At 62.4% G+C, this 45,842-nt stretch carries 44 protein-coding genes and 2 tRNA genes; 25 read left to right on the top strand and 21 right to left on the bottom strand.

Going from position 1 to position 45,842, the window contains the following annotated elements; genetic code table 11:
* The 5 genes from CIK76_RS12770 to CIK76_RS12750 form a co-directional block, all read left to right on the top strand.
* Positions 1-321, top strand: a 321-nt coding sequence (locus CIK76_RS12770) for an LPXTG cell wall anchor domain-containing protein (protein ID WP_141393553.1), incomplete at its 5' end; no start/stop codon positions are given.
* A 169-nt stretch (positions 322-490) separates the two neighbouring features.
* Positions 491-1,039 carry a hypothetical protein gene (locus tag CIK76_RS12765; RefSeq protein WP_096287043.1) on the top strand — a complete coding sequence of 183 codons (549 nt, stop codon included), beginning with the start codon at positions 491-493 and terminating at the stop codon, positions 1,037-1,039.
* 157 nt (positions 1,040-1,196) lie between these two features.
* A complete protein-coding gene (gene lepB / locus CIK76_RS12760) occupies positions 1,197-1,901 on the top strand; it encodes a signal peptidase I (protein ID WP_255248458.1) in 705 nt (234 codons plus the stop codon).
* A gap of 10 nt (positions 1,902-1,911) precedes the next feature.
* Positions 1,912-2,619 (top strand): ribonuclease HII, encoded by a 708-nt coding sequence (locus CIK76_RS12755; RefSeq protein ID WP_096287039.1) that lies wholly within the window; start codon positions 1,912-1,914, stop codon positions 2,617-2,619.
* Positions 2,620-2,635: 16 nt separating this feature from the next.
* Positions 2,636-2,956 (top strand): DUF2469 domain-containing protein, encoded by a 321-nt coding sequence (locus CIK76_RS12750; RefSeq protein ID WP_096287037.1) that lies wholly within the window; start codon positions 2,636-2,638, stop codon positions 2,954-2,956.
* Positions 2,957-3,033: 77 nt separating this feature from the next.
* On the opposite strand, the gene CIK76_RS12745 is transcribed toward CIK76_RS12750, so the two are convergent.
* From CIK76_RS12745 to CIK76_RS12735, 3 genes are all read right to left on the bottom strand, one after another.
* Positions 3,034-3,918: a glycine betaine ABC transporter substrate-binding protein gene (locus CIK76_RS12745; RefSeq protein ID WP_096287063.1), complete on the bottom strand. Its 885-nt coding sequence runs from the start codon at positions 3,916-3,918 to the stop codon at positions 3,034-3,036.
* A gap of 64 nt (positions 3,919-3,982) precedes the next feature.
* Positions 3,983-4,879, bottom strand: coding sequence for an ABC transporter permease subunit (locus CIK76_RS12740; protein ID WP_096287035.1), 897 nt, complete (start codon positions 4,877-4,879; stop codon positions 3,983-3,985).
* Positions 4,879-6,147 (bottom strand): glycine betaine/L-proline ABC transporter ATP-binding protein, encoded by a 1,269-nt coding sequence (locus tag CIK76_RS12735; protein ID WP_096287033.1) that lies wholly within the window; start codon positions 6,145-6,147, stop codon positions 4,879-4,881. The genes CIK76_RS12740 and CIK76_RS12735 overlap by 1 nt, the downstream gene beginning before the upstream one ends.
* A gap of 1,030 nt (positions 6,148-7,177) precedes the next feature.
* Between CIK76_RS12735 and CIK76_RS12730 the strand changes: the two genes are divergently transcribed.
* From CIK76_RS12730 to CIK76_RS12710, 5 genes are all read left to right on the top strand, one after another.
* A complete protein-coding gene (locus CIK76_RS12730) occupies positions 7,178-7,540 on the top strand; it encodes a YraN family protein (protein ID WP_096287031.1) in 363 nt (120 codons plus the stop codon).
* Entirely contained in the window at positions 7,537-9,078 is a 1,542-nt protein-coding gene (locus CIK76_RS12725; RefSeq protein WP_096287029.1) for a YifB family Mg chelatase-like AAA ATPase, read from the top strand. Before CIK76_RS12730 ends, CIK76_RS12725 begins: the two co-directional genes overlap by 4 nt.
* Before the next feature lie 10 nt (positions 9,079-9,088).
* Positions 9,089-10,339, top strand: coding sequence for a DNA-processing protein DprA (gene dprA / locus CIK76_RS12720; RefSeq protein ID WP_096287027.1), 1,251 nt, complete (start codon positions 9,089-9,091; stop codon positions 10,337-10,339).
* A gap of 5 nt (positions 10,340-10,344) precedes the next feature.
* On the top strand, positions 10,345-11,346 hold the full coding sequence (locus tag CIK76_RS12715; protein ID WP_096287025.1) for a tyrosine recombinase XerC: 1,002 nt from the start codon (positions 10,345-10,347) through the stop codon (positions 11,344-11,346).
* A gap of 143 nt (positions 11,347-11,489) precedes the next feature.
* Positions 11,490-11,993 carry a DUF3145 domain-containing protein gene (locus tag CIK76_RS12710; RefSeq protein ID WP_096287023.1) on the top strand — a complete coding sequence of 168 codons (504 nt, stop codon included), beginning with the start codon at positions 11,490-11,492 and terminating at the stop codon, positions 11,991-11,993.
* A 129-nt stretch (positions 11,994-12,122) separates the two neighbouring features.
* Here CIK76_RS12710 and CIK76_RS12705 read toward each other — a convergent pair whose 3' ends face one another.
* The 7 genes from CIK76_RS12705 to aceE all read right to left on the bottom strand — a co-directional run bounded on the left by CIK76_RS12705 (position 12,123) and on the right by aceE (position 20,875).
* Positions 12,123-12,698 (bottom strand): dihydrofolate reductase family protein, encoded by a 576-nt coding sequence (locus tag CIK76_RS12705; protein ID WP_096287021.1) that lies wholly within the window; start codon positions 12,696-12,698, stop codon positions 12,123-12,125.
* Between the two features lie 155 nt (positions 12,699-12,853).
* Positions 12,854-14,095, bottom strand: a complete 1,242-nt coding sequence (locus CIK76_RS12700) for a beta-ketoacyl-[acyl-carrier-protein] synthase II (protein ID WP_096287061.1) — start codon at positions 14,093-14,095, stop codon at positions 12,854-12,856.
* A 117-nt stretch (positions 14,096-14,212) separates the two neighbouring features.
* On the bottom strand, positions 14,213-14,458 hold the full coding sequence (locus tag CIK76_RS12695) for an acyl carrier protein (RefSeq protein WP_096287019.1): 246 nt from the start codon (positions 14,456-14,458) through the stop codon (positions 14,213-14,215).
* Positions 14,459-14,593: 135 nt separating this feature from the next.
* Complete coding sequence (locus CIK76_RS12690) at positions 14,594-15,655, bottom strand: beta-ketoacyl-ACP synthase III (RefSeq protein WP_096287017.1); 1,062 nt, start codon at positions 15,653-15,655, stop codon at positions 14,594-14,596.
* Between the two features lie 23 nt (positions 15,656-15,678).
* Positions 15,679-16,602, bottom strand: coding sequence for an ACP S-malonyltransferase (locus tag CIK76_RS12685; RefSeq protein WP_096287015.1), 924 nt, complete (start codon positions 16,600-16,602; stop codon positions 15,679-15,681).
* Positions 16,603-16,777: 175 nt separating this feature from the next.
* The gene (locus CIK76_RS12680; RefSeq protein WP_096287013.1) at positions 16,778-17,986 is read right to left on the bottom strand and encodes a helix-turn-helix domain-containing protein; all 1,209 of its coding nucleotides are present in this window, start codon (positions 17,984-17,986) and stop codon (positions 16,778-16,780) included.
* Between the two features lie 144 nt (positions 17,987-18,130).
* Positions 18,131-20,875 (bottom strand): pyruvate dehydrogenase (acetyl-transferring), homodimeric type, encoded by a 2,745-nt coding sequence (aceE, locus tag CIK76_RS12675; protein ID WP_096287011.1) that lies wholly within the window; start codon positions 20,873-20,875, stop codon positions 18,131-18,133.
* 404 nt (positions 20,876-21,279) lie between these two features.
* Between aceE and CIK76_RS12670 the strand changes: the two genes are divergently transcribed.
* From CIK76_RS12670 to CIK76_RS12650, 5 genes are all read left to right on the top strand, one after another.
* Positions 21,280-21,654, top strand: coding sequence for a DUF3052 domain-containing protein (locus CIK76_RS12670; RefSeq protein WP_096287059.1), 375 nt, complete (start codon positions 21,280-21,282; stop codon positions 21,652-21,654).
* Positions 21,654-22,106 (top strand): redoxin domain-containing protein, encoded by a 453-nt coding sequence (locus tag CIK76_RS12665; protein WP_096287009.1) that lies wholly within the window; start codon positions 21,654-21,656, stop codon positions 22,104-22,106. Before CIK76_RS12670 ends, CIK76_RS12665 begins: the two co-directional genes overlap by 1 nt.
* A gap of 97 nt (positions 22,107-22,203) precedes the next feature.
* A tRNA-Val gene (locus tag CIK76_RS12660) sits at positions 22,204-22,279 on the top strand.
* Between the two features lie 667 nt (positions 22,280-22,946).
* Positions 22,947-23,936, top strand: coding sequence for an LLM class flavin-dependent oxidoreductase (locus CIK76_RS12655; protein ID WP_096287007.1), 990 nt, complete (start codon positions 22,947-22,949; stop codon positions 23,934-23,936).
* Positions 23,937-24,087: 151 nt separating this feature from the next.
* Positions 24,088-24,163, top strand: a tRNA-Val gene (locus CIK76_RS12650).
* Positions 24,164-24,673: 510 nt separating this feature from the next.
* Here CIK76_RS12650 and CIK76_RS12645 read toward each other — a convergent pair.
* Together CIK76_RS12645 and CIK76_RS12640 are read right to left on the bottom strand one after the other, a co-directional pair.
* The gene (locus CIK76_RS12645) at positions 24,674-26,287 is read right to left on the bottom strand and encodes a helix-turn-helix transcriptional regulator (protein ID WP_096287005.1); all 1,614 of its coding nucleotides are present in this window, start codon (positions 26,285-26,287) and stop codon (positions 24,674-24,676) included.
* A gap of 40 nt (positions 26,288-26,327) precedes the next feature.
* Positions 26,328-27,557, bottom strand: a complete 1,230-nt coding sequence (locus CIK76_RS12640; protein WP_255248457.1) for an NAD(P)/FAD-dependent oxidoreductase — start codon at positions 27,555-27,557, stop codon at positions 26,328-26,330.
* Positions 27,558-27,698: 141 nt separating this feature from the next.
* Between CIK76_RS12640 and CIK76_RS12635 the strand changes: the two genes are divergently transcribed.
* Positions 27,699-28,310: a class I SAM-dependent methyltransferase gene (locus CIK76_RS12635; protein ID WP_096287003.1), complete on the top strand. Its 612-nt coding sequence runs from the start codon at positions 27,699-27,701 to the stop codon at positions 28,308-28,310.
* Positions 28,311-28,317: 7 nt separating this feature from the next.
* On the opposite strand, the gene CIK76_RS12630 is transcribed toward CIK76_RS12635, so the two are convergent.
* The gene (locus CIK76_RS12630; protein WP_308727236.1) at positions 28,318-29,436 is read right to left on the bottom strand and encodes a methyltransferase; all 1,119 of its coding nucleotides are present in this window, start codon (positions 29,434-29,436) and stop codon (positions 28,318-28,320) included.
* 472 nt (positions 29,437-29,908) lie between these two features.
* Between CIK76_RS12630 and CIK76_RS12625 the strand changes: the two genes are divergently transcribed.
* The 3 genes from CIK76_RS12625 (at position 29,909) to CIK76_RS12615 (ending at position 31,152) form a co-directional block, all read left to right on the top strand.
* Positions 29,909-30,571 (top strand): hypothetical protein, encoded by a 663-nt coding sequence (locus CIK76_RS12625; protein ID WP_096287001.1) that lies wholly within the window; start codon positions 29,909-29,911, stop codon positions 30,569-30,571.
* Positions 30,558-30,854 (top strand): transcriptional regulator, encoded by a 297-nt coding sequence (locus CIK76_RS12620; protein ID WP_096287053.1) that lies wholly within the window; start codon positions 30,558-30,560, stop codon positions 30,852-30,854. Before CIK76_RS12625 ends, CIK76_RS12620 begins: the two co-directional genes overlap by 14 nt.
* 103 nt (positions 30,855-30,957) lie before the next feature.
* Positions 30,958-31,152 (top strand): CsbD family protein, encoded by a 195-nt coding sequence (locus CIK76_RS12615; protein WP_096286999.1) that lies wholly within the window; start codon positions 30,958-30,960, stop codon positions 31,150-31,152.
* An 84-nt stretch (positions 31,153-31,236) separates the two neighbouring features.
* Here the strand turns inward: CIK76_RS12615 and CIK76_RS12610 are convergent, their stop codons facing one another.
* Positions 31,237-32,460, bottom strand: a complete 1,224-nt coding sequence (locus CIK76_RS12610; RefSeq protein ID WP_096286996.1) for a glycosyltransferase — start codon at positions 32,458-32,460, stop codon at positions 31,237-31,239.
* A 106-nt stretch (positions 32,461-32,566) separates the two neighbouring features.
* Between CIK76_RS12610 and CIK76_RS12605 the strand changes: the two genes are divergently transcribed.
* From CIK76_RS12605 to CIK76_RS12595, 3 genes are all read left to right on the top strand, one after another.
* Complete coding sequence (locus CIK76_RS12605) at positions 32,567-33,241, top strand: TetR/AcrR family transcriptional regulator (protein WP_176484200.1); 675 nt, start codon at positions 32,567-32,569, stop codon at positions 33,239-33,241.
* Between the two features lie 121 nt (positions 33,242-33,362).
* Positions 33,363-34,532, top strand: coding sequence for an acetylornithine deacetylase (gene argE, locus CIK76_RS12600; RefSeq protein WP_176484199.1), 1,170 nt, complete (start codon positions 33,363-33,365; stop codon positions 34,530-34,532).
* On the top strand, positions 34,529-35,806 hold the full coding sequence (locus CIK76_RS12595; RefSeq protein ID WP_096286993.1) for an MFS transporter: 1,278 nt from the start codon (positions 34,529-34,531) through the stop codon (positions 35,804-35,806). Before argE ends, CIK76_RS12595 begins: the two co-directional genes overlap by 4 nt.
* A gap of 77 nt (positions 35,807-35,883) precedes the next feature.
* On the opposite strand, the gene CIK76_RS12590 is transcribed toward CIK76_RS12595, so the two are convergent.
* From CIK76_RS12590 to CIK76_RS12580, 3 genes are all read right to left on the bottom strand, one after another.
* On the bottom strand, positions 35,884-36,576 hold the full coding sequence (locus tag CIK76_RS12590; protein ID WP_096286990.1) for a hemolysin III family protein: 693 nt from the start codon (positions 36,574-36,576) through the stop codon (positions 35,884-35,886).
* 360 nt (positions 36,577-36,936) lie between these two features.
* Positions 36,937-37,191: a hypothetical protein gene (locus CIK76_RS19090; protein WP_141393552.1), complete on the bottom strand. Its 255-nt coding sequence runs from the start codon at positions 37,189-37,191 to the stop codon at positions 36,937-36,939.
* A 346-nt stretch (positions 37,192-37,537) separates the two neighbouring features.
* Complete coding sequence (locus CIK76_RS12580) at positions 37,538-37,798, bottom strand: GlsB/YeaQ/YmgE family stress response membrane protein (RefSeq protein ID WP_096286986.1); 261 nt, start codon at positions 37,796-37,798, stop codon at positions 37,538-37,540.
* 319 nt (positions 37,799-38,117) lie between these two features.
* On the opposite strand from CIK76_RS12580, the gene CIK76_RS12575 reads away from it, so the two are divergent.
* Both CIK76_RS12575 and CIK76_RS12570 read left to right on the top strand, forming a co-directional pair.
* Positions 38,118-38,633 (top strand): gluconokinase, encoded by a 516-nt coding sequence (locus tag CIK76_RS12575; RefSeq protein ID WP_217990385.1) that lies wholly within the window; start codon positions 38,118-38,120, stop codon positions 38,631-38,633.
* A gap of 39 nt (positions 38,634-38,672) precedes the next feature.
* Positions 38,673-40,088: a gluconate:H+ symporter gene (locus tag CIK76_RS12570; protein WP_096286984.1), complete on the top strand. Its 1,416-nt coding sequence runs from the start codon at positions 38,673-38,675 to the stop codon at positions 40,086-40,088.
* Positions 40,089-40,207: 119 nt separating this feature from the next.
* Here the strand turns inward: CIK76_RS12570 and CIK76_RS12565 are convergent, their stop codons facing one another.
* The 4 genes from CIK76_RS12565 to CIK76_RS12550 form a co-directional block, all read right to left on the bottom strand.
* A complete protein-coding gene (locus CIK76_RS12565; RefSeq protein WP_096286982.1) occupies positions 40,208-41,434 on the bottom strand; it encodes an amidohydrolase in 1,227 nt (408 codons plus the stop codon).
* A gap of 72 nt (positions 41,435-41,506) precedes the next feature.
* A complete protein-coding gene (locus CIK76_RS12560) occupies positions 41,507-42,253 on the bottom strand; it encodes a hypothetical protein (protein ID WP_096286980.1) in 747 nt (248 codons plus the stop codon).
* Between the two features lie 26 nt (positions 42,254-42,279).
* Complete coding sequence (locus CIK76_RS12555; RefSeq protein ID WP_096286978.1) at positions 42,280-43,017, bottom strand: DUF5058 family protein; 738 nt, start codon at positions 43,015-43,017, stop codon at positions 42,280-42,282.
* A gap of 413 nt (positions 43,018-43,430) precedes the next feature.
* Positions 43,431-44,162, bottom strand: coding sequence for an FCD domain-containing protein (locus tag CIK76_RS12550; protein ID WP_096286976.1), 732 nt, complete (start codon positions 44,160-44,162; stop codon positions 43,431-43,433).
* A 208-nt stretch (positions 44,163-44,370) separates the two neighbouring features.
* Here CIK76_RS12550 and gndA point away from each other — a divergent pair, with 208 nt between their 5' ends.
* Entirely contained in the window at positions 44,371-45,810 is a 1,440-nt protein-coding gene (gene gndA, locus CIK76_RS12545; RefSeq protein ID WP_096286974.1) for an NADP-dependent phosphogluconate dehydrogenase, read from the top strand.
* Positions 45,811-45,842 lie beyond the last annotated feature (32 nt).

Genomic DNA, 45,842 nt, shown 5'->3' with positions numbered 1-45,842 from the left:
GAGGAGCCAACCGCGACTCCAACTGAGGAGCCAACCGCGACTCCAACTGAGGAGCCAACCGCGACTCCAACTGAGGAGCCAACCGAGTCGGCTACTCCAACGGAGAAGCCAACCGAATCGGCAACTCCAACCGAGGACGATTCCGAAGAGCCTACCGAGGCTCCAAAGGATGACCAGACTCCAACCAAGTCGCCTGAGCAGAAGGACCCGCTGGCCGATACCGGTTCCAGCACCGTTCCGCTGATCGCCGCTGGTGGAGCCCTGGCTCTCGTAGGCGCAATGTTCCTGCTGTTCCGCCGCGGAAACCGTCGCCACAGCTAAGGGATAATCCCTAAACGGTTGTAGCTTCGGCCGCGACCCGAAAGTGCCCCGCTACCGGCAACGGTAGCGGGGCACTTTCACTTGGCACACATGTGCCTCACCGAATACTTTGCAGAAGCCCAGTTATCATCTTCCTAGGTGATCCTAATGACCTTGAGGCGGTAGTACCATGTTCTACAAATCCCCATCAGCTCGTCGTTCACTTGCACTGGCATCCACCGCAGTCGTCGCAGGGCTCATGCTCTCCGGTTGCGGGCAGGCGTCCACCAGCGGCGAGGGAACTACTGAACCTACCGGCAGCGAGAATGTTGTGGACCAAAACGCACTGCTAGAAACCAATGACGCATTGTCCGCCACCTTGGGGGAGGACTATGTGCAGGGCTGGATCGAAGACGGCAAGCTCAACGTGTCGACCACCGACGAAAGCCAGATGAAGGCCATCGAGGAAGCCGGTGCGCAGCCGCACCTGGTTGAGTACTCCGCCGACGACCTTCGCCAGGCCATCAAGGACGTGATGAAGTGGCAGGCAGGGCTGGAATCCCCGCTGAACGTTTCGATCCACGGCTACACCCTGAACCCGAAAATCGGTGGACTGACCCTGTCGGTGGATTCCAGCCACCTGGAGGAAATCAAGACCCTGCTGGAAACGGAGAAGCCACTGGGCGGCGTCCCGGTCGAATTCCAGAAGAGCGGCGGCATCGCCACCCGAGCCAACTAGCCGGTAGTGGAAAAGGTCGGCCAAGCACATCTGATGCTTGGCCGGCCTTGCACGTTAAGCCGCGATTTCTACGCGCTGAGCTGGCCTCCGGCGCAATGACCTGCGCGCCAAGTAAGATGAGAAGTATTGCATGACAGTGAAAGGTAAGAAACCGAACGTGAGCGCCGAATCCGCAGAAGTACCCCCAGCGCGGGGCCCGTTGTACCGGCTTTGGCGATTTGTACGAGAAGTGCTGATCATTCTCGTCATCGCTATTGCGCTCTCCTTGCTCATCAAGACGTTCTTCTTCCGTGCGTACTACATCCCCTCGGGGTCGATGGAGAATACGCTGCAGATCAACGACCGCATCTTCGCCAACCTGATGACTCCCGGCCCGTTCGACCTCGAACGCGGCGACGTGGTGGTCTTCCGCGACGACCTGCAGTGGCTGCCGCCCCTGGAAAACGACCCGACCGCCTTGGAAAACGCACTGTCCTGGGTTGGCATCCTGCCGGCCGCCGACGAGCAGTACTTGGTCAAACGCATCATCGGCATGCCGGGGGACACCGTCGAGTGCTGCAGCTCCGATGGCAAGCTCACCATCAACGGCGAACCCATCGACGAATCGTACATCTTCGCGGGCGACGCACCGAGCGACATCAAGTTCCAGGTGACGGTTCCGGAGGGAAAGGTCTGGGTCATGGGTGATCACCGCGGCGCCAGCGCCGACTCGCGCTTCCACGTCGATGTCCAGGGCGGCTTCGTGGACCTGGAGTCCGTCCAGGGCCGCGCCTCGGTCATCTCCTGGCCGCTGAACCGACTCGGCGGGATCGACACCCACGAAGAAGTCTTCGCCAACGTCCCTGACGCAGGCAGCAACTAGGCCCCGGCCCATGGCCACGACTAAGGCACAGCCCACGACCCTGGAGCACGAGCGGGCCCTGGCGGCCGAGCACGACGTGCGCTTCATCGGCGCGGTGGATGAGGTGGGCCGCGGCGCCTTGGCCGGCCCCATCACGGTGGGCGTCAGCGTCATCGACATGCAGCAGGTGACCGAATTCCCCGAACTGCGCGATTCGAAGCTGCTCACCCCCGCGCGCCGCGAAGAACTTGTGACCCCGGTGCGCGAATGGGCGCTCGGCTACGGCGTGGGGCATGCCAGCGCCGCGGAGATCGATCAGCTCGGGGTCACCGGGGCGCTGCGCCTAGCCGGCACCCGCGCCGTCGCACAGAGCGCCGTGGCCCCCGAGGCGATCCTCTTGGACGGCAGCTACGACTGGCTCACCGCGCCGGAGCAGGATCTTTTCGACCTGCTGGACGATGAGCGCGAACCGGTGGGGCTGCACATTCCGGTGCGCACGATCATCAAGGGAGACATGACCTGCCAGGCGATCGCCGGCGCCTCGATCCTGGCGAAGGTGGAGCGCGACGGGATCATGGTCCAGGCCGCCACCGAGTATCCGGCCTTCGGCTGGGAAATCAACAAGGGCTATGCCACCGCCACGCATCGGGCGGCAATCGAAAAACTTGGCCCCTGCGACCTGCACCGGAAAAGTTGGAACTTGACTTCCAAGCCCGAAAAGGCCCAAGGTAAAACCTAGAGACAAAGGACGAACCATGGCTGCCGAAGACCTCGAAAACTACGAATCAGACCTCGAATTACAGCTGTACCGCGAGTACAAGGCCGTGGTGGGGCTGTTTAACTATGTGGTGGAAACCGAACGCCGCTTTTATCTGGCGAATCAGGTCGATGTGAAGACCCTGACCGATTCCGGCGAGGTGTACTTCGAGCTGAACCTCACCGACGCCTGGGTCTGGGATATCTACCGCCAGGGCCGCTTCGTGAAGACCGTGAAGGTGCTGACCTTCAAGGACGTGAACGTCGAGGAGCTGAACCGCGACGAACTGCAGATCCCCAAAGAAGGACTGCAGGGCTAAACGCACCGAACGCACGAAGGCTCCCAACCAGCAACTGGTTGGGAGCCTTTGTGCGCTGAACGGCTAACGCTAAATGGTTAGCTGGTCATGCCGTCGACGAACTCGCGGTTCTCTTCCATCCACTGCTTGACCAGCGGCTGGTAGTCGTCGGTGTCGTTCTCGACGAACAGCAGGTTCTCCAGGTCGTAGAGGGTCTCCAGATCCATCTTGAAGTCGCCCATCCACTTGGCTACCTCGGCGTGGTCGTCGGCGAAGCCGGTGCGGCTGAAGGTGTGAATGCCTTCGGCGTCACCCAGGGAGCCCTTCGGGTCTTCCAGGTTCTTCACCGGGAATGCGGCGTTCGCCCAGTGTGGCTCCCAGAGGGTGACCACGATGTTCTCGCCGTTATTTGTCGCGGTCTCCAGCTCGGTGAGCATCGCGGCGGTGGAGCTGGTCAGGAATTCCATATCGTCCAGACCGTACTCCGGGATGGCCGCCTCGTTCATGGCCTCGGTCAATCCGGCACCGGGCTCGATGCCCACGATGCGGTTGTTGAACTTGTCCGCGTTCGCCGCCAACTCGTCCAGTGAATCGATCGGCGCGTCCTCGTTGACGGCTACGGTCAGCCGCGACTCGGTGTTCCATGCGCCCAGATCCTCGATCTCGTCGCCGTAGTCTTTCAGGTAGGAGGCGTGCGTGACCGGCAGCCACACGTCGGTGGTCAGGTCGTAGTCGCCCGAGGACAGCCCCTCAAAGAGGGGAGCGACGTCGGAGTTGGTCAGCTCGACCTCGTAGCCCTTTTCCTCCAGCACCGCCTTCCACAGCTCGCTGCTGGCGATGCCTTCATCCCAGCCGTTGAAGACCGCGATATTCAGCTTCTTGTCTTCTCCGGCGGCTTCGTTTCCGCCATCGTTGCCGCAGGCGGTCAACGCCAGGGCGCTGGCGGCGAGAACCGCTCCAACTTTGAAGTAATTGCGTTTCATGATCGTGTTTCCTTTCGGTGTGGCGGTCAATTCCGCCGGATTCATTGGTGATTCAGCACGGGGTTCAGGCCGCGAGTTCTTGTTCCTTCGCCTTGGCTGCGGCCTTGCGGCGCTTGGCGAACCAGGTGAAGAGCCCGGACTGCCGTCCGAAGGCGTTGGTCAACCGATCCAGGATCATCGCGAGGATCACCACGCCCAGTCCTGCCTCGACGCCCAGTGCGGTATCCAGCCGGCCCAGCGAGGCGATCACGTCGCCGCCTAGGCCGCCGGCACCGACCATGCCGGCGATCACGACCATGGACAGCGAAAGCATGATGACCTGGTTGACGCCGGCCATAATGGTCGGCAGGGCTAGTGGAAGTTGGATCTGGCGCAGGATGCGCCCGGGGGAGGAGCCGAAGGCCTGGCCGGCCTCGACCACTTCCCGATCCACCGAGCGGATGCCCAGTTCGGTGAAGCGCACGCCGGGGGCCAACGCGAAGGCGATCGTGGCCACGATGCCCGGGGCCACGCCGACGCGGAAGAGCATCAGCGCCGGAATCAAGTAGACGAAGGCCGGCATGGTCTGCAGGAAGTCCAAAAATGGCCGGACGATCTGCGAGAAGGTCTGCGACTTGGCCGCCCAAATCCCCAGCGGCAGCGAGATCAACAGCGCCCAGAAGGTTGCCACGAGTACTAGAGCCAGAGTGATCATGGCGTTATCCCATTGGTCCATGCCCACGATCAAGACCAGCCCGAGCGCCGCGCCGAGCATGAACTGCCAGCCGCGGGCGAAGAGCGCAATGAGTGCCACCAACGCGATGATGATCGAGAAGTGCGGAGTGCCCAGCACGTAATAGACCCCGTCATACATCTCCACGAAGATCGCGCGCAGAAAATCGAAGAACGGGCCCAGATTGTCTACGACCCAGTTGACGCCCTTTTCGGCGGTATCTCCAACCGGAATAATGAAGTCGTTCATTAGTTTTCCTCCCCGGCGCCCTGCAGGGCCGCGCTGACAACATTGCCCGGCAGCGGTTGATCCAGCACCGTCATTTCTTCGGTCGGTGGGGCAGTGGAAGCCAGGGCCGCCAGCAGCGTCACCCGCGGGATCACTCCCAGCAAGCGGTTCTCGCTATCGGTGACGGTCACCGGCAAGGGGGACTCCACCGAGGGAACGAACAGGTCGATCAGCTGCGTGTCGCGGTTCACCGATTCCAGCGGCTGGATCTTCGAGGCGATGGAAGTCTCGCCCTGGCGGACCAGCTTCAGCGCGTCGCGGTCGGTGATCATCCCCAGCACCTTGCGGTCCCGGTCGGTGACGATCGCCGCGGAGAGGAACATCTCGTGCATGGTGCGCAGGGCGTTGCGCGGCCCGGCCGTCTCCTGGATGACCGCCCTGGTCGGCTCGAGCACCGAGGAGGCGGTCAGCACACGGGCGCGGTCCACATCCTGCACGAACTGGGCCACGTAGTCGTTGGCCGGATCCATCAGGATTTCCTCCGGGGTGCCCACCTGGACGATCTGCCCGTCGCGCATCACCGCGATCCGGTCCCCGAGGAACATCGCCTCATTCAAATCGTGGGTGATGAACACGATCGTCTTGCCGAGCTTGGCTTGCAGCTGAACCAGCTGTTCTTGCATCTCGCGGCGGATCAGCGGGTCAAGGGCGGAGAACGCCTCGTCCATAAGCAGCAGTTCGGTGTCTGCCGCCAGCGCCCGGGCGATGCCCACGCGCTGCTGCATGCCACCGGATAGTTCGCTGGGCATCTTGTCGCCCCAGCCGGTCAAGCCGACCAGATCCAAGGTTTTCGCGGCGGTGGACAGCCGCTGGGCCCGGCCCACGCCCTGCTGTTCGAGCGGGTAGGCCACATTGGCCAATACGGAACGGTGCGGCAGCAAGGCGAAGTGCTGGAAAACCATAGAGACACGTTTTCGCCGCACCTCGCGCAGCTTCGCGGCCGACATCCCGGTGATCTTGTCTTCCCCGACGGTGATCTGCCCCGAGGAAGCGTCCCACAAGCCGTTCAGCGTGCGGATCAGCGTGGATTTGCCCGAGCCGGAGAGGCCCATGACGACAAAAATTTCGCCTTCTTTAACTTCAAAGGAGGCATCGATAACGGCTGCGGTGTTCGATGCAGGCAGATCTTGCCGCTTCGTACCGGCTTTGAGCTTCTTCACCGCTTCCTGCGGTTTGCGACCGAAGACCTTATACAAGTTCTCGACCTTGACGGCGATGTTGCTGGTCATTGTCTCCACTGCCCGTCTACCTGTGAAGGCACGGGCCGATTGGGGACCACAAGCCGCGGTCGCAGCAGTCGAATCCTCGAACTAAAGATCGCTGGCACTCGCTTCTTGCTTGCACGGCCCGAAGTAAACCTCCAGCTCGTACAGGGTCCTTGATTCTTTTATTCTTGGTCGACACAAACTGCATGTCGAGACCGGATATCCATACTAACAAATTGCCGGAGAATTGTTCTCTGGCTAAGTGCAAAATCCTCCAATATCATGCTCCTAAAACCTCAACTTATCGCGGATTCTAGGCGCTGAATCGCAAGTTACCCAATTGTTATAGACGGTGGGTCAAAATCCTGGTCAGCGATCCGATCTCCGGCTGACCCATAGAGCCGCTTGAATCCGGACAGCGCGGTTCAATCGGCGCCCGCACGCAAGCAGAATTCCGGCTTCGCGGGTCCGGTGCGCAATGAGCCGAGTTAATTGAAATCTTGCCAAGTTGAATATTCATGAAGTTTATTTCAGGGAACGAAGTTTCTTGGTAGACGTATTTCAAACGCCCAATTCTTCGTAGATGTACGACCGAAATTGAAGACGGGGATTTATCAAATATCAGCAAGAGCAACGCTGAGTAGGCCTGTTTTATAGATCGTTATGCATGCGTAAAACTCCGTGGGCAAATTCAGATTCGATGGAGAATCCAAAAGGGAAGCGAGTTTCAAGAATTCGCTGGTTGGTCGTTATTCCATGAAAGTTGCGCACCATCATGGTTTCGTTTCACCAAGTTGCGAGGACTCCAGAAGTGGCGAAAAGTCCGATGCTCTGAGTGCCGCGGCCCCTTTGACTCGCTGTCGCGCCCGCAATCAGGGATTGCCGTCGGTGGGAAACGGATCTACCAGCAGATCGGTTCGGCGGGGAGGACCTCCGGTGACTGGATTTTCCTGAATCCACGGTTTCTCCACAACTGGTAGCCAGGCAACACGCGTTGAACCCGTGCGCCCGCATGATGAATGACAAGTCATGAGTCCTATATGAAAGTTTCGTCATGAAAAACAAACACCAAGTTCTCGGTGCGCAAGGCGAACAAGCCGCCGCCGACTACCTCACCGCACAGGGTTATACGATCCTTGATCGCAATTGGCGCTGCAAATCCGGGGAGCTCGATCTGGTGGCGGCAGACGCCGACGGGTTTGTGCTGGCAGTCGAAGTGAAAACCCGAAGCTCGATACGCTATGGCACCGGCTTCGAGGCGATTACTCCGAGGAAATATCGTCGCCTGCAACGATTGCTGATCCAATGGAGCCAAGCCCGCCAACGCTACATCGGCACCTTGCGGATCGACATCGTGGAGGTCTACCCCAAGGCCGCGGGATTCAGCTGCGAACATCACCAGCAGGTGCGGGCATGAGCGTGGCACGCACCTGTGCGGTCGCGCTGCACGGGGTGCAACCCGCGCTGATCGATGTCGAGGCGGACCTTGGCAACGGCATTCCTGGATTCCTGATTCTGGGCCTGCCGGATGCCTCCCTGAACGAGGCCCGCGAACGAATCAAAGCCGCCGCCCGAAACAGCGGAATTCCCCTGGCCAACCGGAAGCTCACGGTGAATCTCAGCCCGGCGACGCTGCCGAAATTCGGCTCGGGCTTCGACTTGGCGATCGTCATCGCGGCCTTGGCCGCGGACAACCAGCTGTCCGTGCCAGCACGGACGATCTTCTTAGCCGAGCTGGCCCTGGACGGTACCTTGCGGCCGGTGGCCGGGGTGCTGCCCACCGTACGGTTTGCGCTCGGCGCTGGCTACACTCATGTGGTGGTGAGTGCCGCTAACGCCCAGGAGGCAGCGCTCGTCCCCGGTATGCGGGTTACCGGGGCGGAGCATCTCGGGGAAGTGCTGGAATTTTGCGGGGCACCGGTGGAAAGCATTCGCACCTACCTTCGGCATCGGCGCCAACCCGCCGAACAAGTGCCCGCGGCCGATGAGCCGGCCCAAGATCTATGCCTGGTCCACGGCCAGCTCGAAGCCAAGCTGGCCTTGGAAATCGCGGCCGCGGGCGGTCACCATCTGATCATGGTGGGACCGGCCGGAGCGGGCAAGACGATGCTGGCGCGCTGCCTGCCGGGCATCCTCCCGCCGCTCGATGACCCCGACTCGCTCGAAGCGACGGCGATCCATTCGATTACCCGCGGCGGTCAAGGCGGCATCAAGCAACTTCAACGAACGCCTCCCTTCGTCGCGCCACACCATACCGCCTCGGCGTCGGCATTGCTCGGCGGCGGAAGCAGAGCCATTCGCCCCGGTGCGATCACCCGGGCGCATGCCGGAATATTGTTCCTCGACGAAGCCACCGAATTTCAAGCCGGTGTGCTCGATGCGCTGCGCCAACCGGTCGAGGAAGGGCGGATCAACCTCGCCCGAGCCAGCGGACATCAACAATTGCCTGCGCGTTTCCAACTGATCTTGGCCGCCAACCCGTGTCCTTGCGGACGCAACTTTGGAACCGGCACCGCGTGCACCTGCACCCCCAACGCCAGGAGGCGCTACTTCTCCAAGCTTTCCGGACCCCTGCTGGACCGCATCGACCTGCAGGTTCGCATGAACGCGGTCACCGGCCAGCAGCTGCTCGGGCGGGATGTCGGCGAAGCCAGCGCACAGGTCCGCGAGCGAGTTCTCCAGGCCCGCGCGCGGGCCACCGAAAGACTCAAGCCTTGGGGACTGAATTGCAACGCACGCCTATCGGCCAAGGTCTTGCGCCGAGAACTTCACTACCCGCAGGCCACGCGGCGGGCGCTGGAACTCATCTCGGAGCAGGCGGATCTTTCGGCCCGCGGCATGGACCGCATGCTGCGTGTCGCGTGGACCATAGCCGACCAGCAAGAACACCAAGAGCCGACGGTGGACGATCTGGACGCCGCACTGCATTTTCGGCAAAACCTCGAGCCCCGATAGGAGATCGGTCATGCATTGTTCCTACACTCCCGAGCAGTTGTGCCTCGCAGAACTCAACACGCTAATTGAGCCCAACGATTACGCCTGCAATGGACTGCTGCAACTGATGAGCCCGGCCGAACTCGTGCGGCTCATTCGCCGCGAAGACCATGTACCTGGCGGGCTGGCAGCTGCCTTGGCCGAGGTGCTGGGGCAGGGTGCATCGGGAAGCCGGACGATGAGCCTGCCGGTGGCGCTCACCCGCTGGCGCAAACGCCTGGGCTTCAGCAACCCGTTGGACGCACTCGACCGCATCTCTGCGCTCAACGGCGGATTACTCACGCCGACCGATGCAGCCTGGCCGGCCCAGCTCGATGAGCTCGGCCTGGGCAAGCCCCTGTGCCTATGGTGGCGCACCAGGCGTCCGCAGCTACTGGCCGTGCAGGAGGCGCAGCGCTGCATTTCGATTGTCGGCTCACGAGACTCCAGCGACTATGGACACCAGATCACCTACGAGCTGGCACGCAAATTGGCCCTGCGCGGATTTACCATTGTCTCGGGTGGCGCCTACGGAATCGACGCCAGCGCCCACCGAGCGGCGCTCTCGGCCGTGGATCTGGAGGCGCCAAGCTATCCGACGATCACGATTCTGGCCGGGGGAGCGGATAAGCCCTATCCGGCGGGAAACGAGACGTTGCTCGGGCAGATCATCGACACCGGGTTGCTGCTCTCCGAGGTGCCTCCGGGGACCGCGCCCACTCGCTTCAGATTCCTCAATCGCAACAGATTAATCGCCGCGATCAGCAGGCTTACGCTAGTTACGGAGGCTCGGCACCGGTCCGGGGCGCTGAACACCGCCAGTCACGCGGTGGACCTGGGGCGGGATGTCGCCGCGGTTCCGGGCAGTGTCTATTCACCAAATTCGGCCGGCACCCACCGACTGCTCGCCGCCGGTACCGCAGCCCTGGTGACCAGCGCGGCAGATGTGCTGGAGCTGATCGGTGTTCCATCCGAGCCAACTCCACCGGCGCCAGAAACCGTGGACGTCCAGGACGCGCGGCCGACCGACGGGCTGAGCAAGCCGCAATCAATGATCTACGACGTGATGAATTTTGTGCAGGGAAACGTGCCGGATGAAATTTCGGCCCTGAGTGGCATTCCGATTCTGGACACCCTGCGTGCGCTGAGCGCCTTGGAACGGCTCGGAAAGGTCGAGTCCAATGGGGCGCGCTGGCGGTTGGTGCGCCGCGGATCCGTTTCGGCGAAGAACGCGGTAAATTGAAGGAGATGAAGCCCGAACCTGCCAGCCCCGCACCTCTACAGATCCCGGCGGCCATTGCCGAGCCGATCGCCGACTATCTGGATTATCTTCGCCTGGAACGCGGCCGGAGCGAGAATACCTTGCGTGCCTATGGCGTTGACCTTCGCCTCGTCGCTGGCCATCTGGCCGGAAATTGCAAGGTCCGGCAGTTGGACGAGGTGAGCGTGGAGATGCTCCGCGAATGGTTGGCTCAGCTGCACGAGGCCCAAATTTCCCGCACCACCATCGCCCGGCGTATCTCGTCGGTGAAAAATTTTTTTGCCTGGGCGCTCAAACACCGAATTGTCGCCAAGGATCCGGCGCTTCGGTTGGTGGCCCCGAAGAAGGAGCAGCGCCTGCCGCATGTGTTGCAGTCCGGGCAGATCGACCGGTTGCTCTCCCGGCCAGCGCCCGTGCCGCCCGCAGAATCTTCGGACATCCCGAAGACCAAGGCCGACAGGCATGCGGAACAAAAACGCCAGGCGATCGCAGCCCGAGATCGGGTGATCGCGGATTTGCTCTACGCCTCGGGGCTGCGCATCAGCGAGCTGGTGTCCCTGGACATTGCAGACATTGATTTTGAACGGCGCACCTTGCGGGTGACAGGTAAGGGCAATAAGGAACGCGTGGTGCCCTTCGGCAAGCCTGCAGAGCGCGTCATCGAACCTTGGCTGAAAAACCACCGCCGCGTCTTGGCATTGCCCGAAGCCGAAGGCGCATTGCTGGTCGGAGCCCGCGGGGCTAGGCTCAATGTGCGCCAGGCCCGCCAGGTAATCGCGCTGGCTCTTGAATCGTTGGGGGACACCTCGGCGAGCGGACCGCACGCGTTGCGGCACACCGTGGCAACGCATTTGCTCGACGGCGGAGCAGATCTGCGTGCCGTGCAAGAGTTCTTGGGGCACTCATCTTTGGCAACCACGCAGCTATATACCCACGTATCGGTGGAGCGCCTGCGGCAGAGTTACCGGCAAGCGCACCCGCGTGCCTGATGATTTGGGTGAAATCTAGGAGAAGTTCCCGGTACAGCTGGCGAAAGCGCGACAGTTCGGGCAAAATGGTACTTGTCGGTAGGAATTGCACTTCGACGAAGTTGACGTAGGGGAAGACGATCAACATCGTAACGGAGGATGGCATGTCTGCACCGATGACCAGAGGCGTGATCTTTATTCACTCGGCCTCTGCCGCGTTATGCCCACATCTGGAGTGGGCCATAGAGGCGGTGCTGGGTGGACCGGTCAAGATGGACTGGACCGACCAGCACGTAGCGCCTGGACTTCGTCGCGCCGAAATTAGCTGGACCGGCCCACAGGGTACCGGGGCCACGCTCGCCTCTTCCATGCGTGGTTGGCAGCATCTGCGATTCGAAATCACCGAAGAACCAAGTGAAGGCTGCGATGGCAGCCGCTGGTCTTTCACCCCGGATCTGGGAATCTTCCACGCAACCGTCGACGTCTCGGGCAACATTATGGTCGGCGAAGAGCGCATCCGTTGGGCCTACGAAAAGGGCGACGGGAACGCGGCCGTCTTCTTCCAGGAGATGTCCATTGCCCTCGGTGAAGCCTGGGACGAAGAACTTGAACCTTTCCGCCACGCAGGTGAAGATATCCCTGTTCGATGGCTCAACCAGGTGGTATAACAACTGGTTAATAAGTCTCCGGGAGACTGTCTGCGTCTTCCCGAGTAAATCCCCGGTGGTGCGGGGTGTTACCGCAATACAAACGGGATCCCGATGTGAATCGGGATCCCGTTTGCCGGCGGTGGTTCGTTAGCGCACCACGTCGTACACGTTCTTCTGGATGCCATTGGAATACACGGCCGAATCGATGAGCTCCAATTTCTGCGCCGGCAGCGAGGCCTCACTGAACAGCCGCTTGCCCGCGCCGAGCAGCACCGGGAAGACCAGCAGGTGGTACCGGTCGACCAGCTGATGCTCCTGGAGGGAATGGAGCAACGTCGCGGACCCGTGCACAATCAGCGGTCCACCATCCCCGGCACGAAGCCGCGCGACCTCGGCGGCAGACCGCAAGATCTGCGTCTGGCCCCAGTTGTCCACTAAATCATGATCGTGCAGTGTCGTAGACACCACGTATTTGGGCATCGCGTTGTACTTCGGGAAATCCTCGGTCAAATCCGGCCAGACGGCGCTGAAGGATTGGTAACTGACCCGGCCCAGCAGCATGGCTTCGGCTTCATCTTGTTCGGCTCCCTTCACCTCATAGGCCGCGGGGTCGAAATCGACGCTGGACATGGTCCACCCGGTGTTCCGGTACCCCGGTTCGCCGCCCGGGGCCTCCATGACTCCGTCCGCCGAAACAAACGCTGTTGCGATGAGCTTGCGCATGGCAGTTCCCTTCTCCCTAGGTTGCCGATACCGCCGAGCCTAACAACGCTGGGGGTGGCGAACAATAGTTCTGCCCCGCCAACCGATGGTTAAAACACCGGTGGCGGGGTGCCTCTAGAGAACTAGAGGCGCCCCGCCACCGAATCAAGCGGTAACTAGACGCTGCGGATTGCCACCACGGCGTTGTGCCCGCCGAAGCCGAAGGAGTTATTCAGCGCCACAATGCTGCCCTCTGCCGGAAGCATTGCCGGCTGGCCGGTGACGACCTTCAACGGGATCTCCGGATCCTGGTTGTCCAGGTTGATCGTGACCGGAGCCTTGCGGTTGTAGATCGCCAAGGTGGTCAGCACCGATTCGACGGCGCCGGAGGCGCCGAGCAGGTGGCCCATCTGCGACTTGGTGGCCGAGACCCAGACATCATCCAGGTGATCGCCCAGCGCGGCCTTCAGCGCGGTGTACTCCGGCTTGTCGCCCACCGGGGTGGAGGTCGCATGCGCGTTGACGTGGACGACGTCCTCGGGCTGGATGAGGCCATCGAACATGGCCGCCTTCAGCGCACGAGTCGCACCCAGACCCTGCGGATCCGGCGCGGTGATGTGGTGCGCGTCGGAGGTGACCGAGGTACCGGCCAGTTCGGCGTAGATGCGTGCGCCACGTGCCAGTGCATGCTCTTCGGCCTCCAGCACCAGTGCTCCGGCGCCTTCGCCCATGACAAAGCCATTGCGGTCGATGTCGTAGGGGCGCGAGGCGCCCTGCGGGTTGTCGTTGCTGCGCGAAAGCGCCTGCATCGAGGAGAACGCGGCGATCGGCATCGGGTGGATCGCGGCTTCCGCACCGCCGACCATGACGATATCGGCCTTGCCCGAGCGGATCAGCTCCAGCCCCACGTGCATGGCCTCGGTGCCCGAAGCGCAGGCGGAGACCGGAGTGTGCGCGCCGGCTTCGGCGCCCAAGTCCAGTGACACGGCAGCTGCCGGGCCGTTTGGCATGAGCATCGGCACGGTCATCGGCAGCACGCGGCGTGGGCCTTTTTCGCGCAGGGTGTCCCAGGCGTCCAGCAGGGTCCAGACCCCGCCGATGCCGGTGGCGAAGGCGACGGCCAGCTTATTGCGGTCGAATTCTTCGATCCCCGAGTCCTTCCACGCTTCGCGCGAGGCAACCACGGCGAACTGAGTGGATGGATCCATGCGCTTGGCTTCCACGCGGGAAAGCACATCGGTGGCCGGGACCGAGGCGCGCGCTGCGAAGGTGACGGGCAGGTTGTATTCCTCCACCCAGGAATCGGTCAGGGTGGCGGCGCCGGAGACGCCCTTGAGGGCGTTCTCCCAAAGGGTGGGGACGTCCCCACCGATGGGGGTTGTGGCTCCGAGACCGGTGATCACTACTTTGCGCGCCATCATCAAACTCTCTACTGGGCGGTGTAAAAATATTGGGGGCCGGCTTCACGTACCGGCCCGTGCGTGCGGCTTTCCCGCACGACGGATTGCCGCACCGCTACGGGTGGGCGGTAATGCTTAGGCCTGTGCGGCGGCGATGAAGCTCACTGCGTCGCCAACGGTCTTCAGGTTCTTGACTTCCTCGTCCGGGATCTTGACCTCGAACTTGTCCTCTGCCTCAACGACGATGGTCATCATCGAGATCGAGTCGATGTCCAGGTCTTCGGTGAAGGACTTGTCCAGCTGCACGTCGGCAACGTCCAGGCCGGTCTCGGCGTTCACGATTTCGGCGAGGCCCGCCAGGATTTCTTCGTTGCTAGCCATCAGGTGGCTCCTTTTCTCGTAGTGCCGGAATATTCCGGTCATTGTGTGTGGCGCAGTTCCCCGTGCGGGGCACTGTCCGGCTTAGTGAAAATTTTACTGGTTCCCACCAGGCGGTGTTCGCCTTCGGGTTAAAGCTTAGGGCAGGAGTACTACCTGAGCGCCGAAGACAAGCCCGGCGCCGAAACCAATCTGCAAGGCGAGCTTGCCCGAAACCTCAGGGTGCTCGCGGCGCATGCGGTCCATGGCCATCGGAATCGAGGCCGCGGAGGTATTGCCGTTTTCGGCGATATCGCGGGCCACCACCACCGATTCGGGAAGTTTCAGCTGCTTGACCATCTCGTCGATGATGCGCATATTCGCCTGATGCGGGATGAACGCGGCCAGATCCTCGGCTTCGATCCCGGCCTCGTGCAAGGCCTTGCGGGCCATCTTCGCCATTTCCCACACCGCCCAGCGGAAGACCGTCTGGCCGTCCTGGCGCAGCGTCGGCCACGGGTTGGCGTGTTCCTCCAGCGGTTCGTCCACGGCGCTTTCCAGCAGCTCGTTTTCGCTGCCGAGCACCGATTCGCGCAATGCCAGCTGCGAGTGGGTCATGCTGATCGCATTCCACTTCGAACCGTCCGAACCCCACACCGACGGGGAGATCCCCGGAACCTCGGAGGCGCCGATCACCACGGCGCCTGCGCCGTCGCCGAGCAGGAATGAGATGGTGCGTTCGGAATTGTCGATGTAATCCGAGAGCTTCTCCACGCCGACCACCAGCACGTGCTGGGCCAGCCCGGCACGCACCAGCGCGTCGGCCTGAGCCACCGCGTAGCAGTAGCCGGCGCAGGCGGCAGAAATGTCATAGGCCGGGGCCGGGGTGGCGCCCAAGCGTTCGGTCAGCGCGGAGGCGGCCGACGGGGTGGCATGCGGGAAGGTGACCGTGGCGACGATGACCGTATCCAGCTGCTCGGCGGTAATTCCGGCGTCTTCCAAAGCGCGGCGGGAGGCGGCTTCGGCCATATCCAGCACCGAGGTGTTCGCATCCGCGCGGTGGCGGGTGATGATGCCGGTGCGCTGGCGGATCCACTCGTCCGAGGAGTCGATCCATTGGCAGATGTCGTCGTTGGTCACCACGACATCCGGGCGGAAGGATCCGGTGCCCAGGATGCGGCTGTAGGCGTTGGTGGCCGGAGTTTTCAGTTGCACGCTCATGATTGCGGAAAGCTGCCCGTCTGCTAGTTGGCGGTGTGCTCGGCGACGAAGTCGCGGGCCGCGCCCAGGTCTTCGGGAGTTTTCAGCGCGAGGGTTTTCACGCCCTTCAGTCCGCGGCGGGCGAGGCCCACCAGGGTGCCTGCGGGGGAGAGCTCCAGCAGGCCGGTGACGCCCTGGGCTGCGAGGGTCTCCATGCACAGGTCCCAGCGGACCGGGCGGGAGACCTGGGCTACCAGCGAGCCGAGGTTCGCCTCGCCGCTGGCCACCGGGGCACCGTCGAAGTTCGAGAGCAGTAGCTGTGCCGGGGCCTGCGGGGTCAGCGTTTTGGACAGTTCTTCGAGCACGCCCACAGCGGGGGCCATATGACTGGTGTGGAATGCGCCGGCGACCTTCAAGGGGATCACGCGGGCCTTCGCCGGCGGGTTGGCCACCAGCGTTTCCAGCTGCTCCAGGGTGCCGGCGGCGACTGTCTGTCCGCCGCCATTGGCGTTGGCCGGGGTCAAGCCCAGTTCGTCAAGCTTGGCGAGCACCTCTTCGGGGTCTCCGCCGAGCACCGCTGCCATGCCGGTAGGGGTGGCGGCCGCGGCTTCGGCCATCGCATTGGCGCGGGTGCGGACGAAGCTCATCGCATCGTTTTCGCCCAGCGCACCGGCCAGGGCCGAGGCGGTGATTTCGCCGACCGAGTGTCCGGCGAGGACGGCGCCGGCGGGCAGCTGCGCACCGAACAGTGCGCGCGCGGTCACCAGTCCGGCGGCGACGATCAGCGGTTGGGCGACGGCGGTGTCCTTGATGGTCTCTTCATCCGAGACGGTGCCGTGGGCGATGAGATCGCGTCCGGTGATCTCGCTCAGGGCCGACAGATGGTCGCGAACGCCATCCACTTCGAGCCAGTCGGTGAGGAAACCTGGGGTCTGGGAGCCCTGTCCGGGGCAAACGATTGCTAGCACTCTTACAGCTTTCCAAATAGTTGCGGCTTCACGCGCGGTATTTCGGTACCAAGCTCGTGGTGGCTCTTTGTAGGAACTCTACAAAAGCTTATCGTACGCCGAGCATGAAAACCCATGTAATGCGCTTGTGTTGCGCCGGTTGAACTGTGCGGTCTCCATAAAAACCGGGGTGCGGCTAGTTCGCCTCGGCGAGCCGGCCGACCACCAGCGCGGTTTGCAGCACAAATGCGTCGCGGGGCACCAGCGGATCCCAGCCGGTCACCTCGGAGACGCGCTTGAGCCGATAGCGCACGGTGTTCGCGTGCACGAACAGCGCCCGGGCGGTCCCCTCCAGGGAGTGCCCCAGGGAAAGATAGCTGGAGAGCGTTTCGAGCAGGCCGTTGCCGGCATGGAGCAGGGGCAGGTAGACGCGCTCGATCAGCGCGGTCCGCGCCATCGGGTCGCCGTTGAAGACGCGCTCGGGCCACAGGTCATCGGCGCCCACCGGCGCGGGCGCCTGCGGCCAGGCCTTGGCCGCGGCATAGCCGGCCACCGCGGCACTGGCGGCGGTGTGCATATCCTTCACCGTGGCGGCCACCGGAGAGTAGACGAGCGGGCCCGGTCCGAAGAACCTGGCGAAGCGCGAGAGGTCGGCTTCCTCGAATTTGGTATCCGAGAGCATCAGGATCGCCCGCTCGCCGAGCACCCCCACCAGCGAGTCGCTGGAATAGCGCAGCGCCATCCGGCGCAGCGCGGCGACGAAGGTCACCGAGTTCGAGCCCGGGGTGGTGCCCACCATGATGCGGATGTTCTTCTGCGACTTCCAGCCGATGGCCGCGATGCGCGAGGACAGCGAATCCTGGGATTCTCCGTGCAGCACCGCGTCCACCACGTGGGCTTCGAGGCGCGAGTCCCAGGCGCCGCGGGTTTCGGCGGCCCGGGCGTATACGTCGGCGGCGGCGAAGGCGACCTCACGCGAGTAGCGCAGTACCGCCTCGCGCAGCTGGGCCTGTTCGTTCTCCGCGGCGATATCGGGCACCTGGGATTCGACGACCTCCACGATGGTGCGCAGCAGCGCCAGCGCTTTCTGCAGCGAGATGGAGCGGGTCAGCTCGGTGGGGGCGGCGCCGAAGACGTCGTTCATCACCCAGGCCGGGGTGGATTCGGGTTCCTCGTACCAGGAGACGAAGGTGGAGATGCCCTTCTGCGCGACCAGCCCGAGGGCGGCGCGTTCAGCCGGTTCCAGCGAGCGGTACCAAGGCAGGGATTGGTCCAGGTATTTCAGCGCCGTGGTGGAAAGCACCCCGAGGTGGCTTTTGAGCCGGCGGATGGTTTCCGGCGTCGGTTTGGGCAAACGCACGGCGCGCGAGCGCACGCTCGATGTGGGTTCGACCTGAGGACTCATAATTCACAGCATACGGAAGTTTTCCGGTACTCGCTCGTAGGTTTGCCCCGCCGCGAAGCGAATATGAGGTTAATAACCGCAAGGGCACGAAGGCAGTTGAACTGCCTTCGTGCCCTTGCCGTCTCGGCTTGGCCTAGCTCGAGGCTAGGAGTCGCCGCCCGCGTTGCCGGAGGTTCCGGCGTTCGGGTTGTTCAGGTCGTACTTGGCGTGCGCCTTCACCGCGGTGTCCGCCGGGATCTCGCCGCGTTCTGCCAGCGAGGCCAGGGTCTTGACCACCAGGGTGTGCGAGTCGATCTTGAAGAAACGACGCGCCGCGGCACGGGTGTCGGAGAAGCCGAAGCCGTCCGCGCCCAGGGTGTGGAATTCACCCGGGACGTAGGGGCGGATCTGCTCCGGCACCGCACGCATGTAGTCGGTGGTGGCGATAACCGGACCGGTGGTGGACTCGAGCTTCGAGGTCACAAACGGCACCGGACGGGCCGAAGCCGGATCGGTGAGCACCTTGTCGTCGGCGATCTGGCCGTCGCGCGCCAACTCGTTCCAGGAGGTCACCGACCAGACATCGGCCGAGACACCCCACTCATCGGCGAGGATCTGCTGGGCTTCCACGGCCCAGGCAAGCGCCACGCCGGAGGCCAGCAGCTGGGCGCGCGGCCCGTCGGTGGTCGCTTCCTTCAGCAGGTAGATGCCCTTGACGATGCCCTCGACGTCCACATTCTCCGGCTCGGCAGGCTGGGAGATCGGCTCGTTGTACACGGTGAGGTAGTACATCACGTTTGGATCTTCGTGCTTCCCGCCGTACATCCGGTCCAGGCCCGAGCGCATGATGTGCCCGATCTCGTAGCCGAAGGCCGGATCGTAGGTGACCACTGCCGGGTTGGTTGCGGCAAGCAGCGGCGAGTGGCCGTCGGCGTGCTGCAGGCCCTCGCCGGTCAGCGTGGTGCGCCCTGCGGTGGCGCCGATGATGAAGCCACGGGTCATCTGGTCCGCGGCCGCCCAGAAGGCGTCGCCGGTGCGCTGGAAACCGAACATCGAGTAGAACACGTAGATCGGGATCAGCGGCGCGTCGTGCGTGGAGTAGCTGGTGCCCGCGGCGGTGAAGGCCGCGACTGCGCCGGCCTCGTTGATGCCCGGGTGGATCAGCTGTCCGGCAGGGGATTCCTTGTAAGCCAGCACCAGATCGCGGTCCACGGACAGGTAGTTCTGCCCGGCCGGGTTGTAGATCTTGGCGGTCGGGAAGAAGGAGTCCATGCCGAAGGTGCGCGACTCATCGGGCACGATCGGCACGATGCGGTGGCCGAAGTCCTTATCGCGCATCAGGTCCTTGAGCAGGCGCACGAAGGCCATGGTGGTGGCCGCCTGCTGCTTGCCCGAACCGCGCTTGGCGAAGGCGTAGGATTTGTCCCCGGGCAGGGAGATCGGCGTGCTGGTCTCCTTGCGGCGGGTTGGCACCGCGCCGCCGAGTTCCGCACGGCGTTCCATCATGTATTTGTACTCCGCGGAGTCAACACCTGGGTGGTAGTACGGCGGCAGGTACGGATCGGCTTCGAGCTGCTCGTCGGTGATCGGGATGCGCAGGTGATCGCGGAAGCCCTTGAGGTCTTCCAGGGTCAGCTTCTTCATCTGGTGGGTCGCGTTGCGCGCCTCGAAGTGCGTGCCCAGGCCGTAGCCCTTCACGGTCTTGGCCAGGATGACCGTTGGCTTGCCCTTGAACTCGGTGGCTGCCTTATAGGCCGCGTAGACCTTGTGGTAGTCGTGGCCGCCGCGCTTGAGGTTCCAGATCTCGTCGTCGGTGTACTCGGAGACCAGTTCCTTGGTCTCCGGGCGCTGGCCGAAGAAGTGCTCGCGCACGAATGCGCCGGACTCCGCCTTGTAGGTCTGGTAGTCGCCATCCGGGGTCTGGTTCATGACGTCGACCAGTGCGCCGTCCGGATCGGCTTCGAGCAGGGCATCCCACTCGCGGCCCCAGACGACCTTGATGACGTTCCAGCCGGCACCGCGGAAGAAGGCCTCGAGTTCCTGCATGATCTTGCCGTTGCCGCGCACCGGACCGTCGAGGCGCTGCAGATTGCAGTTGACCACGAAGGTGAGGTTATCCAGCTTTTCATTGGCTGCCAGCTGGAGGAATCCGCGCGACTCCGGCTCGTCCATTTCGCCGTCGCCCAGGTAGGCCCAGACGTGCTGGTCGGAGGTGTCCTTGATGCCGCGGTTGTGGATGTAGCGGTTCAGCTGCGCCTGGTAGATGGCGTTTGCCGGGCCCAGACCCATCGACACGGTTGGGAACTGCCAGAAGTCCGGCATCGAACGCGGGTGCGGGTAGGAAGGCAGCGCGTGGCCTTCCTTGGACTTCTCCTGGCGGAATCCGTCCATGTCCTCTTCGCCCAGTCGTCCTTCGAGGAAGGCGCGGGCATACATGCCCGGGGAGGCGTGGCCCTGGAAGAAGACCTGGTCTCCGCCGCCGGCGTGGTCCTTGCCGCGGAAGAAGTGGTTGAAGCCGACCTCGTAGAGGGTGGCCGCACCGGCATAGGTGGAGATGTGTCCGCCGACGCCGATGTCAGGGTGCTGGCCGCGGTGCACCATGATCGCTGCGTTCCAGCGCATGAATGCGCGGAAGCGGCGTTCCACGGACTCGTCGCCCGGGAATTCTGGTTCCTGGTCCACCGGAATGGTGTTCACATAGTCGGTGGTGGTCACGTGTGGGACACCGACAGACTTCGCGCCGGCACGCTGCAGCAGCGAGCGGATGATGAACTGGGCACGTTCGGTGCCCTGCGCCTCGACGAGCGAGTCGAATGAGTCCAACCATTCCTGAGTTTCCTCAGGATCCCGATCGGATAGCTGGTAAGTCAAACCACTACGGATCTGGGAGATGTGTTCCTCTACAGCCACGGAAGCTCCTTGATTGAATTGCGGCTCCGTCGATCTGGTCTAAGTTTTGGACCGTTCAACGGGTTGGGACTTTGAGACAGGCACACTTGAGTGACGTGAGCATCTCGTTTCAACCCATACTCTAGTTCTTATGGGGAAGTGAAAAGTACACGTTTTTGACCCAAAAACGGCTTATATCTGACTTATTGAGTGACATGTGCAACTCAGTACAGGAGCTATGTGGGCAATGGTCGTGTAAGAATGATGTTAGTCACAATGCATCGAGGTAGAATTACCGGCGTGTTACGTCGTTAGCGCTTGAATGGGACAGCAAAAGAGTGTTTTGTTGTTAGTAACGCTTTGTAGCAGCAGGAGGAAATGAAGTGAGCGACGCCGTATCGGCAAACCTGGAACCCGCTAAGATTATGGGTTTCAAAGATGAAGACCTTATTCAGGAACTGGGCTATGACGAAGACGTGGACTTCGATCTTCGCGATGCTATCGAGGACCTGACCGGTTCAGAATTGCTCACCGAAGACGACCACGACGTAGTCGATTCAGTCATTTTCTGGTGGCGCGACGGCGATGGTGACTTAGTCGACGCCCTAATGGATTCATTGGATTGCCTTGATGAAGGTGGCATTGTTTGGCTGCTAACCCCTAAGCAGGGTCGGGCCGGACATGTGTCCCCAACCCAGATTCAACAGGATGCTCCCACCGCGGGGCTTCATGTAACTACAACCGAGGGTGTCTCCGAGGATTGGTCCGCCATCCGCCTGGCACCACGCAAGAAGAACTAATGATCGAAACAGGTTCACGCCTGTTCGATTTCTCGCTGGAAAATCAGTACGGCGAAACGATCACCAGCACCCAGCTCGCTTCGGGCCGGGTGCTGGTGGTTTTTTATCCGTGGGCATTTTCCCGCGTCTGTGGATCCGAACTGGCAGAAATCCAAGAACACCACCAAACGTTCCTCGATCGGCAGGTGCGAGTGGTGGCAATCTCGGTGGATCACAAGTTTGCGCTGCGCACCTACGCCGAGCAGCTTGGAATCGAATTCGACCTGCTCGCCGACTTCTGGCCCCATGGGGCGGTTGCCCGGCTGGCTGGAGCCTTTGACGAAGAAAAGGGCGTGGCAACACGCCTGACTCTCTATCTGGTGAACGGCGTCGTGCAAGATGTGATGACCAGCTCGATGACCGAACCGCGCCGTCTGGAAAGCTACTTCGAGGCGGTCAAGAGGTCGCGGTGACGTTGCTCGCCGGCTTCCCTCGATTTGCACGGTGAGGAAAATGCCGGTAAATTTATCTCTCGTTGGCTTGGATAAACGCAAGACAGCATAGAGATTTGGGCCTTTAGCTCAGCTGGTAGAGCGTCACGTTTACACCGTGAATGTCATCGGTTCGATCCCGGTAGGGCCCACCAAAATTTCATAGTTCAAAACGGCATTTAACCGATTTTGAAAACACGATTCAGCGGCTCGCCCCTCAGGGTGGGTCGCTGTTTTCATGCAGCAAGATCGTAGAGCATATGTTGGCAGTGTTAGTCCTGGTGCTCATGTGTTTTGGGTGACTTCCGCACCCCCTTTTGGCACTTAACCCTTGATTGCCTGCAGTAGATCATCGAGAGGTTCGGCAGAAGTGATGACGAAGCCCAAGATCCCTCGACTGCCAATCCAAAGAACCATCTAGACGTTGTCGATTAATTCCTCAGCGATGTGCGTCATCAGGGTTCGAAAGTAGACACGGCGTTCCACAAAGACATCAACACCCGACCAAGTTGTTGATCAGAATCGACTTGTAGGGTCCTGCGGTGTCGTGGCGCAACCCAAAGTAATGCATATCGTTTGAATGGCACGGGGTTCACCGGAGAGTGTTGATTTCATAGAACGAGGATCTTCAGCGGACGGCTGTTCTCCGTGGACGGTACGGATGCCGGGGAAAGGCGATCGTGATCGGTGTCCTGCTGCCGAAAGCGCCTGTGAGCCGGAGGGCATTGGAATAGGAATGCGCTCAGCGTGGTTACTGCTTAAAGCGACGAAATTCCGTTTTGCGAAGAAAATACTGCAAAAATTCTAACTTTAGGAAACGATTTGCCTGTTCCGTTGAGCATTCTTGATCTTGCCTCCATCTCTGACGGCTCCACAGCTCGCGAGGGGATCGCCGCTTCGATGAAGACCGCCCGGCTGGCAGATGAACTTGGGTACCATCGGCTGTGGTTTGCCGAACATCACAACACCTCAAGTCTTGCCTCGAGCGCCACGGCGTTGCTCATCTCGCAGGCGGCCTCGGTCACCGAGAGGATTCGAGTGGGCTCTGGTGGCGTGATGCTGCCCAACCACTCTCCGCTGATGGTCGCTGAGCAGTATGGAACCTTGGCTAACATGCACGGTGATCGGATCGATCTGGGTCTTGGCCGCGCACCAGGAACAGACGGTATGACCGCGCAGGCGCTCAGTCGTTCCTCGGCTGATCCGCAAGAGTTTGCGCGGAGCATTTATGACCTGCAGGGCTGGTTCGGGGAAACCGGCACGGCCCACAGCATGCCGATCGTCTCTGCGGTGTCAGCCGGCATGAACGTGCCGATTTGGGTGCTTGGCTCCACGGTTAATGGTGCCTCTATTGCCGGTCAGTTGGGTCTGCCATTTTCGATCGCCTCGCACTTCGCTCCGGAACAAGTTGACCACGCGCTGAAAGTCTACCGAGAGGCATTCAATCCGCAGTCGGTGACGGCTCAGATTGAAAAGCCCTACGTGATGGCTGGCATCAACGTGATGGTCGCGGACACCGATGAGGAAGCGGCGCGAGAATTCACGGTGATAGAGCAGATGTTCCAAGATATTCAGCACGGACAATCGCGCAAGCTGCAGCCTCCGGTGGACCCAGCGACGCTGGCAAGCCACGGCGCCATGAGAAACCCGATGCTGAAGATCAAGGCGGTGGGCGCTGCCTCGACGGTGAAAGCTGAGCTGGATGCGTTTGTGCAGCGAACCGGTGCGGATGAACTCATTACGACGACCTACGCCTTCGATCCAGCTGTGCGTGATCGTTCCCTGCAGCTCCTTGCGCAGGCCTGGTTTTAACGCTTCCAGTCGTGGCGCAATCTGGGTGAGCTTGGACCGAGCCGTGAAGTGGGAGACGCACGTCACGCCCTGCTGATTTGCGCGGATAGGGAATCGCAAGTAAAGTTATTCTCTGTTGGCGCGAAGGAGATTCTTCGTTCAGCAATGGTCAGGGCCTTTAGCTCAGCTGGTAGAGCGTCACGTTTACACCGTGAATGTCATCGGTTCGATCCCGGTAGGGCCCACCAAGCGAAACCCGCTTCATCTAGTCTAATCAGGCTGGATGAAGCGGGTTTTCTCGTATTTGATTGCGAAACGGGACGATCCGGCCTGACCAGACTGCCATAGCCACGGCATGCGAATGCCCAGACTGGTCGAATAAGGGCCCGACAACGAAAACCATTGGGCCTGTATGGTGCATTGAGCCCGGCGGAAAGAAGCCAACTTTCGGGAGACTGGCGATTGCTCGGGCCATAGTTGCGCTGCATCTGGCTGCCCAGAAGGTGGGGCGGTAGTGCACGCACATTTACTTCGCCCGAAAATTTGGCCAGTTGAGGCTTTGCCGATTAGCCATGCGATTTATCCACGAGGCAAGTCCCAGTTGGGCAGGCACAGAGCGCACGGGTGCGCCCGGGCTATCTCCATAGATTAAAACGAGGGAGCTCGATATGAGGCCGCATTGCTCGCCATGCCCGGAGCATCCAAGTACGGGCCCGGGCCCACGCGAGGCACCGGCCCGGAGGCGTACCTGAGCGATTTCAAGCCAGAGCGTGTTCGTAGGCCCAGGCCGCGGCCGCGGTGCGCGATGGCACCTGGATCTTGGTGAAGATATTGCTCAGGTGCCGCGCAACTGTCTTTTCGCTCAGATAGAGTTCCTGGGCAATCTGCCGGTTGCTGTGCCCGGCGGACACCAACTGCAGCACTTGGACCTCGCGAGCGGTCAGCCCGCCCGGAGCGGGTTCGGCGTGGCCGACCGCCTGCAGCAGCGACTGGGCCGCGGCGCCTTGCGGAGTGGCGCCCAACTGCTCGAAGGTGGCCGTGGCGGCCTGCATCTCCGCATGAAAGCTGCGGGTGTCGCCGACCGCGAGCAGGGAGCGGGCCAACAGGACCCGGGAGCGAGCGCAGAGATAGGGTGCGCGGATCTGCCCGAAGTCCTGCACCGCCTTGCGAGCATAGGGCAGAGCTCCGTGGGCATCGTCCTTGGAGAGCTCCAGATCGGCGTGGGCATAGGCGGCCGCGGCCAGGGTGATCAGGCAACCGGTGGCATCGGCCTGTCCGTCCAGCTCGCTCAGCAACCGCTCCGCCGCGTCCCGGGTGCCCAGTCGCAGCTCGATCTCGATGCCGGCCGGCAGGAGCGCGAGGCGTTGGGCGGGCAATTGGCGCTCATCCAGGCACCGGCGGATGGCGGCCAGGGCAGCTTCGGTTGAGCCATTGGCCAACCACAGCAGTGCTAGTCCCGGCTGCGGGTCGCAGCCATACTCCGCCGCAGCCTGGTAGGCCTCATCGGAGGCGCTGAAATCACCTTGGATGCGCAGCAGATCCCCGCGTTCGCGCTGCGCAACCCCTGCGGAATAGGGCTGGGAGCGGAGCTCGAAACGTTGGCAAGAGGTGGTGAACTCGTCGATGGCCGCACCCCAGGAACCGCGCAAGGCCAGGATCTGCCCGGTGTGCAGCGAGCATTCCCCGCCGAAAGCGGTAATCTGCGGGCGCTCCGCCCGCCAGCTGGCCAGTGCCTCGGTCCATTGGGATACCCGGTCGATGGCGCCGATTTCCTGGCAGGCTTCGATGGCGGCGCACCAGACAAGACCGGTGGGTATGGCCTCGCATTCCCCGGCCAGGACCAGGGCCATGGCCTCGTCGAGCATGTCGAGGCCGGCCGGCACCCGCCCGGCGTAGATGCTTGAGCGGCCGCTGGCAACCAGGGCCAGCGCCTGCAGGTCCGCGTTGTGGTGAATGCGTCCGAGCCGCAGGATTTCGGCGGCTTGTTGCGTCACGACGGCAAATCCGCCGCTCAGCAGCGCTTGATGCAGCTGCAGCACCCCGTGGTACCCGGCGGCCACCTCAAGCGCTGGTGGTAAGCCGTCGGCGGCGGATCCATGCTCGGCCAGCAGGGAGCGCGAGCGAGCCAACCAGCCATTAAACAGCGCGGGCTGTCCGCTGGTGCCATAGACCATGGTGATCCTGAAGGCCGCCTGCAATGCCTGCGCCGGTTGATGCTGCTCGCCGAACTTCACGAATGCCTGGTGCAGCAGGTCAAGACCGCGGGCGGATTCGCCGGTCAAATGGGCGTGCGTGCCTCGGGCCATCAGCTGCTCGGGCTGCAGATCCTGATGCTCCGGTTGGTGCGCTGGGTCAGATTCGGGATTATCCATGGGCGTAGCCTCACTTGCGAGGCTACGCCCATGGAATTTGCTATGCAATCATCCGCTCGGTGTCCGCGGCCTTGCGCGGGCTCGATGCGCGGGGGATGATCTGCCGTGCGACGTAGGCGGCATCGCGCCCCACCCCGAAGAGGTTCATCGAAGCCTCCGAGTGCTGGAAGGCCAGTCCGCAGAAGTACAGCCCCGGCACATCCTGGGCGACGCCGCGGTATTCGCGCGGCCAGCCGGATTCATCGAGCACCGGCAATTTCAGCCAGGAGTAGTCGTGGCGGAAGCCGGTGGCCCAAATGACGTTGTCCACCTCCAGCACGGTGCCGTCGGCAAGCACCGGCTGGCCGTTGCGAACCCCGGTGACTCGCTGCTCGTGCCATTTCACGCCCTTGGCGGCCAGATCCGCGCGCTTCACCCGGAGCCGCGGCGCCCCGTGCTCCAGAACCTCGAGGCGCTTGCGCCGGCCGAAGGGGGTGCTGCGCGTTTCCAGATAGGTGTGGGCGAACATCACCAGCGGAACGACCAGGTGGATCAGCGGGCTGCCCCAGGGCACCGGGACCTCACCGGTGTCGCGCCCGCTCAACATCGTCGGGTGCCGCTGGGCAACTTCCCAAGCGATATCGCAGCCCGAGTGCGAGGCGCCGACCACCAGCACCGGGCCGGGCTTGAGCTGTCCCGGGCGGCGGTATTCGCTGGAGTGCAATTGCAGGATCTGTTCGTCGAGCTCATCGGCCAGCTGCGGGATGGCCGGCAGCTGGCCGAAGGGGCTGGTGGCGATCACTACCTGCTGGGCGTGGATTTCTCCCGCAGCGGTTTGTGCCACGAACCGCTGCCCGTGCCCGGTGAGCGAGCTGACCCGCGCCCGGCAGAGCACCGGCAGCTCGAAGCTGGCCGCATAGTGCTCCAGGAAGTCGGCCAGTTCGTCCTTGCTGGCAAAGCCGCGGGGTTCGCCGGGGAACTTCATCCCGGGCAGATGGTTGACCCGATTGGTGGTATACAAGCGCAGCGTATCGTACTGGTGGCGCCACTGGTCGCCGATCCGTTCCCCGGCTTCCAGCACGAGGCAGTCTCCGCCGCGTTCCTTGAGCTGCTGGGCCGCGGAGAGCCCGGCCTGGCCGGCGCCGATGACCAGTGTGTCGACGTTGCGCACCGGCTGGGTGGGTGTTGATTTTTCCTGCTTGTGGTTGGACATGACATCCTCCATGCGAGCCATGGAAATCAGCGAAGACTTCGCTGGTTTACGGTGCCGGGAAGCCCCCGAACCGATCATGGATTTCACCTTACGCAGCCAGCGGCCAGGTCCGCGTCGGGCGATTCACGCAACTTCGCGACGCGGGCTCATGGGTAAAAATACCCATGGCCGCGGCATCGTGAATGGTGCTTGTGCACGCCGGCGTGGGAAACTGGAGGCATGAGTGCTCCCGAAGAAAACGTATGGCTCGCCGCGGTGCGCGCCAATCCCGACCATGCCCAGAACTATGCTCAGCGGTGGCGGAAAATTGTCGCCGAGGGCAACGATATCTTCGGTGAAGCCCGAACGATTGATGCCATGGCCGAGCGGGGGAGCCGGATACTCGATGCCGGCTGCGGTACCGGTCGCATCGGCGGCTGGCTTGCCGAGCGCGGACACCAAGTAGTCGGCGTCGATCTGGATGAGCACCTCATCTCGGTGGCCCGCGAGGACTACCCGGCAGCGCAGTGGCACGCCGGAAACCTTGCCACGTTCACGTTGGACGACGAGTCCGGCGCGGCCCAAGAATTCGACCTCATCGTCTGTGCCGGAAATGTCCTGACCTTCCTTGCCCAGACTGAGCGGCTGCCTGCGTTGCAACGGCTGCGCGGGCATTTGGCGTCGGAAGGCCGGCTCGTTGTCGGCTTCGGTTCCGGGCGGGGCTACGATTTCGCCGAGTTCGAAGCGGATGCCGCGCAGGCCGGACTCGAGCTGCAGCAGCGCTACTCCAGCTGGAATATGCATCGGGCGGCCGACGACTTCCTGGTCGCCGTGCTTGGACGCAGCGCATAGTTGTGTCTTAGCGTTTGGCTTGCAGCCGCCACAACGAGGTGACTTCCCGCGAGCGTGCCGCGTGCAGAACGTCCGAGTGGTCCTTGGCCCGGGCGTGGGTTGGTGAGGTGTCGAGCCGGTCGATGATCTCCAGGCCCGCATGATCGATGGCTTCCAGCAACAGCTCACGGGTGCGCAGGCCGAGCAGCTCGGCGAGGTCCGAGATGATCAACCAGCCCTCGCCATCCGCGGTCAGGTGTTCGGGCAATCCGCGCAGGAACTGCAGCAGCATTTTGCTTCCCGGATCGTAGACCGCCGCGTCCAGCGAGCTTGGCGCGCTCCCGGGCAGCCACGGCGGATTGCAGATCACCAAGGGGGCCTTGCCCGCGGGGAACATGCTGGTCAGCTCGGCTCGCGCAGCGTCTTGGAGGCCCAAGCGCGCAAAATTATCGTTCGCGCAATCCACCGCGCGCTGATGGATGTCCGTGCCGAGCACGCTTTTCATCCCGCGGGCCACCAGCACGGCGGCCAGCACCCCGGTGCCGGTGCCGATGTCGAAGGCCAGCTCCTTGGTATTGAGCGGCGCCTTGGCCACCAGATCAACATACTCGTGGCGGGTGGGCAGGAAGGTGCCGTAGTGGGGGTGGATCTTGGCTCCCAGTGCGGGAACGTCAACCCCGTTGAGGAACCACTGGTAGGCGCCGAGCATGCCGGTCAGTTCCTGCAGGCTGACTACCGCGTGGCCCGAAGCGGGCTGCGCCTGCTGCGCGTAGCCAAAGGCCACCGCGGCACCGACCAGCGGGGCCCGGGACAGCGGCAGCGTCGCGGTGCCTCCGGGGGTGTCGAAATTCAGCGGAACCAGGAGCAGGGACATCATCCGTGAGCGCTGGGCGCGGGATTGCCGGATGGCATAGAACTTCTCGGCGTCGGTCAGCTGCTTGCGGGAGGCCTTGCCAGTCTTGGCCAGGCGGCGATCGATGGCCGCGAGCAGCTGCTTGGCATTGTGGAAGTCGCCGAGCCACAGCATTGCGGTGCCCCGGGCGGCGTATCTCATGGCCGCATCCGCGGTGAGCCGATCGTCGACGACAACTAGATCCTTGGGCGCCGAGCGCGCATTAGCCGACCACCAAGTGGCCGTGGTGCGCACACTCTGGTGTTCCCAGGAGATCAATTGATCGGCAGCATTGGGTGCGTGAGAGATAAGAATCCACCTCGTCGTTTCGTGGTGCTCACCCGATTGGCAACCGCGCACGAGCAGAACTGCTGCGAAGTTCGATAGTTCCAATGATACCGAGGAAACCGGGCCGGCGTGCTCCGATCGCCGGCTTGCCGCCGTTGACGAAGATCACCGTGCGCGAAGCGGACCTGCGCCCAGAACGCGCTGGCTGTGCATATGTTCCGCTGCATTTTCACTAGGTCAAAACCGTCTCTGAGGGCCTGTGACCTGTGTGTTCCAGGGGGTTCGGGAAAACCTGGTTGGCCGGCGCCGGGCTTTGCGGAAATGGTCTCTTCACTATCGGGTGGGCGAGTGCTATCTTTAACTTTGTAATGCAAAGTGCTTTCCACCGCGAACTACTTTGTGGATTGCGCGGACGGCTCGGCGAGGGAGAGGTAACGCCATGGACAACAAGAATGGGCATGAGGTGGATCCGGCCCGGATCCTGCAGGGCATCGAGGTCGACGCGCGGCAAACACGCGAGGCCCTGAGCCCGGATCAGCGCTTGCTCTTTTCGCTCTGGGGGACCGGGTGGGTTATCGCCTTCCTGGCGATCTTCTTCACGTTCGCACCGCTCGGCGCACCGTTGCTGCCCAGGTTGCTCGGGGTCGGTATCGCGGTGATCGCCTTCGTGCTTGCCATCGTATTCTCGGCCGTTCACTCGGCCAAGCGCGCGGTGGGCACCAAGGGTCCTTCGATGGTCGAAGGCGCGATCTACGGAAATACCTTCACCCTGGGCATGATCTTCGCCGGACTGCTCGGGTGGCGCCTGCATGCCTCGGGGCTCGACGCCATGGGCTTGCTGGCCTTCTCGCTGGCGGCCCTGTGCCTGGTGGTCGGTGTGCTGGTGGTCGCCGGATCGCTGATCTGGAATGATCGGACCCAATTGATCTTCGGCGCGTGGATTCTTCTCGTCGGGCTCATCTCGCTGGCGGTGCCAGCCCCCTATAACCTCTTGGCCGGTGTGCTCGGCGGACTTGGGCTGATCGCCCTGGGGCTGCTGCATGGAGCTCGGCCCGCATTGGTTTCGGGCGAGGTGGTTCGCGGTGGGCATGCAAGAGCTTGACCCGGTGATCCATGCGCAGGCAAGACTGCGCACCATCACCGTGCTCGATGCCCTGCGCGCAGGCGACAGCATGTCCTTCCCCAAACTCCAGGGGCTGCTGGGAATGACCTCGGGGAACTTGGCGACGCACCTGCGCAAGCTGGAGGACAGCCAGTACGTGAGCGTGGAGAAGATCCTCGAGGGGCGATCGCCGGTCACCTACATTGCGCTCACGAGCAAGGGCCGCGCGGCCTTCGAAAACTACAAGCAGCAGCTTCGTGCACTGCTGGCAACAACGCCTTAGCGGAACTGTCAGCCAACGCCAAGGTTCCGGACAGTTCGCACTAGGCCTTGGCAGGTAGCGTCGGAAAAGTAAGTTGTTCGATCAATTGATAGGAGAACATCCAATGGGTTTGGGCGATAAGTTCAAAAACAAGGCGCAGGAAGCCTCCGGCAAGGTCAAAGAGTCCGTAGGCGACGCAACCAACAATGAGAACCTGCAAGCTGAAGGTGTCAAAGACCAGGCAGCTGCCAAGGCCAAGCAGGCTGGCGAAGCCGTGAAGGACGCCGCCAAGGATGTCCGCGACGATCTGAACAAGTAAACGATTTTTGGCCAACGGCACTCATCGATTATTCGATGGGTGCCGTTGGCGCGTCCGGGGTCCAATGCGATTGCGGCGGCGTTCCTAGCGAGCCGCTGCGGCCTCGCGAAGGGCCCTGGCCACCGGCAGCGAGCTGTCTTCTTCCTCGGCCAGCAGCCGAGCGATGCGCGAGGCGTTGGCGGCGTAGTGGTCCGTGGACAGCGTCTGATCTATGGCGGAAGCCAGCCGGTCGACGCTCAGATCCTTGTACTTCACCGGCTCCACGCCCGCGCCTAGCGCGTGTACCCGGGCGGCCCAGAAGGGCTGGTCGGTGAAAATTGGCACCGCGATCGTGGGGACTCCGGCGCGCAAGCCTGCGGCCGTCGTGCCTGCCCCGGCATGGTGGATCACCGCGGCCATCTGCGGGAACAGCCACTGGTGCGGGGCAGCTCCGATCCCGAGAATGCCCGGCTCGCTGATTTCTGGGGCACCCTGCAAGATCGCCCGCCGGCCGCTGCGACGCGCCACGTCGAGCATGAACTCCGGATCCAGCGCCTCGGTACTGCCGAAGCCGATGAAGATCGGAGCCGGGCCCTCGGCGAGGAAGTCGGCCAGCGCGGAAGGTGGCGTCCAAGCTTCATCGCTTGCCGGCCACCAATACCCGCAGTTGCTCAAGCCCGAGCGCCAGTCCGCGGGGCGCGGGACGATCGATGAGCTGAAGCCATGCAATACCGGGGCGTTGGCACGCCTGCGTTGGCGTTCGCCGGAGGCCCGGGTGCGTTTGGGCAGTCCGAGGGCGGCGCGGATCCGTGCCAGCGGGGCGTCGTACGGTGCTTTGCCGGAGCCGATGAGGGAACCCAAGGCCTTGTTTCCCAGGGCGCCGAAGCTGCGTGCGGTGCCTAGGACCATCGGCGCATAGGCCGCGCTGGGCTCGTTGGGCTGTAGATGAGCGCCGATCACCGGGATGCCGAAGGCTTCGGCGACATCATAGGCGTAGGGGGCGACCGAATTTGCGATGATCACATCCGCGCCCTGTTCGGCCGCTTCGAGCGTGCCGGTGGCCGCCGAGTCGAAATAGGTCCCGAGCTCGCGCATGTACCAGGACAATTGGCTGGCGCTCGGTTTGGCCCCCGGGGCGGCGGGGCTGACTAGCGCACTCATGTCACCGGGCAGCTCGTGATAGTTGCATCCGGCCGCGGTGATCAGCGGTGCATGCGCGGCGTTGGCGGCAATGGACACCGCAAAGCCGTGCTCCTGCAGTTTTTTGCCCAGCCCGGCCATCGGAGCCACGTCGCCCCGAGTGCCTGGGGTCACCATGAGTACACGCATTTTTCTGCCTCGATACTTAATTGCGATCAACGTTCGCAATTAAGTATATAGTCAAATGGAAGCAAGGGATTACACCAGCCAAGGCGCAATTGGGAGGAACACCGTAGTGAAGCAAAAGCAACCGGCCACCGTTGGGGCCTGCGCCCGGCGCAGCACCGGCCCGAAGCCCCAGCACTCGCGCGAAAAGATTGCCCAGGCGGCCGTGGAGCTGGCAGATCGGGAGGGGATCGGCGCGGTCTCCGTCCGCGGGGTAGCCGCTGAAATAGGTTCGGGCGCGGCCTCGCTCTATCGCTATGTGGACTCCGTTGAGGAATTGGTGGATCTCATGATCGACCAGGTGACTTCAGGCTATGAGCTCAATGGCCCGGACGGTAGCGCCAGCGAGCAGCTGCTCGCCCTGGCCAGGCAGGGGCGGAACATCATGCACCGGCATCCGTGGGTGGCGCCGCTGCTGCTGGCCAAGCGCGCGCTGGGGCCGCACACGCTGGCGTATCTGGAGCGCGGACTGGCGGCGCTGCAATTCACCGCGCTCACCGGGGCCGCAAAACTTCAAACCATCGCCATGCTGACCGCCATCACCTCGGCCTTCGTGCAGAACGAACAAGGCGAACCGGCGGGCGACGGCGACGGGAAGGGCGCAGCAGCACTGATCTCCGCCCTGGGGACGGGCAAGTACCCGCTGCTGGCCGAGTCGCTCGCCCAAGGTCCGGCGAGCGTGGACCAGGACCAAGTCTTCGCCACACTCATCACCACTTACCTGCGCGGCGCAGGGCTGGACTGAGGCCACCTGGCGGGGCATCGGCCCGCTAGGTGTTGGCCATAGTCTGAAATCTTCTTTGCGGCGGTGACTTGGTGTGAAAGCATTGGCAGATCGTAGTTACCACGAAGACCGGGAGTTCATTATGGCTTCACCAGCCGAAGCGACCATGGCGCAGATCAACGAACTGATCAGCCTCGATACCACCAGCCGCGACAGCAACCTGCCACTGATCGACCTGGTGGTCGGCAAGCTCGACGCGGCCGGCATCAGCTCGCAGCTCATCCACAACGAAGATGGCAGCAAGGCGAACCTGCTGGCCACCATCCCGGCGGCCGACGGATCGCGTACCGGAGGCATCGTGCTGTCCGGACACACCGACGTGGTCCCGGTCGACGGGCAGGACTGGTCCAGCGAACCATTCAGCGCCCAGGTCCGCGACGGCAAGCTCTACGGCCGGGGCACCTGCGATATGAAGGGTTTCATCGGCGTCATCCTGGCCAAGCTTCCCGAGCTGACGGCCGCGAAGCTAGCCGAGCCGATCCACCTGGCCTTGTCCTATGACGAGGAGGTCGGCTGCGTGGGTGCGGTCAGCCTGGTGGAGGAGATCACCCGCCAGGAACTCGCCCCGCGCGGAGCGATCGTGGGGGAGCCGAGCAGCATGCGCGCCATTCGCGGGCACAAGTCCATGAACGTTTTCCGAGTGGCGTTCAACGGCGTCGCGGCGCACTCCTCGCTGCCAGGCGAGGGCCTGAATGCGATCTCCTACGCGCTGCGCTTCGCCAGCTTCGTCGAAGAGGTCTCCAAGGAACTGCGCACCGACGGCCCGTCGGATGCCGCCTTCATCGAGCCGACCACCACCATGAACGTGAACCGCATCGACGGGGGCATCGCGGTGAACACGATCCCTTCGCTATGCGTGGTGCACTTTGAATTCCGTTCGCTGGCGGTCGTGGATCGCGCAGCGCTGATTCAGCGTTTCCGCGACTACGCAAGCGAGCTCGAAGCGCAGATGCAACAGGTCAACTCGGCAGGTTCGGTGGAGTTCGAGCAGATTGCCGGCGCCCCGGGACTGGAAACCGTCCAGGACGCCGAGATCGTTGGCCTCAGCGCCGCCTGCGGTGCGATCGCCACCGACGAAAAGGTCACCTACGGTACCGAAGCCGGCCTGTTCTCCGCCGCCGGAATCCCCACCGTCGTCTGCGGCCCGGGCGACATCGCGCAGGCGCACGCCCCGGATGAGTTCATCGAACTGCAGCAGCTCGTTGACTGCGAGAACTTCATTCTGCGTCTGGCCGAAGAGCTGTCCGCATGAGCACCAGCGAACAGATAGCTACCCCGCAGCAGCTGGCCGTAGCCCGCAAGGCGGTTATTTCCTCCTCCATTGGCGCCGCCCTTGAGTGGTTCGACATCATTGTCTACGCCACCTTCGCCACCACCATCGCCAAGCTGTTCTACCCGGAGTCCAATGCGAGCTTCGCGCTGATCCTGACCTTTGCGACCTTCGCCATCTCCTACCTCATCCGGCCGCTGGGCGGCATGGTGCTCGGCAGCTATGCGGACCGCAAGGGCCGGAAAAAGGCGCTGACGCTCACCTTGATGCTGATGATGGTCGGAACGCTGATCATGGCGGTGGCTCCCACCTATGCGATGGTCGGGGTCTGGGGCGCGCTGATCATCCTGCTCTCACGTATGATCCAGGGCTTCTCCGCCGGCGGCGAGTTCGGCACCGCCACGGCATTCCTGATCGAAAGCGCGCCGCACAAGAAGGCGTTCTACTCTTCGTGGCAGGTCGCCGCGCAGGGCGTCTCGATGCTTTTGGCTTCCGGATTCGGCTACGTGCTGACCACCCAGCTGTCCCAGGAGTCCCTGGAAAGCTGGGGCTGGCGTGTGCCGTTCTTCGTAGGCCTGCTCATCGGTCCGGTGGGACTGTATATTCGTGCGCGCCTGGAAGAGACCGAGGAGTTCATCACCACCAAGAAGGTCAAGTCCCCGCTGGGCGAGTTGTTCAGCCAGCACTACGGGCGGCTCCTGGCCGGATCGGCGGCCATCGGCGTGGCCACGATCTCGGTGTACATGATCTTGTACATGCCGACCTTCGCGGTGACGAATCTGAATATCCCAGCCGATGCCGCGTTCCTCGGCGGAGTTGTCGCCGGCACCATCACACTGATCAGCGTGCCATTGATCGGGCACCTCGCTGACCGGGTGGGTCCGGCAAAGGTCATGACCTGGGCTGCGGTCGGCGCGCTGGTGCTCGCCTGGCCGCTGTTCAAGCTGATGACAAGCAACCCGAGCATCCCGGTGATGATCCTGGTGATCGCCTTGCTTGGCGTGATCATGTCCTTCTACTTCGGACCGTTGCCAGCCTTGATTTCTTCGCTGTTCCCGGCAGCCATTCGCGGTTCGGGCATCTCGGTGACCTACAACGTCGGGGTGACCCTGCTCGGCGGAATCGCGCCGCTGGTGCTGACCTGGTTGCTCAGCGTGACCGGATCCTTGGACGCGCCGAGCCTGTACTACATGGCCATCGCCGTGGTTTCGTTGATCGGCCTGGCCTTCATTCGCTTGCGCTACAAGCTGCGCTAGCCCTCGGGCACGGACCCAAGGCAAACGGCTTCGATCTTCCCTTGTGGAAGATCGAAGCCGTTTTTCGTTGCGCGTCCCTAGCGGACTACCAGCAACACCGCGGTCCAGTGGCAGAGGAAGGCCAAGACCGTGCAGGCATGGAATAGTTCATGGAATCCGAAGACCGTAGGGATCGGGTTCGGTCGCTTCATCGCGTAGAACACCGCACCCACGGTATAGAACAAGCCGCCAGCCAGAATGAGCAGCAGAACCGCAGGGCTCGCTGCCCAATAGGAGGGGATATCCATGACCGCACCCCAGCCGAGCAGGATATAGAGCGCTACGGAGAACCAGCGTGGTGCTGATGGCCAAAAGGTCTTCACCAGAACCCCGAGTACGGCGCCGGCCCAGATGATCGACAGCGTCAACGTGGCTTGCGGCCTCTCCAAGATCTGGATGGCAATCGGAGTATAGGTACCGGCGATCAGCAGGAAAATATTCGCGTGGTCGGCGCGCCGGAACCAGACCATGGTCTGCGGACTCCAATTGCCCCGGTGGTACATGGCCGATGTCGCGAACAGCGTAATCGAGGTGAGCACAAATACGGCGGTAGACCATTCCGCGGCCGCACCCTGAGCGAGAACCACCAAGAGCAAGCCCAAGATGATGACCAGCGGGGTGCTCCACGCATGAATGACACCGCGCCATCTGGTCCGTTCGGTTCCTGGGGTCGGCTCCCGACGTTTCCTCGGCGGGGTCGGCTCGTTGGCTTCGGAGAAGTTGCCTGTCATGCGGTTCCTTAGCTAGTCGAAGACGTGTGCCTAGTTGCTTGAAGTCTACGTGAGACCAGCAGCTTCGTTTTCCACACTATTGGGCATCAAATGCACCGATGACGTGTCTGTGAACGAAAGGTATTCGTCGTTCAAGGCGCTCAATTTCGGTTCTGCCTCCGGCCCTCGTGCCGGAGCGCTCTCGGGGAATTGGCGGGTTAAGCTACCTATGTGGTTGAAGATTCCGTCAAAGCTTGCTGTGGCCGATCAGCAAGCCCGATCACCTCTCAACCATCGTCATTCACTCGCGCAAATGGGAGAGGCAAATGCTGCGCCGTCTTCTAGCCGTGCTCGCGATTGGCTCGGTAGCTTCGGTCGACATTAATCATGTGGCGGCACTGAAGAATGCGTGGATTTCCGGAGGCCAGAAACTGCCCCAGCCGCAGCGGCAGACGTTAGCCAACGAACCGTTGAAACTGATGGCTTCCTCGGCGTCGGCAAATCGCCAAAAAGGCGCAAGAACGCGGCCGAGTGGATGCCGAAAAATAAATCCTTCCGGTGCCAATATGTGGCCACCCAGATCAGCGTGAAGAAAAAATACGCCTTGCCGGTAACCAAGGCCGAAAAGAATGCCATGAAAAAGGTCCTGAGAAGTTGCCGGAGCCAAAGGCTGCCAAGGTAAAGCCGATCAAGCCAACCGGTAAAAAAGTCGCTGCCATGCCGCAGATTCCGGAGAACATCAAGATCAGATACGCGGCGGGCAGCATTCACCCGGGATCGAAATGCAAGCATGCGGACACGGGCAAGAAGGGTAAGTCGAGAGCCGGAAAGGTCTAGACCTGCAAGGCATCTAGGCCGGACGCGCGACTACGCTGGCGGGTTTAGCGGCGGATGGCAAGGCAAGGGGCCCGGAAATCGATTAATGTCGATTTCCGGGCCCCTTGAGACCTTAAGCCCGAGGAGTAGGCGCCTCGGGAGCTGATCAAGCCCGTTTCTTGGTGATGAAGCCCCAGATGACCAGGACAAGGAGCGCACCGCCGATAGCGAGCAACCAGCTTGAAAGCGAGAAGAACTCGTTGACACCTTTGCCGAAGATGGCGCTGCCAATCCATCCGCCAACGAGCGCGCCGATCACGCCGAGGACCAAGGTTGCGATCCAGCCGCCGCCTTGCTTGCCTGGCAAAATTGCTTTTGCGATAGCTCCGGCAATCAATCCCAGAACTATCCATCCAATAAATCCCATGGTTCTCTCCAATGGTCTAACTATCAGAAGTGGTCGGGTTTGACCTACTTGGTGGTGACACTACCCGTCTTTGAGTAGGAGTTCCACGACCTTGGCAATTTTTTAAGAGAATTTTTGGAAAACTCTCAACCGCCGCATGAAGGTTTACGAGTATTCGCGGTGATCCGCGAGCTGACATGCATGGACTCTGTGGAGCTCGGATTCGAGGGATTTTTTCCTTGACACGCGAGGGTGGCGCTTCTAGTCTGTTTAAATCTGCTTTTATATCAAGCAAGGCCAATAAAAGCTGATATATGTTTCGCGCACGACGGAGTGAATAATGACATTGAACAACCTGCCCATCATCGTGATGGGCGTTTCAGGAAGCGGCAAATCCACCATTGGAGCCCTTCTCGCCGCTCACCTAGGGCAGGAATTCATCGATGGGGATGCGCTGCATCCGGAGGAAAATCGCGCCAAAATGGCCGCGGGAATTGCCCTCGAGGATGCAGACCGCACCCCATGGCTGCAGATCATCGGCAACACCTTGGCGTCGAGCCGTACGGCAGGCGCACCGGTGGTCATCGCTTGTTCTGCACTCAAGCGGGCTTATCGGGATCTGATTCGATCCCACGAACCGAGCACACTCTTTGTTCACCTCACCGGTGGCAAGGACTTGATTGGCGAACGCATGGCGGCGCGAGAACACGAGTTCATGCCGAGCTCCCTGTTGATCAGCCAGCTGGCTACGCTTGAAGAACCAGGCAGCGATGAGCATGTGCTCCTCGGGGATATTGCACACACTCCAGAGCAAATCGTCAATGATCTGCTCCAGCAGCTCCAACTCCAGCACTAGACCCGAAGCGCTAATAACCTCCATTGATCAAGGAAGACAATGACATCTGAGCTCGAAATGAACTGGACGCTGGGAACCCCAGGCCTCCTTGGAGTAGCCGTGGCGGCCGTCGCGTTGCTGCTGCTGCTCATTATCCGATTCCGCGTCCACGCCTTCGTGGCGCTGGTGCTGACCAGCCTACTTACGGCCGTTGCCGCCGGTATTCCGGCAGGTTCGATCATCTCCACGATGACCAGCGGCTTCGGAAGCACCTTGGCCAGCGTGGCCCTCCTCGTGGGTCTGGGTGCAATGCTCGGCCGGATGCTCGAAACCAGCGGTGGCGCCGAGGTGCTGACGAATTGGCTGATCGATAAATTCGGCGAGGACCGTGCGCCGCTGGCGCTCTCCGTCGCCTCGCTGCTGTTCGGCTTCCCGATCTTCTTCGACGCGGGCCTCGTGGTCATGCTGCCGATCATCTTCACCGTGGCTCGCCGCCTCGGCGGATCGCTGCTGTTCTACGGTATTCCCGCCGCGGCCGCATTCTCTGCCATGCACATCTTCGTACCCCCGCACCCGGGTCCGGTGGCAGCCTCCGGCCTGCTGGGCGCCAACGTGGGTCTTGTGCTGATCATGGGTCTGGTTGTTGCGATTCCCGCCTGGTACATTGCCGGGCACCTCTTCGCCAAGTTCGTCGGCCGCAAGTTCGACATCCCGGTTCCCGATATCTTGGGTGCCGCGTTGGGCAACGGCCAGGACAAGAACCACTTCAAATCCTCCCCATCGGTCGGAACCGTTTTCAGCTTGCTGCTGCTCCCGCTGGGCTTGATCTTCCTGAACACCGGGCTGAACATGCTCGGTTCCGCAGGCGTGGTTGATCCGGAAGCAACCTGGGTTCAATGGTTGCGGCTCCTGGGTGAAACTCCAGTCGCGCTGATCATCACCGTCTTGCTCGGGATGTACCTGCTGGGTTTCCGCAAGGGCAAGGACAAGACCCTGATCGAGACGATCGTCGATTCGGCGCTCGGCCCGGTATGCTCGATCATCTTGATCACCGGTGCCGGTGGCATGTTCGGTGGCGTCCTGCGCGCCAGCGGAATCGGCGACGCCATTGCGTCCTCGCTGGAGAATGTCGGACTGCCGCTGATCGTTGCGGCCTTCCTGATTGCCGCCGTCGTCCGCGTGGCGCAGGGCTCGGCAACCGTTGCCTTGACCACCGCGGCTGCTATCGTCCAGCCTGCGGTGCTGGCCGACGCCTCGCTCAGCGCGCTGCAGGTAGTGTTGATGGTCCTTGCGCTGGCGGCCGGCTCGGTCATTGCCAGCCACGTCAACGACTCGGGCTTCTGGCTGATCTCCCGCTTCTTCCAAATGGACGTTCCCACCACCTTGCGGGTGTGGACCGTGAGCCAGACCCTGATCTCGCTCGTCGGTTTCGCCGTGGTCATGGTGCTCTATGCGATTGCCAGCATGTTCGCCTAGCCTCTTGGATATGTGGCGACAGCTTGCCTCCCGGAATCTGTGGATTCCGGGAGGCAAGCTGTTTAAGAATGCCGGGTAGTAGGTCGCCTGTCATCGGGCAGCTAAGTCCACCGCAGCCGTTACTTGCCGACTTTCGAGTACAGGGCGCGCACCGCGGCCCGTACTCCGGTGCTCAAGGTCGGTTCGAGCACCGGTGCGAAAAACGGTGAGTGGTTCGCCGGTGGGGTTCCGGCGGCCAGAGTTTTGGCGTTGTTTCCACCGAAATACCAGAACACGCTTGGCACGCCGATCGCCGCGCCAAGGGCTCCGAAATCCTCGCTTCCCATCACCGCTTGGCCCGGCAGGACCCGTTCCGCGCCGAATTCGGCGTGGAATGCTTCGGTGAGCCTCGCGGTTTCCGCCGGATCGTTGTAGAGCGGCGGGAAGTGCGAGATGTCTTCGATCAGTGGTTCCGGGGCACCGGAGGCGCCGGCTTCCATGGTGATTATGCGCCGGATCGAGCCAAGGACCGTCTCGCGGACCTTCGGGTCGAAGGTGCGCACGTTGAGGGTGAAGATCGCCCGGTCCGGAATCACGTTTTCCTTCAACCCCGCATGGAATGAACCGACGGTCACCACTGCGGCGGACTGCGGGGCCACCTGCCGCGAGACAATCGTCTGCAAGCGCATCACCATCGCCGCGCCGAGCACGATGGGGTCGATGGAATGCTCGGGCATCGAACCGTGCGAACCCTGGCCATACACGGTGACCCGGAAGGAATCGGCGGTGGTCATCGCGGCGCCCTCCATGATGGTAATCGTTCCGGCCAGCCCGTTCATCACATGCTGCCCGTAGATCACCTCGGGCTTTGGGGCCTTGTCCCACAGGCCGTCGTCCACCATGGCCTTGGCTCCGGCGGCCGTTTCCTCACCGGGCTGCAGAATGAAAACGATGCTACCGGCCCAATGCTCCGTTCCCTGCGCGTAAAGCTCGGCGGTCTTGAGCGCGGTGGCCATGTGGGTGTCGTGCCCGCAGGCATGCATCACCGGAACTTCGGTTCCGTCCTCCAAAACCCCGCTGGCCCGGCTGGCATAATCCAAGCCGGTGTCCTCCAGGACGGGCAGCCCATCGGTGTCCGCGCGCAGCCCGATCACCGGCCCGGCCCCATTGCGCAGTACCCCCACCACCCCGGTGCCCCCGCAGCGGAATACCTCAAGCCCAAGCGCCTCCAAACGCGCCGCGAGGTACGCGGCGGTCTGCTGTTCCTGCATTGAAAGTTCGGGGCTGCCATGCAAATGCTTGTAGGTGTCGAGCAGATCGGCCGCCATGGCCTCGGTCATTTTCAGTGGCTGCGGGATGTTGCTCATCGGAGTTCCTGGTCCTTTGACAAGTAGGTGCGGCGGAACCACGCAGAACCGCCGCAGTGAATCGGCTCGTTGCTAATACACCGGACCCTCCGGCGGCACCTCGCCCTCGGAGTCTTCCGTGGACGGCAGGCTCTTGCGGTCGCGTAGCACCCAGGCCAGCACGGCCGTGGAGATCACGGCGATCGCGGTGGAGAACAGCGCCATCTTGGGGGAGAGCGGCGACAGTACGAAGACCACGATCAGCGAGACCACCAACGCGATCACCGCGGCGCGCGGGGACTTCTGGCTGACGATTGCCTGGATGAGAACCGCACCCATCACCGTGGGCAGGATGTAGACCTGGACGGTGTTCACGATATCGGCGGGAATCACGCTGACCAGCCAGGTGCCGAGCAGCCCGACGAAAATGAACAATGAGGTCAGGTGAACCGCGGCCGCACCACAGATGGCAGCGACCGAGGACAGCTCGCCCTTGCGGGTTCCGGGCCTCACCCCGATGGTCGACTGGGCGATCATGGCCGCGGGAAGCAGCTTATTGGAGATGTTGCCAATCATGAATGCCTGGTACATGGACGAGGCGCCGAGGATCGGGTAATAGGTCAGCGGTTCAACGACCCAGATCACGCCAAAAACCGCCGCTAGGGCGGCGAAGGCGGCGAGGACTCCGGCGAGTTCAATATCGAGCCCGGAGAAGAAGACCAGATAGGTTGGGGCCGCGAGGGAGAAAAAGAGGCCAATGATCATGGTGATCCGGCCCCAGCGCGAGGTGGTCTTGTCGAAGGTTCCGAGCGCCTCGTGGATTTCGGTGGAATTGCTCATGATGTGCTCCTTGAATCCGGTGTGGGCTAGGCACGCGTAGCGAGGTGCGTGATGGCCAATGACAAGATGATGGCGATGCCCAGTGCCCATTCTTTGATCCAGGGCCGGTCCACGCGTTTGGCGAGGAGCATCAGCAGGGTCATGATCACCGCCGAGGAACCGAAGGCGACCACATGGATCCAGGATTTGGGAAGCTCGCCGATGCCGAGCACCATAAAGGCGGCGACCATCGCGGCCCCCGGAACGATCATCATGATGGCGGGGTTGACCTTGCGCAGCGCCGAATCACCGCGTTTGAGCAGCGGGGTGAGCACCAGTGTGGCGATCATCCACATGGCACCGCCAAGGCTCATGGCCGCGAGCGCCAGACCGAAGACCGCTTGGGTATAGGTGGGGCCACCGAGTTCGGCGCCGGTGGAATTCACCGCGATGGCCGCGGCCGCGGTTTCATAGGATACCGATCCGATCAGCCCAATGCGGACCAGCACGGCCGGGGTTCCGAAGACCGTGAGCAAGGCGACCGCCACCATGACTACTGCCAGCGACGGGCCCAAAGCGGAGATGGCGCCTGCATTAAAGCTTCTCTTGATCTCCGCCTGGCTCATTCCTATATGAGGCGCCGCGATCTTGGCGGCCTTCATGTAGATGATGCTCTGGAGCACGATGACCAAGAAAACACCGACGGCGCAGGCCCAAAGCACCGGCGAATTGGCTACTGCGAGAGTATCGGTGGAATTGTTGTCCACCACGGCTGGGAAGTACATCAGCGGTCTACCCTTCAGCGCATGGTTCACGGCGGAAAGCGAGCGCCGTGTTGAACCAGTTTCATGCCCGATGCACAACTCAGGCACTTCTCGTCGGGGAACCGTTATGCCCGGTAACTGCGCCCCAAGGTTTCCGTACGCGGCGGGGCTCGGGGGTGAATGAGGCTGGCCGAAGTGAGCCCCACCGGTGTCCGAGCGTGCTCCGGGATTCACCGGCCACGAGTGTTCGGAAGACTATGCAATTGTTCGTGGCCTGTCGCCGCGTGCCACTAACCATACTTGACTTACGTCACATCGAAAACAGTTTTTTCGGGTGTTCTGCCACAGCTCGCAAGCGCAGAATAAATCTCTGACCAGCGATTAAAGGTGTCGGGCTCACTCGGGGGCGGGTCGTGGTCCGTGGTCGCGCGGCGCTATTTTTTCGTATTCGGATCGACGAATACGCGCGGTGCGCCGTCCCACAGGCTGCAGATTTCGTTGTGCGTGCGGCGCATAATGCTTTCCATATTGCGCCTTGCGCCGAGCGCATCCACATGGGAGATGCTTTCGGCAACCGACTGGTGCCAGGCCAGGGCCTCCTCATGCGGGCGTTCGGGCATCAGGCCCAGTTCGGTGCGTCCGCGCAGGATCGCGGCAATGGGGGTGGCCAGATTCGCGAACATTTCATTGCCCGAGGCGGCGAGCACCAGGCAATGAAAGCGAATATCCAGTTCGAGGAAGCGACGCAAATCGCCCTGGCGTCCGTAATGATTCATCTGGGCCGAGATCAGCAGAAGCTCTTTGCGCATCGCTTCGGGGGCAAACTCTGCGGCTAATTCTGCGGCCATCGGCTCCACCGAGATGCGCAGTTCGGTCAGCGAGCGCAGCTGGGCGCCGCGTTGCTCGCTCGCCAGGCGCCAGCGGATGACCTGAGTGTCGTAAGGATTCCACTCTTCGGGCCCCAGAACCCTGATGCCTACGCGTTTGGTGCTGGTGACTAGGCCGCACTGCGCTAGAACGCGCACCGCTTCACGGATCACGGAACGGGAAACCTGGAGCTTTGCCTCCAGCTCGGCGGCCAGGATGATCGATCCGCGCGGGATCTGCCCGTTGACGATTCGGGAGCCGAGGTGCTCAACCACATGAGCGTGCAGACTAGTTGCCATGGCGTCAGTTTAGCCAATATCTGCTGGTCAAGATGCGCTGGCACAGCCGAGGCGAAAAATAAATATGCTTTAAAAAGCGTTCAGGTCTGGGAATCGATGGGTGCGCACGCGTAGAATAGAACCCGTCACATGGCCGTGATGGAGGCCGTGAGTTCCCGGTTTCCAAAAAACGGTACAACTCCCCGGTAACTGATGGAGACTTATTTTTATGCCTGCACAGATTGGTGTCACAGGTCTGGCCGTGATGGGCGCGAACCTCGCCCGCAACTTCGCCCGCAACGGATACACTGTCGCCCTGCACAACCGCTCGGTCGCCAAGACCGATGCCCTGCTAGAGGCGCACGGCGATGAAGGTGACTTCATCCGCACCGAATCGCTCAAAGAGCTGGTCGCGAATCTCGAGACCCCGCGCCGCGTGCTGATCATGGTGAAGGCCGGCGGTCCGGTTGATTCGGTCATCGATCAGCTGGTGCCCTTGCTCGAAGAAGGCGACATCGTCATCGACGCCGGCAACTCGCACTACACCGACACCCGCCGCCGCGAAGCGGCACTGACCGAAAAGGGTCTGCACTTCGTTGGCGTTGGCGTCTCCGGTGGCGAAGAGGGTGCACTGCTCGGCCCATCGATCATGCCAGGCGGGTCGGCCCAGTCCTACAAGGCTCTGGGCCCGATGCTCGAGAAGATTGCGGCCAAGGCCGACGATGGCGCTCCATGCTGCGCATGGATCTCCACCGACGGTGCCGGCCACTTCGTGAAGATGGTGCACAACGGCATCGAGTATGCCGACATGCAGGTCATCGGCGAAGCCTACGACCTGATGCGCAATGCCGCTGGCATCGAGCCGGCGAAGCAGGCAGAGATCTTCGCCGACTGGAACAAGGGCGAGCTCTCCAGCTTCCTGATCGAGATCACCGCGGAGGTCCTCGGCCACACCGACGCTGCCACCGGCAAGCCACTGGTCGATGTCATCCAAGACTCAGCAGGCCAGAAGGGCACCGGTCGCTGGACCGTGCAGTCCGGCCTGGATATGGGGTCGCCGGTTTCGGCCATCGCCGAATCGGTCTTCGCTCGGTCATTGTCCTCGCAGCGCGAGATCCGCGCGGTGGGCCAGAAAGTCCTGGCGGCCAACACCACCGAGGTCACCCTGCCGGAGAACTTCATCGAGGATGTGCGCCAGGCGCTGTTCGCCTCGAAGCTGGTCTCCTACGCGCAGGGCCTGGACATGCTCACCTCGGCTGCCGATGAGTACAACTGGGAACTGAAGATGGACGAGATCGCCGGGCTCTGGCGCGAAGGCTGCATCATCCGTGCCGCCCTGCTCAAGGACATCACCGCCGCCTACTCGGCAGATGAGAAGCCGGTCAACCTGCTCTTCGCTCCGGCCTTCGCCGAGGCAATCGCCAAGGCCGTGCCGGCTTGGCGCCGCGTGGTCTCGGTTGCAGTGCAGCTGGGTATCCCAGCGCCGCTGTTCTCCTCCTCGCTTGCCTACTACGATGGCCTGCGCCGCGACCGTTTGCCGGCAGCGCTGACCCAGGGGCTGCGCGACTACTTCGGCGCGCACACCTACCGACGCGTCGACAAGGAAGGCACCTTCCACACGCAGTGGAGCGGTGACCGCACCGAGGTCGAGGCAGTGGACACCCACTAGTCTTCACGCATCACGAGCACACCCGCAGATTC

Origin of the sequence: Glutamicibacter sp. BW80, from assembly GCF_002332385.1 — a bacterium.
Classification (GTDB): domain Bacteria; phylum Actinomycetota; class Actinomycetes; order Actinomycetales; family Micrococcaceae; genus Glutamicibacter.
The sequence above is the reverse complement of the archived record's forward strand: the minus strand, read 5'-3'. Positions and strand labels throughout refer to the sequence as shown.

What these genes read in the sequence shown, in the direction of transcription:
- CIK76_RS12615 (WP_096286999.1), top strand. Translation starts at nt 30,958, where the DNA reads ATGGGTTTGGGCGATAAGTTCAAAAACAAGGCGCAGGAAGCCTCCGGC.
- CIK76_RS12625 (WP_096287001.1), top strand. Translation starts at nt 29,909, where the DNA reads ATGGACAACAAGAATGGGCATGAGGTGGATCCGGCCCGGATCCTGCAG.
- CIK76_RS12575 (WP_217990385.1), top strand. Translation starts at nt 38,118, where the DNA reads ATGACATTGAACAACCTGCCCATCATCGTGATGGGCGTTTCAGGAAGC.
- CIK76_RS12555 (WP_096286978.1), bottom strand. Translation starts at nt 43,017, where the DNA reads ATGTACTTCCCAGCCGTGGTGGACAACAATTCCACCGATACTCTCGCA.
- CIK76_RS12700 (WP_096287061.1), bottom strand. Translation starts at nt 14,095, where the DNA reads ATGGCGCGCAAAGTAGTGATCACCGGTCTCGGAGCCACAACCCCCATC.
- CIK76_RS12670 (WP_096287059.1), top strand. Translation starts at nt 21,280, where the DNA reads ATGGGTTTCAAAGATGAAGACCTTATTCAGGAACTGGGCTATGACGAA.
- CIK76_RS12595 (WP_096286993.1), top strand. Translation starts at nt 34,529, where the DNA reads ATGAGCACCAGCGAACAGATAGCTACCCCGCAGCAGCTGGCCGTAGCC.
- CIK76_RS12705 (WP_096287021.1), bottom strand. Translation starts at nt 12,698, where the DNA reads ATGCGCAAGCTCATCGCAACAGCGTTTGTTTCGGCGGACGGAGTCATG.
- CIK76_RS12610 (WP_096286996.1), bottom strand. Translation starts at nt 32,460, where the DNA reads ATGCGTGTACTCATGGTGACCCCAGGCACTCGGGGCGACGTGGCTCCG.
- CIK76_RS12620 (WP_096287053.1), top strand. Translation starts at nt 30,558, where the DNA reads ATGCAAGAGCTTGACCCGGTGATCCATGCGCAGGCAAGACTGCGCACC.
- CIK76_RS12680 (WP_096287013.1), bottom strand. Translation starts at nt 17,986, where the DNA reads ATGAGTCCTCAGGTCGAACCCACATCGAGCGTGCGCTCGCGCGCCGTG.
- CIK76_RS12590 (WP_096286990.1), bottom strand. Translation starts at nt 36,576, where the DNA reads ATGACAGGCAACTTCTCCGAAGCCAACGAGCCGACCCCGCCGAGGAAA.
- CIK76_RS12570 (WP_096286984.1), top strand. Translation starts at nt 38,673, where the DNA reads ATGACATCTGAGCTCGAAATGAACTGGACGCTGGGAACCCCAGGCCTC.
- CIK76_RS12665 (WP_096287009.1), top strand. Translation starts at nt 21,654, where the DNA reads ATGATCGAAACAGGTTCACGCCTGTTCGATTTCTCGCTGGAAAATCAG.
- CIK76_RS12765 (WP_096287043.1), top strand. Translation starts at nt 491, where the DNA reads ATGTTCTACAAATCCCCATCAGCTCGTCGTTCACTTGCACTGGCATCC.
- CIK76_RS19090 (WP_141393552.1), bottom strand. Translation starts at nt 37,191, where the DNA reads ATGGCATTCTTTTCGGCCTTGGTTACCGGCAAGGCGTATTTTTTCTTC.
- CIK76_RS12560 (WP_096286980.1), bottom strand. Translation starts at nt 42,253, where the DNA reads ATGAGCAATTCCACCGAAATCCACGAGGCGCTCGGAACCTTCGACAAG.
- CIK76_RS12715 (WP_096287025.1), top strand. Translation starts at nt 10,345, where the DNA reads ATGAAGCCCGAACCTGCCAGCCCCGCACCTCTACAGATCCCGGCGGCC.
- gndA (WP_096286974.1), top strand. Translation starts at nt 44,371, where the DNA reads ATGCCTGCACAGATTGGTGTCACAGGTCTGGCCGTGATGGGCGCGAAC.
- argE (WP_176484199.1), top strand. Translation starts at nt 33,363, where the DNA reads ATGGCTTCACCAGCCGAAGCGACCATGGCGCAGATCAACGAACTGATC.
- CIK76_RS12645 (WP_096287005.1), bottom strand. Translation starts at nt 26,287, where the DNA reads ATGGATAATCCCGAATCTGACCCAGCGCACCAACCGGAGCATCAGGAT.
- CIK76_RS12745 (WP_096287063.1), bottom strand. Translation starts at nt 3,918, where the DNA reads ATGAAACGCAATTACTTCAAAGTTGGAGCGGTTCTCGCCGCCAGCGCC.
- CIK76_RS12725 (WP_096287029.1), top strand. Translation starts at nt 7,537, where the DNA reads ATGAGCGTGGCACGCACCTGTGCGGTCGCGCTGCACGGGGTGCAACCC.
- CIK76_RS12695 (WP_096287019.1), bottom strand. Translation starts at nt 14,458, where the DNA reads ATGGCTAGCAACGAAGAAATCCTGGCGGGCCTCGCCGAAATCGTGAAC.
- CIK76_RS12640 (WP_255248457.1), bottom strand. Translation starts at nt 27,557, where the DNA reads ATGATCGGTTCGGGGGCTTCCCGGCACCGTAAACCAGCGAAGTCTTCG.
- CIK76_RS12710 (WP_096287023.1), top strand. Translation starts at nt 11,490, where the DNA reads ATGTCTGCACCGATGACCAGAGGCGTGATCTTTATTCACTCGGCCTCT.
- CIK76_RS12735 (WP_096287033.1), bottom strand. Translation starts at nt 6,147, where the DNA reads ATGACCAGCAACATCGCCGTCAAGGTCGAGAACTTGTATAAGGTCTTC.
- CIK76_RS12690 (WP_096287017.1), bottom strand. Translation starts at nt 15,655, where the DNA reads ATGAGCGTGCAACTGAAAACTCCGGCCACCAACGCCTACAGCCGCATC.
- dprA (WP_096287027.1), top strand. Translation starts at nt 9,089, where the DNA reads ATGCATTGTTCCTACACTCCCGAGCAGTTGTGCCTCGCAGAACTCAAC.
- CIK76_RS12580 (WP_096286986.1), bottom strand. Translation starts at nt 37,798, where the DNA reads ATGGGATTTATTGGATGGATAGTTCTGGGATTGATTGCCGGAGCTATC.
- CIK76_RS12730 (WP_096287031.1), top strand. Translation starts at nt 7,178, where the DNA reads ATGAAAAACAAACACCAAGTTCTCGGTGCGCAAGGCGAACAAGCCGCC.
- CIK76_RS12550 (WP_096286976.1), bottom strand. Translation starts at nt 44,162, where the DNA reads ATGGCAACTAGTCTGCACGCTCATGTGGTTGAGCACCTCGGCTCCCGA.
- CIK76_RS12750 (WP_096287037.1), top strand. Translation starts at nt 2,636, where the DNA reads ATGGCTGCCGAAGACCTCGAAAACTACGAATCAGACCTCGAATTACAG.
- CIK76_RS12635 (WP_096287003.1), top strand. Translation starts at nt 27,699, where the DNA reads ATGAGTGCTCCCGAAGAAAACGTATGGCTCGCCGCGGTGCGCGCCAAT.
- CIK76_RS12755 (WP_096287039.1), top strand. Translation starts at nt 1,912, where the DNA reads ATGGCCACGACTAAGGCACAGCCCACGACCCTGGAGCACGAGCGGGCC.
- CIK76_RS12565 (WP_096286982.1), bottom strand. Translation starts at nt 41,434, where the DNA reads ATGAGCAACATCCCGCAGCCACTGAAAATGACCGAGGCCATGGCGGCC.
- CIK76_RS12740 (WP_096287035.1), bottom strand. Translation starts at nt 4,879, where the DNA reads ATGAACGACTTCATTATTCCGGTTGGAGATACCGCCGAAAAGGGCGTC.